At 27.6% G+C, this 57,671-nt stretch carries 62 protein-coding genes and 2 pseudogenes (1 of these 64 running past the window's edge); 39 read left to right on the forward strand and 25 right to left on the reverse strand.

Annotation, left to right across the window (positions count from 1 at the left end; translation table 11 throughout):
* Positions 1 to 846: 846 nt before the first annotated feature.
* Together HZY31_RS00580 and HZY31_RS00585 are read left to right on the forward strand one after the other, a co-directional pair.
* Positions 847 to 2,268 (forward strand): aspartate kinase, encoded by a 1,422-nt coding sequence (locus HZY31_RS00580; protein WP_297317543.1) that lies wholly within the window; start codon positions 847 to 849, stop codon positions 2,266 to 2,268.
* Positions 2,269 to 2,301: 33 nt separating this feature from the next.
* Positions 2,302 to 2,577: a tetratricopeptide repeat protein gene (locus HZY31_RS00585; protein ID WP_297317544.1), complete on the forward strand. Its 276-nt coding sequence runs from the start codon at positions 2,302 to 2,304 to the stop codon at positions 2,575 to 2,577.
* A 19-nt stretch (positions 2,578 to 2,596) separates the two neighbouring features.
* On the opposite strand, the gene HZY31_RS00590 is transcribed toward HZY31_RS00585, so the two are convergent.
* Positions 2,597 to 2,776, reverse strand: coding sequence for a hypothetical protein (locus HZY31_RS00590; protein ID WP_297317545.1), 180 nt, complete (start codon positions 2,774 to 2,776; stop codon positions 2,597 to 2,599).
* 102 nt (positions 2,777 to 2,878) lie between these two features.
* Between HZY31_RS00590 and HZY31_RS00595 the strand changes: the two genes are divergently transcribed.
* Complete coding sequence (locus HZY31_RS00595; RefSeq protein WP_297317546.1) at positions 2,879 to 3,379, forward strand: multiprotein bridging factor aMBF1; 501 nt, start codon at positions 2,879 to 2,881, stop codon at positions 3,377 to 3,379.
* Between the two features lie 5 nt (positions 3,380 to 3,384).
* Here the strand turns inward: HZY31_RS00595 and truD are convergent, their stop codons facing one another.
* A complete protein-coding gene (truD, locus tag HZY31_RS00600) occupies positions 3,385 to 4,683 on the reverse strand; it encodes a tRNA pseudouridine(13) synthase TruD (protein ID WP_297317547.1) in 1,299 nt (432 codons plus the stop codon).
* A gap of 55 nt (positions 4,684 to 4,738) precedes the next feature.
* Here truD and HZY31_RS00605 point away from each other — a divergent pair, with 55 nt between their 5' ends.
* The gene (locus HZY31_RS00605; RefSeq protein WP_297317548.1) at positions 4,739 to 5,047 is read left to right on the forward strand and encodes a hypothetical protein; all 309 of its coding nucleotides are present in this window, start codon (positions 4,739 to 4,741) and stop codon (positions 5,045 to 5,047) included.
* Between the two features lie 8 nt (positions 5,048 to 5,055).
* On the opposite strand, the gene HZY31_RS00610 is transcribed toward HZY31_RS00605, so the two are convergent.
* Positions 5,056 to 5,205 (reverse strand): DUF629 domain-containing protein, encoded by a 150-nt coding sequence (locus HZY31_RS00610; RefSeq protein ID WP_297317549.1) that lies wholly within the window; start codon positions 5,203 to 5,205, stop codon positions 5,056 to 5,058.
* Positions 5,206 to 5,368: 163 nt separating this feature from the next.
* Here HZY31_RS00610 and acs point away from each other — a divergent pair, with 163 nt between their 5' ends.
* Entirely contained in the window at positions 5,369 to 7,468 is a 2,100-nt protein-coding gene (gene acs / locus HZY31_RS00615; RefSeq protein ID WP_297317550.1) for an acetate--CoA ligase alpha subunit, read from the forward strand.
* Positions 7,469 to 7,501: 33 nt separating this feature from the next.
* On the opposite strand, the gene HZY31_RS00620 is transcribed toward acs, so the two are convergent.
* Complete coding sequence (locus HZY31_RS00620) at positions 7,502 to 7,789, reverse strand: HesB-like protein (protein ID WP_297317551.1); 288 nt, start codon at positions 7,787 to 7,789, stop codon at positions 7,502 to 7,504.
* A 208-nt stretch (positions 7,790 to 7,997) separates the two neighbouring features.
* Here HZY31_RS00620 and psmA point away from each other — a divergent pair, with 208 nt between their 5' ends.
* The 10 genes from psmA to HZY31_RS00670 all read left to right on the forward strand — a co-directional run bounded on the left by psmA (position 7,998) and on the right by HZY31_RS00670 (position 13,574).
* The gene (psmA, locus tag HZY31_RS00625; RefSeq protein WP_297317629.1) at positions 7,998 to 8,756 is read left to right on the forward strand and encodes an archaeal proteasome endopeptidase complex subunit alpha; all 759 of its coding nucleotides are present in this window, start codon (positions 7,998 to 8,000) and stop codon (positions 8,754 to 8,756) included.
* Positions 8,757 to 8,920: 164 nt separating this feature from the next.
* On the forward strand, positions 8,921 to 9,628 hold the full coding sequence (locus HZY31_RS00630; RefSeq protein WP_297317552.1) for a ribosome assembly factor SBDS: 708 nt from the start codon (positions 8,921 to 8,923) through the stop codon (positions 9,626 to 9,628).
* An 18-nt stretch (positions 9,629 to 9,646) separates the two neighbouring features.
* Entirely contained in the window at positions 9,647 to 9,925 is a 279-nt protein-coding gene (gene rpl37A / locus HZY31_RS00635) for a 50S ribosomal protein L37Ae (protein WP_297317553.1), read from the forward strand.
* Between the two features lie 61 nt (positions 9,926 to 9,986).
* Complete coding sequence (locus HZY31_RS00640; RefSeq protein ID WP_015791919.1) at positions 9,987 to 10,127, forward strand: DNA-directed RNA polymerase subunit P; 141 nt, start codon at positions 9,987 to 9,989, stop codon at positions 10,125 to 10,127.
* A gap of 1 nt (position 10,128) precedes the next feature.
* The gene (locus HZY31_RS00645) at positions 10,129 to 10,641 is read left to right on the forward strand and encodes an rRNA maturation protein (RefSeq protein WP_297317554.1); all 513 of its coding nucleotides are present in this window, start codon (positions 10,129 to 10,131) and stop codon (positions 10,639 to 10,641) included.
* 15 nt (positions 10,642 to 10,656) lie between these two features.
* Positions 10,657 to 10,899: a KEOPS complex subunit Pcc1 gene (locus HZY31_RS00650; RefSeq protein ID WP_297317555.1), complete on the forward strand. Its 243-nt coding sequence runs from the start codon at positions 10,657 to 10,659 to the stop codon at positions 10,897 to 10,899.
* Positions 10,900 to 10,929: 30 nt separating this feature from the next.
* Entirely contained in the window at positions 10,930 to 11,160 is a 231-nt protein-coding gene (gene rpl18a, locus HZY31_RS00655; protein ID WP_297317556.1) for a 50S ribosomal protein L18Ae, read from the forward strand.
* A 70-nt stretch (positions 11,161 to 11,230) separates the two neighbouring features.
* Entirely contained in the window at positions 11,231 to 11,659 is a 429-nt protein-coding gene (locus HZY31_RS00660; RefSeq protein ID WP_297317557.1) for a DUF2666 domain-containing protein, read from the forward strand.
* A 77-nt stretch (positions 11,660 to 11,736) separates the two neighbouring features.
* Complete coding sequence (locus HZY31_RS00665) at positions 11,737 to 12,786, forward strand: radical SAM protein (protein WP_297317558.1); 1,050 nt, start codon at positions 11,737 to 11,739, stop codon at positions 12,784 to 12,786.
* Positions 12,783 to 13,574, forward strand: coding sequence for a sulfide-dependent adenosine diphosphate thiazole synthase (locus HZY31_RS00670; RefSeq protein WP_297317559.1), 792 nt, complete (start codon positions 12,783 to 12,785; stop codon positions 13,572 to 13,574). Before HZY31_RS00665 ends, HZY31_RS00670 begins: the two co-directional genes overlap by 4 nt.
* 3 nt (positions 13,575 to 13,577) lie before the next feature.
* Here the strand turns inward: HZY31_RS00670 and HZY31_RS00675 are convergent, their stop codons facing one another.
* The 6 genes from HZY31_RS00675 to HZY31_RS00700 all read right to left on the reverse strand — a co-directional run bounded on the left by HZY31_RS00675 (position 13,578) and on the right by HZY31_RS00700 (position 19,937).
* The gene (locus HZY31_RS00675) at positions 13,578 to 14,363 is read right to left on the reverse strand and encodes a hypothetical protein (RefSeq protein WP_297317560.1); all 786 of its coding nucleotides are present in this window, start codon (positions 14,361 to 14,363) and stop codon (positions 13,578 to 13,580) included.
* A 5-nt stretch (positions 14,364 to 14,368) separates the two neighbouring features.
* On the reverse strand, positions 14,369 to 15,145 hold the full coding sequence (locus HZY31_RS00680; protein ID WP_297317561.1) for a TatD family hydrolase: 777 nt from the start codon (positions 15,143 to 15,145) through the stop codon (positions 14,369 to 14,371).
* 24 nt (positions 15,146 to 15,169) lie between these two features.
* Positions 15,170 to 15,760, reverse strand: coding sequence for a SagB/ThcOx family dehydrogenase (locus tag HZY31_RS00685; protein WP_297317562.1), 591 nt, complete (start codon positions 15,758 to 15,760; stop codon positions 15,170 to 15,172).
* A 213-nt stretch (positions 15,761 to 15,973) separates the two neighbouring features.
* The gene (gene fdhF / locus HZY31_RS00690; protein ID WP_297317563.1) at positions 15,974 to 17,998 is read right to left on the reverse strand and encodes a formate dehydrogenase subunit alpha; all 2,025 of its coding nucleotides are present in this window, start codon (positions 17,996 to 17,998) and stop codon (positions 15,974 to 15,976) included.
* A gap of 177 nt (positions 17,999 to 18,175) precedes the next feature.
* Positions 18,176 to 18,727, reverse strand: coding sequence for a 3'-5' exonuclease family protein (locus HZY31_RS00695; RefSeq protein ID WP_297317564.1), 552 nt, complete (start codon positions 18,725 to 18,727; stop codon positions 18,176 to 18,178).
* 46 nt (positions 18,728 to 18,773) lie between these two features.
* Positions 18,774 to 19,937: a geranylgeranyl reductase family protein gene (locus HZY31_RS00700; protein ID WP_297317565.1), complete on the reverse strand. Its 1,164-nt coding sequence runs from the start codon at positions 19,935 to 19,937 to the stop codon at positions 18,774 to 18,776.
* Between the two features lie 117 nt (positions 19,938 to 20,054).
* On the opposite strand from HZY31_RS00700, the gene HZY31_RS00705 reads away from it, so the two are divergent.
* From HZY31_RS00705 to HZY31_RS00755, 11 genes and pseudogenes are all read left to right on the forward strand, one after another.
* Positions 20,055 to 21,329, forward strand: a complete 1,275-nt coding sequence (locus tag HZY31_RS00705; protein WP_297317566.1) for a cation:proton antiporter — start codon at positions 20,055 to 20,057, stop codon at positions 21,327 to 21,329.
* Between the two features lie 86 nt (positions 21,330 to 21,415).
* Positions 21,416 to 22,048, forward strand: a complete 633-nt coding sequence (locus HZY31_RS00710; RefSeq protein ID WP_297317567.1) for a cobalt-precorrin-7 (C(5))-methyltransferase — start codon at positions 21,416 to 21,418, stop codon at positions 22,046 to 22,048.
* On the forward strand, positions 22,041 to 22,415 hold the full coding sequence (gene crcB / locus HZY31_RS00715; protein ID WP_297317568.1) for a fluoride efflux transporter CrcB: 375 nt from the start codon (positions 22,041 to 22,043) through the stop codon (positions 22,413 to 22,415). The genes HZY31_RS00710 and crcB overlap by 8 nt, the downstream gene beginning before the upstream one ends.
* Positions 22,416 to 22,456: 41 nt before the next feature.
* A complete protein-coding gene (locus tag HZY31_RS00720) occupies positions 22,457 to 22,807 on the forward strand; it encodes a DUF190 domain-containing protein (RefSeq protein WP_297317569.1) in 351 nt (116 codons plus the stop codon).
* Positions 22,779 to 25,559: an STT3 domain-containing protein gene (locus HZY31_RS00725; RefSeq protein ID WP_297317570.1), complete on the forward strand. Its 2,781-nt coding sequence runs from the start codon at positions 22,779 to 22,781 to the stop codon at positions 25,557 to 25,559. The genes HZY31_RS00720 and HZY31_RS00725 overlap by 29 nt, the downstream gene beginning before the upstream one ends.
* A gap of 69 nt (positions 25,560 to 25,628) precedes the next feature.
* Complete coding sequence (larC, locus tag HZY31_RS00730) at positions 25,629 to 26,759, forward strand: nickel pincer cofactor biosynthesis protein LarC (RefSeq protein WP_297317571.1); 1,131 nt, start codon at positions 25,629 to 25,631, stop codon at positions 26,757 to 26,759.
* 46 nt (positions 26,760 to 26,805) lie between these two features.
* Positions 26,806 to 27,242 (forward strand): annotated as a pseudogene (locus HZY31_RS08080) (IS607 family transposase); the annotation flags it as partial.
* Between the two features lie 2 nt (positions 27,243 to 27,244).
* Complete coding sequence (locus tag HZY31_RS00735; protein ID WP_297317572.1) at positions 27,245 to 28,516, forward strand: IS200/IS605 family accessory protein TnpB-related protein; 1,272 nt, start codon at positions 27,245 to 27,247, stop codon at positions 28,514 to 28,516.
* A gap of 86 nt (positions 28,517 to 28,602) precedes the next feature.
* Positions 28,603 to 29,133 (forward strand): tRNA (cytidine(56)-2'-O)-methyltransferase, encoded by a 531-nt coding sequence (locus HZY31_RS00740; RefSeq protein ID WP_297317573.1) that lies wholly within the window; start codon positions 28,603 to 28,605, stop codon positions 29,131 to 29,133.
* Positions 29,134 to 29,232: 99 nt separating this feature from the next.
* Positions 29,233 to 30,698, forward strand: a pseudogene (locus tag HZY31_RS00750) (sodium-dependent transporter).
* 24 nt (positions 30,699 to 30,722) lie between these two features.
* Positions 30,723 to 30,827 carry a MetS family NSS transporter small subunit gene (locus HZY31_RS00755; protein WP_297317574.1) on the forward strand — a complete coding sequence of 35 codons (105 nt, stop codon included), beginning with the start codon at positions 30,723 to 30,725 and terminating at the stop codon, positions 30,825 to 30,827.
* On the opposite strand, the gene HZY31_RS00760 is transcribed toward HZY31_RS00755, so the two are convergent.
* The 4 genes from HZY31_RS00760 to HZY31_RS00775 form a co-directional block, all read right to left on the reverse strand.
* Positions 30,822 to 31,715: a hypothetical protein gene (locus HZY31_RS00760; RefSeq protein WP_297317575.1), complete on the reverse strand. Its 894-nt coding sequence runs from the start codon at positions 31,713 to 31,715 to the stop codon at positions 30,822 to 30,824. The genes HZY31_RS00755 and HZY31_RS00760 overlap by 6 nt on opposite strands.
* Positions 31,672 to 32,292 (reverse strand): archaetidylserine decarboxylase, encoded by a 621-nt coding sequence (locus HZY31_RS00765; RefSeq protein ID WP_297317576.1) that lies wholly within the window; start codon positions 32,290 to 32,292, stop codon positions 31,672 to 31,674. Before HZY31_RS00765 ends, HZY31_RS00760 begins: the two co-directional genes overlap by 44 nt.
* A gap of 13 nt (positions 32,293 to 32,305) precedes the next feature.
* Entirely contained in the window at positions 32,306 to 32,926 is a 621-nt protein-coding gene (locus HZY31_RS00770; protein ID WP_297317577.1) for an OB-fold nucleic acid binding domain-containing protein, read from the reverse strand.
* A gap of 125 nt (positions 32,927 to 33,051) precedes the next feature.
* A complete protein-coding gene (locus tag HZY31_RS00775; RefSeq protein WP_297317578.1) occupies positions 33,052 to 34,743 on the reverse strand; it encodes an S-layer protein in 1,692 nt (563 codons plus the stop codon).
* 307 nt (positions 34,744 to 35,050) lie between these two features.
* Between HZY31_RS00775 and HZY31_RS00780 the strand changes: the two genes are divergently transcribed.
* Positions 35,051 to 35,824 (forward strand): ATP-binding protein, encoded by a 774-nt coding sequence (locus HZY31_RS00780; RefSeq protein ID WP_297317579.1) that lies wholly within the window; start codon positions 35,051 to 35,053, stop codon positions 35,822 to 35,824.
* A 3-nt stretch (positions 35,825 to 35,827) separates the two neighbouring features.
* Here the strand turns inward: HZY31_RS00780 and moaA are convergent, their stop codons facing one another.
* Both moaA and HZY31_RS00790 read right to left on the reverse strand, forming a co-directional pair.
* Positions 35,828 to 36,748 carry a GTP 3',8-cyclase MoaA gene (moaA, locus tag HZY31_RS00785; protein ID WP_297317580.1) on the reverse strand — a complete coding sequence of 307 codons (921 nt, stop codon included), beginning with the start codon at positions 36,746 to 36,748 and terminating at the stop codon, positions 35,828 to 35,830.
* Positions 36,749 to 36,896: 148 nt separating this feature from the next.
* On the reverse strand, positions 36,897 to 37,598 hold the full coding sequence (locus HZY31_RS00790; RefSeq protein ID WP_297317581.1) for a peptidylprolyl isomerase: 702 nt from the start codon (positions 37,596 to 37,598) through the stop codon (positions 36,897 to 36,899).
* Between the two features lie 120 nt (positions 37,599 to 37,718).
* Between HZY31_RS00790 and HZY31_RS00795 the strand changes: the two genes are divergently transcribed.
* From HZY31_RS00795 to prf1, 3 genes are all read left to right on the forward strand, one after another.
* On the forward strand, positions 37,719 to 38,135 hold the full coding sequence (locus HZY31_RS00795) for an NfeD family protein (RefSeq protein WP_297317582.1): 417 nt from the start codon (positions 37,719 to 37,721) through the stop codon (positions 38,133 to 38,135).
* A gap of 9 nt (positions 38,136 to 38,144) precedes the next feature.
* The gene (locus HZY31_RS00800) at positions 38,145 to 38,960 is read left to right on the forward strand and encodes an SPFH domain-containing protein (protein WP_297317632.1); all 816 of its coding nucleotides are present in this window, start codon (positions 38,145 to 38,147) and stop codon (positions 38,958 to 38,960) included.
* Positions 38,961 to 39,072: 112 nt separating this feature from the next.
* Positions 39,073 to 40,344, forward strand: coding sequence for a peptide chain release factor aRF-1 (gene prf1 / locus HZY31_RS00805; protein ID WP_297317583.1), 1,272 nt, complete (start codon positions 39,073 to 39,075; stop codon positions 40,342 to 40,344).
* On the opposite strand, the gene larE is transcribed toward prf1, so the two are convergent.
* Positions 40,338 to 41,087: an ATP-dependent sacrificial sulfur transferase LarE gene (larE, locus tag HZY31_RS00810; RefSeq protein WP_297317584.1), complete on the reverse strand. Its 750-nt coding sequence runs from the start codon at positions 41,085 to 41,087 to the stop codon at positions 40,338 to 40,340. The two genes, prf1 and larE, sit on opposite strands and share 7 nt — an antisense overlap.
* A gap of 132 nt (positions 41,088 to 41,219) precedes the next feature.
* Between larE and HZY31_RS00815 the strand changes: the two genes are divergently transcribed.
* Together HZY31_RS00815 and nrdD are read left to right on the forward strand one after the other, a co-directional pair.
* Positions 41,220 to 42,518: a DHH family phosphoesterase gene (locus HZY31_RS00815; RefSeq protein WP_297317585.1), complete on the forward strand. Its 1,299-nt coding sequence runs from the start codon at positions 41,220 to 41,222 to the stop codon at positions 42,516 to 42,518.
* 229 nt (positions 42,519 to 42,747) lie between these two features.
* On the forward strand, positions 42,748 to 46,371 hold the full coding sequence (gene nrdD, locus HZY31_RS00820; protein WP_297317586.1) for an anaerobic ribonucleoside-triphosphate reductase: 3,624 nt from the start codon (positions 42,748 to 42,750) through the stop codon (positions 46,369 to 46,371).
* 11 nt (positions 46,372 to 46,382) lie between these two features.
* Here nrdD and HZY31_RS00825 read toward each other — a convergent pair whose 3' ends face one another.
* Genes HZY31_RS00825 through HZY31_RS00850 form a run of 6 tightly spaced genes read right to left on the reverse strand, consistent with a single transcriptional unit; the run spans position 46,383 to position 50,734 of the window.
* Complete coding sequence (locus tag HZY31_RS00825) at positions 46,383 to 46,796, reverse strand: class III signal peptide-containing protein (RefSeq protein ID WP_297317587.1); 414 nt, start codon at positions 46,794 to 46,796, stop codon at positions 46,383 to 46,385.
* 43 nt (positions 46,797 to 46,839) lie between these two features.
* Positions 46,840 to 47,769, reverse strand: coding sequence for a hypothetical protein (locus HZY31_RS00830; RefSeq protein WP_297317588.1), 930 nt, complete (start codon positions 47,767 to 47,769; stop codon positions 46,840 to 46,842).
* Between the two features lie 12 nt (positions 47,770 to 47,781).
* Positions 47,782 to 48,939: a DUF515 domain-containing protein gene (locus HZY31_RS00835; RefSeq protein WP_297317589.1), complete on the reverse strand. Its 1,158-nt coding sequence runs from the start codon at positions 48,937 to 48,939 to the stop codon at positions 47,782 to 47,784.
* 19 nt (positions 48,940 to 48,958) lie between these two features.
* Complete coding sequence (locus tag HZY31_RS00840) at positions 48,959 to 49,324, reverse strand: class III signal peptide-containing protein (RefSeq protein ID WP_366863773.1); 366 nt, start codon at positions 49,322 to 49,324, stop codon at positions 48,959 to 48,961.
* A 29-nt stretch (positions 49,325 to 49,353) separates the two neighbouring features.
* Positions 49,354 to 50,367 (reverse strand): A24 family peptidase C-terminal domain-containing protein, encoded by a 1,014-nt coding sequence (locus HZY31_RS00845; RefSeq protein WP_297317591.1) that lies wholly within the window; start codon positions 50,365 to 50,367, stop codon positions 49,354 to 49,356.
* 4 nt (positions 50,368 to 50,371) lie between these two features.
* Complete coding sequence (locus HZY31_RS00850) at positions 50,372 to 50,734, reverse strand: cysteine-rich small domain-containing protein (protein WP_297317592.1); 363 nt, start codon at positions 50,732 to 50,734, stop codon at positions 50,372 to 50,374.
* A gap of 134 nt (positions 50,735 to 50,868) precedes the next feature.
* On the opposite strand from HZY31_RS00850, the gene HZY31_RS00855 reads away from it, so the two are divergent.
* The 7 genes from HZY31_RS00855 (at position 50,869) to HZY31_RS00885 (ending at position 56,601) form a co-directional block, all read left to right on the forward strand.
* A complete protein-coding gene (locus tag HZY31_RS00855; protein ID WP_297317593.1) occupies positions 50,869 to 51,606 on the forward strand; it encodes an HDIG domain-containing metalloprotein in 738 nt (245 codons plus the stop codon).
* Between the two features lie 57 nt (positions 51,607 to 51,663).
* Positions 51,664 to 52,740, forward strand: a complete 1,077-nt coding sequence (gene fni / locus HZY31_RS00860; RefSeq protein ID WP_297317594.1) for a type 2 isopentenyl-diphosphate Delta-isomerase — start codon at positions 51,664 to 51,666, stop codon at positions 52,738 to 52,740.
* A gap of 165 nt (positions 52,741 to 52,905) precedes the next feature.
* Positions 52,906 to 54,252: an RNase J family beta-CASP ribonuclease gene (locus tag HZY31_RS00865; RefSeq protein WP_297317595.1), complete on the forward strand. Its 1,347-nt coding sequence runs from the start codon at positions 52,906 to 52,908 to the stop codon at positions 54,250 to 54,252.
* Positions 54,253 to 54,269: 17 nt separating this feature from the next.
* Positions 54,270 to 55,223, forward strand: a complete 954-nt coding sequence (locus tag HZY31_RS00870) for a polyprenyl synthetase family protein (protein ID WP_297317596.1) — start codon at positions 54,270 to 54,272, stop codon at positions 55,221 to 55,223.
* Positions 55,224 to 55,247: 24 nt separating this feature from the next.
* Positions 55,248 to 55,736 (forward strand): DUF2118 domain-containing protein, encoded by a 489-nt coding sequence (locus HZY31_RS00875; protein ID WP_297317597.1) that lies wholly within the window; start codon positions 55,248 to 55,250, stop codon positions 55,734 to 55,736.
* Positions 55,737 to 55,771: 35 nt separating this feature from the next.
* Positions 55,772 to 56,074, forward strand: coding sequence for a DUF749 domain-containing protein (locus HZY31_RS00880; protein WP_297317598.1), 303 nt, complete (start codon positions 55,772 to 55,774; stop codon positions 56,072 to 56,074).
* Positions 56,071 to 56,601, forward strand: coding sequence for a DUF2096 domain-containing protein (locus tag HZY31_RS00885; RefSeq protein ID WP_297317599.1), 531 nt, complete (start codon positions 56,071 to 56,073; stop codon positions 56,599 to 56,601). Before HZY31_RS00880 ends, HZY31_RS00885 begins: the two co-directional genes overlap by 4 nt.
* Position 56,602: 1 nt before the next feature.
* Here the strand turns inward: HZY31_RS00885 and HZY31_RS00890 are convergent, their stop codons facing one another.
* Entirely contained in the window at positions 56,603 to 57,280 is a 678-nt protein-coding gene (locus tag HZY31_RS00890) for a V4R domain-containing protein (RefSeq protein WP_297317600.1), read from the reverse strand.
* A 115-nt stretch (positions 57,281 to 57,395) separates the two neighbouring features.
* Positions 57,396 to 57,671, reverse strand: partial view of a DUF357 domain-containing protein gene (locus HZY31_RS00895; protein WP_297317601.1) — the 3' portion only. The gene runs 21 nt beyond the window's last position; the window shows 276 of its 297 coding nt (coding positions 22–297); its start codon lies off the right edge, out of view; its stop codon occupies positions 57,396 to 57,398.

The following is a 57,671-nucleotide window of genomic DNA, read 5'->3' on the forward strand; positions in this document are numbered from 1 at the left end:
AGTAAATAATATATCTATATGAAAATTTATAAAAATTATATTAAAAATAGATATTATAAATTTGAATTTTTAGATATAATTATAATCCTTTAAGCATAAAAGAAGGACAGAAAATCCTTTATTTCCTATTAAACTCATACATTTTTATATTTATATTCTTTTTGAGAGTAATAACGAACCTCGGGAAAATTTCGATCTGAATATTACAAAATAAGAAAAATATCGAAAAAATATTATAATAATATGAAAAATTTCAAAATTATAATATTACCATAATAAAAAACAAAATTTTTTTACGATTTAATATTATCAAGTCCCGAGTGTAAATATTATAAAAATATAAAAATCTACAAAAAATATATTACAAATATATATCATAAACTTAAATTCTTTGATATAATTGTAAATCTTATGGGCTTAAAAAAGGGCAGAAAATCCTTTATTACATACTAAACTCATAAATTTCTATATTCACATACTTTTTAAAAGTAATACTGACCCTCGAGAAAATCTTGATCTGAATATTATAAAATCATAAAAATATCAAAAAAATATTATAGTAATATGATAAATTCTAAAATCGTAATAGTCTATAATAAGAAATTTAAAATTTTTATTATAAAATATTAACAAATCCTAAGAGTAAGTATTATGCATTATTATAAAAATTTGCAAAAAATAATATTAAGAAATATGAAAATTTTTCTATATTTAAATTCTTTTTAATAATTTAAAGAAAAGTTTTAAATATATGTATTAAAATTTTTGTGTGATTATTATGAATAAAACTTTTAAAAATTAAGTATAATTTTTATTTTAAAATCTAAAAGATTTTTTGGTGTAATTATGGTAACTGTAATGAAGTTTGGAGGTACATCAGTAGGTTCTGGAGAAAGAATCAGGCATGTAGCGAATATAGTGGTTAATAGAAAAAAGACAGATAAAGATGTTGTAGTAGTTGTGTCTGCAATGAGTGAGGTTACAAATGCATTAATTGAGATTTCTCAACAAGCATTAAATATTAGAGATATCAATAAAATAAGTGATTTTATAAACTTCATAAAAGAGAAACATTACAAAGCAATTGAAGAATCTATAAAGTCTAAAAAAATTAAAAAAGATGTAAAAAAAATAATTGATAGTAGAATAGATGAATTAGAAAAGGTTTTAATAGGAGTAGCATACTTAGGAGAATTAATTCCAAAATCAAGAGATTACATTTTATCATTTGGAGAAAGATTGTCATCTCCAATATTATGTGGAGCAATTAGAGATTTAGGAGAAAAATCTATCGCCTTAGAGGGTGGAGAGGCAGGAATTATAACAGATGATAATTTTGGAAATGCAAGAGTTAAAAAACTCAAAGTTAAAGAATATCTCACTCCTTTATTAAAAGAGGGTATCATTCCAGTAGTTACAGGATTTATTGGAGTTACTGAGGAAGGAAATATAACAACCTTAGGTAGGGGAGGAAGTGACTATTCAGCCGCTCTAATTGGCTATGGATTAGATGCTGACATTATAGAAATATGGACAGATGTTAGTGGGGTTTATACAACAGATCCAAAATTAGTTCCTACTGCAAAAAGAATTCCAAAACTTAGTTACATTGAAGCGATGGAATTAGCATACTTTGGAGCAAAGGTATTACATCCAAGAACTATTGAACCAGCAATGGAAAAGGGCATTCCTATATTAGTAAAAAATACATTTGAACCTGAAAATGAAGGAACTCTAATAACTAATGATATAGAGATGAGCGACAACATCGTTAAAGCGATAACTACAATAAAAAATGTGGCTCTTATAAACATATTTGGGGCAGGGATGGTTGGAGTTAGTGGTACATCAGCAAGAATCTTTAAAGCATTAGGAAAGTATAATGTCAATGTCATCCTAATAAGTCAAGGGTCCTCTGAAACAAATATATCAATTGTAATCAGTGAGGAAGATGTTGATAGAGCATTAAAAGCATTAAAAGAAGAATTTGGCGACTTTGGAAAGAAGAGTTTTTTAAACAACAATGTAATTAGAGATGTTATGGTAGATAAAGATGTTTGTGTAGTTTCAGTAGTGGGGGCAGGAATGAAAGGAGCTAAGGGCATAGCAGGAAAGATATTTACAGCAGTTTCTGAGAGTGGTGCAAATATAAAAATGATAGCCCAAGGTTCCTCTGAGGTAAATATCTCATTTGTTATTGATGAAAAGGATTTGATAAATTGTGTTAGAAAATTACACGAGAAGTTTATTGAAAAATCTAATCAGTAAATATTTTATAAATTTTAATTTTGGTGCTAATATATGGATAATAACAAAGATAATAATGAAGAGGCAATTTATTATTATAAAAAAGGCATTGAAGTTGGAAATAAAGGAGATGTAAAAAAGGCATTAGAATATTTTAATAAAGCAATAGAATTAAATCCATTTTATAGAGATGCATATTATAACAAAGCATTAGCATTAAGAATTTTAGGAAGATATGAAGAGGCAAGAGAATGCTTAATAATAGGAATGTCAATTGAAAGATACTCTAACAATAAAAATAATAAAAAGAGCGAAGATAATGGGAAATAAAATAGTAAATAATTTTTAGTTACTCAACATTAAGTTCTTTTTTAATCTTTTCATTTATTTCTTTTAATTTTTTATATAAATCATCATATTCCTCAGTATCTAAGCCAAGTTCTTTTAATTGGTTAATAATTGATTCAAAATGTTCCTCTGTGTGATGCATAGTATGAAGAAGTTTCTTTATTAACTTTTCCCTTTCCATAATTTCACCACAATTAATATATAGCCTAAAATTAAAAATAGTTAATAAAAATATTCGATGACTTAGTATATAAATGTTATTAAACTTTTGAGGGATAGTATTATGAAAATGTGTGAGTTGTGCGGAAAACTCGTTGATAAACTATATACTGTAAGAATTGAAGGAACTGAAATGCAAGTTTGTAGGGATTGTGCAAAATTTGGAAAGAGTCCAAAAACATATTCAAGAATTGGTAAAAAACCTTCAACAGTTACATCATTTACAACAACATCATACTCTAAAAATGTAGTTAAAAAGAGAAGAACGAGAGATTTATTAGACAGTTTGCCAATGTTAAGAGAAGATTATGGGGATGTTATAAGAAGAGCAAGGGAAAAATTGGGATTGAGTGTTGAAGAACTTGCAAAAAAACTTAAAATGAAAGCATCAACTTTACACAAATTTGAAAGATATGAATTGGAGCCAAATGAAAAAGAAATTAAAATATTAGAAAAAGAATTAAAAATAACCTTAACTGAAAATGTATCAGATGTTGGAACATACTATGGTAGTGGAGATGAAGAAGGCTTCACATTGGGAGATTTCTTAAAAATCAAAAAGTAAATTTTTTATTTAATCTTTTTCTCTATAAACTCTCTTAAAATAGATGTGGCATAAGAGCCTTTTTTTAAACAGAACTGTAAAATATAACTATCATCCTCTATCCAATATTTCATATTGTATATCTTTTCTACAAGTTTTCTTCTATCGCCTATAAACGAGCCAAAATCTTCAATTTTAAAGTCTTCTGGTTTTAAATATTCTCTTTCATAAATTTCTCTTTCAATCTCTCCTTGTATTCCTGAGGCAAATTTTGTTTTATATCCAAATAACGCCCCAGTTGGAATATTGTCAATTAATATATCCCCTTCCAATGGTTCAAAACCATATTCATATCTTTTATTTATTATTTCATTAAAAAGATAGGATTGATAAGCGTTTATAAACATACACCTTAAATATGGAGGCAAATATAGAAATGCCTTTTTATAATTTTTAGTTTCCATATATGCTTTAATCATTCTCCTCTCGTAAAAGAAGCATCTTGGAAATTTTTTATATGCCTCTTTAAAGTTTTCTTCATCTACTAATTCCCTCGCTAATTTTGATTTCTCATCATCATAAGGTAATGGACTCCCACAATATAAATGGAAAGCAGATTCCCAATCTCTTTCTATTATAAATTTTCCAACTATGTGAGTTATAGGTCTTGTAGTTCCAAATCTCTGAATTCCATAGTAATTTAGAAAGTATTTTAATTTACACAACTCATTTAAAGTTTTCTCTAACTCTTCTCCTATAATCTCTGGATTTCTAACTCTTATAGTAAATCTATTTCCCCACAAATCCCCTAATCTTATTTTTTTATTTGTCTTTTGGAAATCTCTTAACACAATGCCCTTAATTTTAACTTTCATTAAATCTTCCAACTTTACATTAAAACAACCTACTCTTTGAGTAGTTATGGCATACTTATCTTTATTTCCAGCAAATCCAAAATGTTTTCTTTGCTTTCCAACTCTATTAGCTATTTCTCTAATCGCATCCAAAGTAGTCCAGTTTCTTTTTTCTAATGTAAAATGTATGTAATTCCCTTTCCAATTTTCCTCATCTTTAAATTTTATACATTTACTAACCTCTAAAATAATTCCTTCGGGAGTTATTTCCTCAACAATAAAATCTTCTGGATACTTTTTAATTTCTCCACCAGTGTATAAGTTAGACAAATATTTATTCATATTTAAAGGCATCTCTTTTAGTTTTTCTTTAATTCTACTATCTCTTAATTTTTTTCTGTATTTTTTTAATTTTTCTTTTAAATTTTTCTTACTTTCTTCTTTTCTTTTTTTTATTATTAAGATATACATAATAATCACCAAATTATTAAATAGAGAATTAATAATAAAATCAATTGGTGATATTTTGAGATCTAAAAAGGTTTGGAGAGAGTTGTTAGAAATAGCAAAAAGTTATTATGATGAAGATAAAATATTCTATTCAAAAACTAAAAGAGGAATTTATAAAATAAAAAGTTTTAGTAAGGACAAAATAGTTATTAAAAAATTGAGTGGAAAATTGGATGAGGTTTTAGGTAAAAAAAGATTTATTGAAAATTGGGACAAACTTATTTATGGCATAGAATGGAATATATCTCCAGCAATAAAATCTTTTTTAAAATTGCATCCAAAAATAGTTGAAGATGAAAAAGGAAACCTTGTGTATAAAGAATAAAATTTTATTTATTCTTCCTTATTTTTTTTAAATAAATGTCCATGAGCCTTATTAACATGCTTAGTATAATCCTTAGAGTATTTAAACAATTTTCCACATCTTGGACACATGAAGAATGTTCCATATCTGTTTGTTATTTTTATTGCCTTTAATCTCAATGAAACCACCCCCTAAAATTCTCGTGTTTTGTATTTTAAATTTTTTATTTTAAATCTTTAAATAAATTTAATTTTATATACTATAACCAATATAAATGTAGGATAAGAAAAAATAAAGTGAAAATAGTATAAAAATTTTACCAAGTTCTGTGGGGGATAATGTATGAGTTTAAAATACATTTTTTATCCTAACTCAGTTGCTGTCATTGGAGCTTCAAAAATTGAAGGAAAAGTTGGTTATGCAATAATGAAAAACTTAAAAAATTTTAATGGGAAAGTTTATCCAGTAAATCCAAAGTATGATGAGATCTTTGGAATGAAATGCTACAAGTCAGTTTTAAACATTGATGATGAGATAGATTTAGCAGTTATAGTAGTTCCAAATATCGTAGTTCCTAAAGTATTAGAGGAATGTGGAAAAAAAGGGGTTAAAGGGGCTGTAATAATTACTGCTGGCTTTTCAGAAGTGGGAAATTATGAATTAGAAGAAAAAATTAAAGAAATTGCAAAAAGATATAATATAAGAGTTATAGGTCCTAATTGTTTGGGTATAATGAACACTCAAATAAACCTTAATGCTACATTTGCAAAGATATTTCCTCCAAAAGGACATATATCAATAATTTCCCAAAGTGGGGCTGTTTTAAATGCCATATTAGACATTGCTCCATTGTTAAATATAGGATTTTCTAAGGTTGTTAGCATTGGAAACAAAGTAGATATTCAAGAAAGTGATTTATTGGAATATTTTAAAGACGATGAGGACACAAAATTAGTTGTTCTATATATAGAGGGACTAAAAGATAAAAGATTTTTAAAGGTTGCTAAAGAATTGTCTAAAAAGAAACCTATAATTGCTCTAAAATCTGGAAGGACTGAAATGGGTAAAAAGGCGGCAAAATCACATACAGGCTCTTTGGCTGGAGAGGATGTTATTTATGAAAGTGCTTTCAAAGAGGCAGGAATTATTAGAGCATATACATTTGAGGAGTTAGTTGATCTAATTCATTTATTCTCAACTCAGCCAGTTATAGATTCTAACGATATTGGAATAATAACAAACGCTGGGGGCTTTGGTGTCTTAGCGGCAGATAGTTGTGTTGATTATAATATGAAATTGCCAAATTTTGAAGATACAACAGTAGATAAACTTAAAGATATTCTCCCACCTTCTGCCAATATATCAAACCCATTAGATATAATTGGAGATGCTACACCAGAAAGATACAAAAAAGTTATAGAAGTTCTATCTGAAGATAAAAATATTAAAGGACTTTTAGTTATTTTAACTCCACAGGAAATGACTAAGCCATTAGAAGTTGCTAAATCAATAGTAGAAGTTAGAAATACTCACAGATCTTTAAAAAATAAGCCATTGATTACCTCATTTGTAGGAGGAGTTTCAGTTAAAGGGGCTAAAAGTTATTTAAGGAAGAATGGAATTCCAGCATACATAACTCCAGAAAATGGTGTTAAAGCCCTCTATAAATTATACAAATACAGTTTAATAAAAGTTAAAGAAGATTATGACGAATATGTAGAAAAAGTTAAAGAAGAATTTTTAAAGATAACTGAAAATAATAAAGAAATTATTAATCAACTATTACAAAATCCAAATGAATATAATGCAAAAAAATTGCTATCCATTTATGGTTTTCCAGTTCCTAAGGGATACTTAGCTAAAAATGAAGATGAAGCATTAGAGTATTGCAAAAAATTAGGAAAATGTGTGATGAAAATTGTCTCTCCTCAAATATTGCATAAAACAGAAGCAGGGGGAGTAATAATAAATCCAGACAATCCAAAAGAAGCCTTTAAAAAATTAATAAACAATGCCAAAGAGTATGCTAAAAAGAACAATATTGATAATTTAATTATAGAAGGAGTTTTAGTTGAGGAGTTTATAGATAGAGAGAAAATAGAGATTATTGTAGGAGGAAAAAGAGATGATATATTTGGTTCAGTAATTATGGTAGGATTAGGTGGGGTTTTTGTTGAAGTTTTAAAGGATGTTAGTTTTGGAATTTCACCAATAACGAGAGATTTTGCTATACAAATGTTAAAAGAATTAAAATCATACAAAGTTTTAGAGGGGGTTAGAGGTAGAGCTAAAAAAGATATTAACTTCATTATAGACACTTTAATAAAGATTGGAGTATTTATGGATATACATAAGGAGATTAAAGAGTTAGATTTAAACCCAGTATTTGTATTTAATGAAAATGAAGGAGGATGTATTGGAGATGTTAGAATAATAAAATAATCATTGCTAACTGGTCCCATAAAGGGTTCCCAGTTAGTACTCTCCGCTACCTTTTATTTTAATATACTTTCCAAATATTGATCTTCTTAAAGTAAGAGTAACTTCATCTAACCATTGGTCAGCGATAGGGTCTATATAGATTTTAAATTCATTATCATAAATTAATTTATCTTTTTCGTTTGGTTGTCCAATGGATATCCCAAATTTAGGTCCTCCTCACCCAAAACCATCAAAGTGTATAATTATAGTATCCTTATTTACTTTTTTTAATTTATGTAGGATAAACTGTTTAGCTTCATCTGATATATTTACCTTCTTCATTGATTATCACCTTCACTATTTACATTTATTATTTGTCTTAACTTCTCATATATATAATTTACGGTTATGACACTATCATACACAATCATAGTTTGCAAACACAACATACAAATAATGAACAATAGAAAGAATAAAAAATAAAAACTATTATAAATATATAAAGTTTAAATTTATTATCTGAATTTAATCATTATATTTCGGAGGGAAAATTATGCAAATGGTTCCACCCAGTGCTTATGATAGAGCAATTACAGTATTTAGTCCAGAAGGAAGATTATATCAAGTAGAATATGCCAGAGAGGCTGTAAGGAGAGGTACTACAGCGATAGGAATAACTTGCAAAGAGGGGGTAGTGTTAGCAGTAGATAGAAGAATAACAAGCAGACTCGTAAAAATTAGATCAATAGAGAAAATATTCCAAATTGATGATCATGTTGCTGCAGCTACATCAGGGTTAGTCGCTGATGCGAGAGTTTTAATAGACAGAGCAAGATTAGAGGCACAAATTTATAGGTTAACTTATGGTGAAGAAATTCCAATTGAATTATTAGCAAAGAAAATTTGCGACATTAAACAGGCATACACTCAGCATGGTGGAGTTAGACCATTCGGAGTTTCATTATTACTCGCTGGAATTGATAAAGATGAAGCAAGACTATTTGAAACAGACCCAAGTGGAGCTTTAATTGAGTATAAGGCAACAGCAATCGGTAGTGGAAGACCAGTTGTTATGGAGTTCTTAGAAAAAGAATATAAAGAAGACTTAACTTTAGATGAATCTTTAAATTTAGCTATTACTGCTTTAGCAAAAGCTAACGAAGATATAAAACCAGAAAATGTAGATGTATGTATAATATCTATTAAAGATGCTCAATTTAAAAAAGTACCTACTAAAAAAATAAAAAATATTATTGAAAATGTTAAAGAAAAACTAAGTAAAGAAGAGAAAGAAAAAAACAAAGAATAAGTTAGGTGTATATTTTAAACTCTTTTATTTTAGAAACTATTCCATTAATTACCATTATCTCCTGGCTTAATTCTTTCGCATCTATTTATAACTACCTCTTATCCTTATCTTGACAATCTCAAATTGATAATCCGAAACATTTATATAATGCTAAGAGGGATATTATGGTGTCCTTAGAAAAGGCAGTTATTGCAAGATATACCTCACACGGTGAAAAATTCGAAATTTTAGTAGATCCCTACTTAGCCGCTAAACTTAAAGAAGGTCAAAATGTTGATATGGATGAACTTTTAGCCATAGATGTTATATTTAAAGATGCAAATAAAGGAGAAAAGGCTCCTGAAGAACTTTTATCAAAAGTCTTTGGAACTACTGATGTTAAAGAAATTGCAAAGAAAATTATATTAAAAGGTAATGTTCAATTAACTGCTAAACAAAGAGAAGAACTTAGAGAACAGAAAAAAAGGCAAATTATTAATATAATTAGTAGAAACACTATTAATCCTCAAACTGATACTCCTCATCCTCCACATAGAATTGAGAAGGCATTGGAGGAGTTAAGAATTAATATTGATATTTACAAAAGTGCTGAAGAGCAAGTTCCTGAAATTGTTAAAAAACTTAAAAAACTTTTGCCAATTAGGTTTGAAAAAAGAGATATTGCTGTTAAAATATCTCCTGAATATGCTTCTAAGGCATACAATTTTTTATATCAATTTGGATCTGTTAAGCAGGAGGAATGGCTATCTGATGGTTCTTTAATTGTATTGATTGAAATACCAAGTGGTATTGAGGCAGAGTTTTACGCTAAACTAAACAAAATAACCAAAGGAAATGTTCAAACAAAAGTAGTTAAAAAATACAGCGAATAATAAGAGAGGTGAAAAAATATGTTTAGTCACACTAAGAAGGTAGGACCCGCAGGAAGATTTGGACCAAGATATGGTTTAAAGATAAGGGTAAGAGTTAGAGATGTAGAAGTTAAAGCAAAAAAGAAATATAAGTGCCCAATTTGTGGATTCCCAAAATTAAAGAGAGCCTCAACATCAATATGGGTTTGTGAAAAGTGTGGGGCTAAAATAGCTGGGGGGGCCTATACTCCAGAGACAGGAGCAGGTAAGGCAGTTATGAAGGCTATAAGAAGAATTGTTGATAGAAAAGAGGAATAATATAATCTTAAAATATTCTCTAAAATATTTTAAATTTTACAAATAATTTTCTGGGATGCATATGGTAGAGTATAAATGTTTAAACTGTAAAAAAATTATAAAATTCGAAGAGTTAGGTAACAGAGCAAGATGTCCATATTGTAGTTATAAAATATTAGTTAAACTTAGACCAAAAGTCGTTAAACATGTAAAGGCGAGGTAAAATGATAATTACAACTTCAAGAAAGCCCTCTCAAAGAACAAGAAGTTTTGTTAGGGATTTAGAAAGAACTTTAAATCTACCCTATGTTCAGAGAGGGAAACTTTCATTGAAGGAGTTATTTGAAATAGATAAACATATTTTGTTAATTGGGGAATTTAAAGCGAATCCAGGGACATTAATAGTTTATGATGTTGAAAATAATAGAAAACTATCAAGTTTTATTTCTGTTAAATTACAGAGAGAGATTTGTGGAGAAAAGATATACAATAACGATGGAATAAAAATAAGAGTTAGTAGGGAATTACAAAATAATGAAGATTTTAAAAAATATTATGAAATCTATAATGAATTTTTATTTCAACACTTAAATATTGATGAAGACAGTAACATAACATTAAAGTTAGAGAAAGATCCTAAATATTTGTTTAATATTCAATTCTACAAGAATAGAGTAAAAATAGGACCTTTAATTAGAGTAAAGTCTATTAAATTATTTGATAATTTATATGATTAACAATTAGGGATTTTTATGAATTATTTTGAGTTAATATTAGAGTTTGATTCAGAGGAAGAGGCAGAAATTATTTATAAATCTATATTTTTAGAACATATATCTTCTCAAATAAAATCTAAGGCTACAATGGATAGAAATAAAAATGTTATAAAAATAAATGTTGAAGCAGAAGACATTTCTATATTAAAGGCATCTATCTATTCATATTTAAGATGGATTGGAGTAGCACAAAACATTTATAATATTTGTAAAGAATAAGAGTTGAATAAATATTTGGAGGTGGGTTATTTGGTTAAAATATATAGAATATCTGGAAAAATATTTTTAAAAAAAGGAGAGCCTATAATATTTAGGAAAGAATATAAAGCTTTAAAACCAGAACATGCCTTAGAAATATTATATTCAGAATTTGGTGGAAGATATAAAGTTAAAAGGTCAAGAATAAAAATTTTAAATATTGAAGAAATTCGTCTAGAGGATGTTACTGATCCTATATTAAAGAAATTAGTCACTGCCTAAATCTTTTTTTATTTTTTATAATTTTTGCTTTTATTTTATCTCTATTTTAAAAGTTTTATTTGGTGAAAAAGTGGAGGATAAAATTGAATTTATAGCAAAACATAAAAATTGGTTTGTAGTAAAAAAAATAAAAATAGATGAAAATACTGAAAATATTGAAATAGCGAGATTATTGGCATCCATAGATGAAACTGTTTTAAACAAAATAATTGAATATTTACCGTTTGATATTGACAAACTTTATAAAATAGCGGATGAAATCTTTCAAAAGAAAAAAGGGAGAATTACAGAGGAAGAGATAGCCCAAGTTTTGAAAAAATTAAAATCTCCTGCAACTACGAGAAAACTAAATGAAATTACAGAATCAAAAGAAGGTAAGGAGATACTTAAAGCTATATTAAACAACATAATATTAGAGAGATTAGGAATCCAAACAAGAGTTTCTCCAAAAGTTATTGAAAAATACATTGAAAATATGCAAACAGAAGGATTAAAATAATAAAATATTTGTTTTAGTTTTTATTTTTAATATTTTTATTTTAGTTTTTAATAAATAATAACTTTTGGGGGAAGTTTATGAATATTGATGAAATATTAGAAAATGTAAGAAAAGCGTTTAAATTAACTACTAAACATTTTGAAAATACTGTTACATTTGAAAGAGCCCTTTTTTTAGGATGGTATTGCGATTTAAAACATCCCTGCAAATTTTGCTATATGTCTACTCAGAAGGATAAAATAAAAGACCCAAAAAAAGCCAGAAGAAAATTAGAGAGTATTTTAGCAGAGGCTATTTTAATGAAAAGAATTGGATGGAAATTAGAGTTTATATCTGGTGGTTATGGCTATAGTCCAAAGGAGATAAATGACATTGCTGAAATGGTGGCATATGTTCAAAAATGCAAGCAGTATTTAAATGTTGGTGTTGTTGATTTAAACAGTATCAATTTAGATGTTATTGAAGGAGTTGTTGGATCTATTGAGACAGTTAGCAAAGATAGAGATTGGATTTGTCCAGGAAAACCATTGGATAAAATTAAAGACAATTTATTAAAGGCTAAGGAATTAGAGTTAAAAACTGGGATAACTATAATATTGGGCTTAGGAGAAAAAGAGGAAGATATAGATAAATTATTAGAACTAATTGAAGAGTTGGACTTAGATAGAATTACATTCTATTCATTGAATCCTCAAAAAGGGACGATATTTGAAAATAAACCCTCAGTTACTACAATAGAATATATGAATTGGGTGTCTAATGTTAGATTAAACTTTCCTAAGATTAAAATTATTACAGGAGTTTGGGTTGATAAGATTCCAATGATTAGTCCGTTAATATTAAGTGGTTCCAATGTAATTACCAAGTTTCCAGTATTTTCTGTATTTGGAACAAAAAAAGCTCATTGGATAGAAAAAGAGATTTTATCAACTGGTAGAGAGCTAATAGGAACTTTTACAGATATTGAAGTTCTGAAAGGAGAAAAAGTTTTAGAAAAAACTCCCTACATAGAGGAAGAAATAAATATAAGTAAGGAAAATATTAGAAAGGTTGAAGAACTCAAAGATAAAATAGATGAAAAAATAAATAGTTACATTTCCAAAGTATTAAAAAAGGTGATTCAATGAACAACTTAAAGGAGATAAAGTTAAATGCTGACGAAGTTAAAATAACAAGGGCTATTTTAAAGGCAAGTTTTGACATGTGGATGGATATAGTAGATGTAGATGTTGTTATAGTTGGAGCGGGTCCAAGTGGTTTAACCTGTGCGAGATACTTGGCTAAGGAAGGGTTTAAAGTAGTTGTCTTAGAGAGACATTTAGCATTTGGCGGAGGAACCTGGGGAGGAGGAATGGGCTTTCCATACATTGTTGTTGAAGAGCCAGCAGATGAAATATTGAGAGAGATTGGAGTTAAATTAATAAAGATAGATGATTACTATGTTGCCGACTCCGTAGAAGTTCCAGGTAAATTGGCAGTTTCCGCAATAGATGCTGGTGCTAAAATATTAACTGGCATTGTTGTTGAAGATTTGATTATAAGAGAAAATGGAGTTGCAGGAGTTGTAATAAATTCTTATGCTATAGAAAAAGCTGGATTCCACATAGATCCATTATGTATAAAGAGTAAAGTTGTTGTTGATGCTACAGGACACGAGGCATCTGTTTTAAACACATTAATTAAAAAGAACAAATTAAATGCTGAAGTTTTTGGAGAAAAATCAATGTGGGCTGAAAAGGGAGAAAATGCTTTATTAAGAAATACAAGAGAAGTTTATCCAAATCTATTTGTTTGTGGAATGGCGGCTAATGCTGCTTATGGTGGATATAGAATGGGACCAATCTTTGGAGGAATGTATTTATCTGGAAAACTCTGTGCTGAACTAATTACTGAAAAATTAAGAAAAGAAGAATAAAAATTAATTTTTTATACTCTCTTTTAATAAAATTATTTCTTCCCTTAACTTATAATTTCCTACTTTTCTTGCAATTTTTAAAATAGAGTCTATCTCTTCATCGTAACTCTTTAAAATTCCTTGTTCAATCCTATATATTTTCAGATTTATTAAAAAAAGTGCCTCATAATCAAAAGATGATTTAAATTCTTTTTTCTCTATAAACTCTTTAACCTTTTCTAAGATTTCAATAATTGTTATTCTCTTTTGTATAAATTCCTCAGTTAATTTCCTTCTTTTTCTTCCAGTTAGTAAAAGTTCTATTTCATTTTTTAACTCATAATCTCCAGCTCTAAATGCAATATTTAACAAACTTCTAACTTCTGAATTATAGTCAGATATTATATTTTCATCGAGTCTTAATATTTTTAAATAAATCAAATTTAATAAATGAGTATCTTCATAAGATTTGTAAGGTTTTTTTTCTATGTAGTTTTTTAAATACTCCAAAATTTCAATGAGTTTTTTTATTTTATTTTTTTGTGATTTTGTTAGTTTTTTCTCTTCACCAAACAACCATAAATTAATCTCTCTTTTTAAATCATAACTTCCAACCTTTTTAGCTATTTCTAAAATTTTATTTGCTATTGGAATAATATCTTCATCTAAAACATGTCCCTTTTCAAGATAATCTAACATTAATCTTATAATTGCTTTTTCGTCACTCCCTTCTTTTGCATACATATCTAAAATTTCTAAAATATAAATGAATTGTTCAATAACTTCTATTTTACTTTTATTTAATAACATTGAAATCACTTAATATCTTTTTTATTAAAAATTTTTACAGCATTATTATGGGATACTTTATTAATGATATCTTTCTTAATATTGTTAATCTTCATCTTTAAAACAGTTCTTGGAACTGCTAAAACATCTGATGCATTTGAAGAGCAATCACTATTTAATAAAATCTTATCAGCAAAATCTTTATTTTCTTTAACTATTTCAACAGTTTCTAATGGAGTTAATTTTCCTGGTTGTATGGTTAATCCTACATAATAATCATTGTCTAAAACCCATTTTGTTGTTTCTTTATTGCAATGTTCTATAACTATATTTTTATTTTTTAGATTTAGAGTATCTATTTCCTCCAGTATTATTTTAGTTATTTCCTCTTTATTTCTTCTTGGAGTATGAACAACTACTGGCATATTTAATTCTTCTGCCAATTTTAACTGTTTTATAAAAACTTCTTTCTCCTCTTTAGTATTTTTTTCTAAACCAATTTCTCCAATTCCTACAACTTTATCATATTTTACATATTCATTTTTTATTTTATTCAAAGCTTCATCAATCTCTGGGGGAATAGCTCTTGGATGAACTCCAACACAAATAAATAGATTTAATCCTACCTTTTTAGCTCTCTCTAACTCATTGATTAAGAGTTTTTCAACATGTGCTTCCCAAACTTTAACATTTTTCATTTCAAATGGGTCATGTGCCAATGTTATAACAGCATCTAAGCATATAGCCATTAACTCTAAATCTTCCAATCCTCTTGTATCTGAATGAATGTGAGTGTCTATCATACTTTCACCATTTAAATAAAAATTTTATTTCTCTGAAAGTGGAACCCCTACGGGCATTAGTAATAATGGATATTCATCAATGCCCAATATATTTTTTATTTCATTGTCATAAAATGCTCCTACTGACACTGTTCCTAAACCTAATGATGTAGCCATTAAATAAATATTCTGAGCTACATGCCCTACTTCCATATGAACATATCTAAATCCTCTATCTCCATAAACTCTTGTAGTTCTTTCAAAATCTGCGGCTATTATTATAACAATTGGAGCTACGGCAATAAACATCTGTTTTAATGATGCTAATGCTAATTTATATCCAACTTCATCATCCAAAATTCTAATTATTGAATGTTTCTCTGGGATGTACTTATAAACTCCCTCTTCAAGCCCTAATACATCTTTAGCATTTACATAAATTTCTAAGGGATATGTAGCTCCAGCAGAAGGAACTGTCTTAAATCCTCTACTATCAGTTATTCCATACGCTGCAAATAATAAATGAGATAGTTCCTTTAAAGTTAATGGAGTAGAACTGTATTCTCTAATAGACCTTCTTTTTAATAAAACATCTTCTAACTTTATCATTTCAATTTCTGGTAGTAAAATTTCCATATTTATCACTCTAAAATACTAATTTTATTTTACTAATAAATATTATATTGATTATCAATTTTTAATTTTTTTGGTTTAACAGAAAAAAGAATTTTTAAAGAATATCAAAGTTTATTAATCTGGTAAAAATTATTTAAAATAAAAAGAAAAATTAAAAATGAATAAAGAATAAATTATAAAGAAGTCTAAAATATAAATAAATTCTTTTTATTTTTAAATTTTCTCAATTTTTACAGCGCATACTTTAAGTTCTGGAATTTTACAGTTTGGATCAAGATCTGGATTAGTTAATTTATTTACAGGAGTTTCTGCAAAATGGAATGGCATAAATACGACTCCTTTTTTAATATCCTCAGTTATTCTTGCCTTTACTATAATTTCTCCTCTTCTTGATGACACCTTAACTAAATCATTATTTTTAATGCCTAATTTTTTAGCATCTTCTAAATTTATTTCTACAAATCCTTCATTTATCTCATTTGTTATATGCTTACATCTTCTTGTCATTGTTCCTGTATGAAAATGGAATATTATTCTTCCAGTCGTTAAAATAAATGGATATTCTTTATCTGGTAACTCATCTGGTTCTTTGTATTCAACTGGAAATATATTTCCTAAACTATCTGGAGTTAAGAATTTTTCAGTATATATGATAGGAGTTCCTTTATGATTCTCATCTGGACATGGCCACTGTATTCCATCAACTCCCAATCTCTCATAAGTGATTCCTGCATATTGTGGAGTTACTTTTCTAATCTCCTCAAATACATCTCTTGGAGAATTGTAATTAAACAACTCTTTATATCCCATTTTTTCAGCAAGTTTTTTGATTATTATCCAATCCTCCAAAGCATATCCTGGTGGATTTACAGCCTTATTAATTTTTTGGACTCTTCTCTCTGTATTTGTGAATGTCCCATCTTTCTCCGCCCAGCATGCCGCTGGAAGAACTACATCAGCAAATTGAGCAGTTTCAGTTAAGAATATATCCTGAACTATTAAGAAATCAAGAGATTTTAATGCTTTTTCTACATGATTTATATCTGGGTCAGAGACCATAGGATTTTCTCCCATTATATAAAGACAGTTTATTTCTTTTCCAGATTTTTCAATCATTTCTGTTAGGGTTAAACCAATTTCATTATTTAACTCAACTCCCCACAGATCTTCAAATTTTTTATAAGCAATATTTACTTTTTGATAACCTGGAAATACATCTGGTAAAGCTCCTAAATCACAAGCTCCTTGAACATTGTTTTGCCCTCTTAATGGATTAACTCCTGTTCCTCTCTTTCCTATATTTCCAGTTATCATTGCTAAATTGCATAATGCTTTAACAGCATCAACACCATGTGTAAATTGTGTAACGCCCATACAGTAAAGTATTGAAGATCTCTCAGCACTTCCATACGTCTTCCCTGCTTTTATAATTAATTCAGGAGAAATATTACATATTTTTGAAACATACTCTGGGGTGTATTTTTCTACAACCTTTTTTAAATCCTCAAATCCTTTTGTTCTATTTTTTATAAATTCCTCATCTATTAACCCCTCTTTAATTATAACGTTCATTAAGGCATTTATAAGTGCTACATTAGTCCCTGGAAATATTTGGAGATGTAGATCAGCATTTTTTGCAGTTATCGTTCTTCTTGGATCAACTACTATTATCTTAGCTCCTTTTTCTTTTGCTCTAACAACTTTTCTTGCAATTAATGGATGCTGTTCAAAGGTGTTAGAACCAATTATTAATATACAGTTGGCATCTTCAATATCTTCAATTGAATTAGTCATGGCACCAGACCCAAAGGCTTCCCCCAAACCTTTAACAGTTGCTGAGTGTCAAAGCCTTGCACAGTGATCTATATTGTTAGTTTTTAAAACAGTTCTTGCAAACTTTTGGAAAACATAGTTGTCTTCATTTGTACATCTTGCAGAAGCAATAAAACCAATCTCATTTGGAGGATATTCCTCTAACCTTTTTGCAATCAAATCTAAAACTTCCTTCCAAGTAGTTTCAACGAACTCTCCATTCTTCTTAATTAATGGTTTTTTTAATCTATCTTTGCTATGTATAAATTCATAGCAGTAATTTCCTTTAATGCAGGTTTTCCCCTCATTTATAGGATGTCTTTTGAATGGATAAGTTCCTACAACCTTATTATCTTTAACAATTAAATCAATTCCACAACCTATTCCACAATATGGACATATTGTATGAACAATATTTAATTCCACAACTATCACCAATTTCTATTTTTGTAATTGGGAAGCCTTTGGGTCTTTTTTCGCCACCTGCTCCCAAAGAGGGTTCGCAGAGTGGCGGGTGCCTTAGTATTAAAAAAGAAAAAATAAAAAATTTTTAATTTAAAAATATAATATAGAACTATCAAAAAAGTTTTTAAACTTTAGAGATTAATCCAGTATTTTGTGAATATTCTTTATAATCTTTTGTAAAAATTCTATATATGCTTCAGTTTCATTTTTTATGTATTCCTCAATTTTATCATATTGTTTATTTTCATACCACCTCTTTATAAATCCTCCATTGTATTTCTTTTTTGTAAATCTATTTAAACTCGCTCCTCTAAATTTTCCATTGTTTAATAAAACAACAATCGGTTTTAGATCAATATATGGTCTATTATAGTAAATTTCTCTACTTGTAAGTTTAACTCCAAGATATTTATTAAATTTTGTCATTAAAAACTCCCATTCAAAATTTAAATTAAATCCTACTGAAATAAAGTCCCAAATACTTTTATCTACACTAAAAAATTTCTCATAAAATTTAAAAACAATATCCCTCTCTGAAGATTCCCATTCTTTTAGTATTTTCAATTTTCCTTTTGGTTTTCCAGATCTTAAATTTATCCTTTGATACTGTATCGTTATAATTTTATCTGTTTCTGGATTTGGCTTATCATTTGGAGAGTACGTCTCTATATCAAAATAATATTCAGCCATGTTCTCCCATTTTATTAAGTTTTATTTTAATTTTTTATTTTTTTATTTAAAACAAATCCTTTAAAATTCTAAACCCTAAATCAAAACTTAAAGATTTAAAAATTTTCATAATCAAAGGAGTTTGTATGTCCATATCTCCATAATTATTGATGTAATCTATTAAATCACTTTTTGCCAATTTTTCTATAATTTTGTCTAATGTGTCATTTTCTAACTTTAAAAAAACATTTCTAAGAAGTAATCCCCTTTTTATTTCTTTTCCAAAACATTCTTTCCACAGTTTGTCATAAAGTTCTAACCCCTCTATATCTCCATTTAAATACTTAGTTATTACTTCTCCAGCAATTTTTCCTCCAATTGCTCCAAAACATAATCCTCCCCCACTTAAAGGTTTTACATGGCATGCGGCATCTCCAACTAATAAAACATTGTCTTTAACAGTTTTATCTAAATAACCAATTGGCAGTGAACCAGTAGAAAATTCAGTTATTGTTGCTTTCTCCAATATCTCCCTTGCAAATTTATTTTCATTTATAAATTTTAAAAGTTTGTTGTAGCAGTTTCCTTTATCTACTAATCCAACTCTAACTCTATCATTTCCCATAGGTATTATCCAAGCAAAAAAATTTTTTGAATACTTTTTATCCAAAAAAACATAGACAAAATTATCATCGCAATTAGCATTAACCATTTCAAACTGACAGCTTGACAAAATCTCCCTTTTTTTATTATTAACTAATCCTAACTTTTTTCCTGTTATACTTTTAGAGCCATCAGATCCAACTATAACTTTTGGATACAATATAATATCTTCCCCTAAGTGATTTATTTTGACATAATAACTATTTTTATTTTTTTCAATCTCACCATAAGCTTTTAATAAAAAATCACATTTTTTTGACGCTCTTATAGCAATATCTTTGTCCATAATTTTCCTCTCAAAAACATAGGCTTTAATTTCTTCATTACCTATTTTTATCATATTATTTTTTGTGTAAATATAAGCCCCTCTTACTTTATTAACGCAACCTTTTGGATTTCCCAATTCTCTAACTCCTCTTTTACTTATCAAACCTGCACACTGCAAAGGAACACCTATACTTTGATGCTCCTCAACAATAAGAACTTTATAGTTTTTTATGTTTTCTCCTGTTATACAGCCAATTGGACCTCCACCAATAACAATAACATCGTAATCTTCTTTATACAAATTTATCACCATAATGATTCGCTATGTATTATTTATAATAGTAAGATATATATTTTAGTTACAAATTATTGTTAATGTAAAATTCAATAGTATTTAAATCGTTTAAATGGTGAAATTATGGATATTGCAATATCTCTTGGATATCTATCAATTCTTTTTGCTGGAGGAGCAATAATAGCAAAAATAGCCAAAAAGATAGGAATTCCAGATATTCCTCTATTGTTAATATTTGGTCTTATTTTGTCGGCTCTAAATGTCATTCCAAAGAATATTGTAGATAATTCTTTTGACTTTATTGGAAACTTTGGATTAATAATTTTATTGTTTATAGGTTCTTTTGAAATGGAATGGAATGTTATTAAAAAAGTATTAGATGTTATCGTAAAACTTGATATATTAGCATTAATCATAGTTTGGATTATCTCTGGAATTGTGTTTAATTTTGCATTTCATCTTCCTATATTATCATTAATTGGTTTATTATTTGGAGCCATTGTTTGTGCAACAGATCCAGCTACTTTAATCCCAATATTTTCTAAAATGGATATAAATCCTGAAGTAGCAATAACATTAGAAGCAGAGAGTGTCTTTAACGATCCATTAGGTATTGTTGTAACATTAATTTGTTTATCCGCTCTTGGTTTAGCTAAATCTGAAAATCCACTTCTTGAATTTATCTCATTGGCTATTGGAGGAATAATATTAGGATTAATCGCTGGTAAGTTTTATGAATGTATTATTTCAAAAATTAAGTTTGAAGATTATATTGCTCCATTTACGTTAGGATTAGCTATAGCATTTTGGTACTTTGCCCAAGTAATTTTTCCATCAATAACTGGTTATGAAATTAGTGGATTTATGGCTGTGGCTATAATGGGACTTTATATAGGTAATGTAATAGTGCATAAAAAAGAACATAAAGAGGATATGGAAAGAGTTTCTGTATTTTTTGATGAAGTATCTATATTTGTTAGGATATTAATTTTCATATTTTTAGGAGCGAGTATTTCTATTCCTCTATTAGAAAAATACGCTATCCCAGCATTTATATGTGCTATAGGTTCAATACTATTAGCAAGACCTATTGGTGTTTTAATAGCTACAGCAATTCCACCAGTAAGACCTCTTGCTGAAAGAATCTACATTGCATTAGAAGGTCCAAGAGGTGTAGTTCCAGCAACATTATCAGCGATGGTTTATACTGAAATTATAAAGCATCCTGATATAGTTCCAAAGAGTGTAGCAAAGTTAATGCCACCTACAGAATTGGCTGGAACTATATTAGTAGCAACTTTTATGACAATAATAGTTAGTGTTATATTAGAAGCTTCATGGGCAAAACCATTAGCAGATATACTACTTAAAAATAATTCTGAATCTGAAAGTAGTTAAATGTAATGAAAATAAACTTTTCTTTTTTAAATTTATTTTCTTTTTAAATAATTTTTTCTGAATTAAATTAATAGACATGTGAAAGTATGATATATATAGTTGGAATTGGCCCGGGAGACAAAGAGTTTTTAACTTTAAAAGCATTAAAAATTGTTGAAAATGCTGATTTAGTTGTAGGTAGTAAAAGAGCATTAGAGTTGTTCAATATAGATGAAAATAAAAAGATAACTCTATCAAAAAATGTCGTAGATGATTTAAAAAAAATCTTAAAAAATGAGAATATAAAAGATAAAAAAATTGCTATACTCTCTACGGGAGATCCATGCTTTAGTGGATTATTGAAAACATTATTGAAAATTGGAGTTAATGAAAAAGACATTGAAGTAATTCCGGGAATTTCTTCTGTTCAAATAGCATCTGCAAGGTTAAAAATATCCTGGGAGGATTACAATATTATAACTCTTCATGGAAAAGAAGAAAACTTAAAGAATCTATTAAATTTGTTAAAAAAGAAAGAAAAAGTTATTTTTCTACCAAATAACCTAAAAAAAGATGTAGAATATTTAATAAAAAATGGAATAGACCCAAATACTAAAATTTGGATTCTTGAAAATATAACATATCCTAATGAGAAAATTAGTTTAAAGTCATTAAAAGATATTACCAAAGAGGATTTTTCTTATTTAACAGTTTGTATATATAGGGGAGAGGATGATTAGAGAATTACTATTAATAGGAATTGGTGGATTTATTGGGGCCATATTTAGATTTTTAATTTCAGGAATTATCCCCACTAAGTTTAATTTACCTACAGGAACATTATTAGTTAATTTAATAGGTAGTTTTATATTAGGTTTTTTAATGTATAGTTCTTTAATGATTCCTATATCTAACGAATATAAATTGTTACTTGGAACAGGTTTTTGTGGAGCATTAACTACATTTTCAACATTTTCTTATGAGACTTTTAATTTAATTTCTGAAGGTTTATTTTTAAATGCTTTAATAAACATATTGGTCAATGTTTTAGGATGTCTAATTATGGTTTATTTTGGGAGAGTCGTAGCTTTAGCTATCTTTAAATAATTAAATTATAAAATATAAATTTACTTAAATAGGTGATATTTATGAGAATAAATGTAAAAATATTACGAATATATCTTAAAGAAGGAGATAAATATGAAGGAAAGGTAATGTATAAATATATTGTTAATATGCTAAAAAAAGAAGGTATTAGTGGAGCTACAGTATATAGAGGGATATACGGTTATGGTGTTAGAGGAATTAGTGACTTTGACATATTTAGATTATCAATAAATCTACCAGTAGTCATAGAATGTGTTGATATTGAAGAAAACATAAATAAAGTTTTACCTAAGTTATATGAAATCATAAAAGAAAATGGTTTAATAGTAATAACTGATGGATATGTTTATAAAGGTGAAAGTTATGAACAAAATATTGGAGAAAATAAATAATTTATTTAGAGAAAAAAGTTGGATTAAAATTTTATTAATTGTATTAATGTTGATGTTTATTAGTTTTCAACTAAGGGCTCAGCCAGCAGATATGAAATTCGCCCAAGGTAATGAATTTTTAAAAAAGATGTTTTCTGATGAACATGGAAGAATGTATCTTTTAGGTATAGATCCATACCATTATTTAAGATTTTCAGAAAACCTATATGAGCATGGATACTGTGGAGACACTATAAAAATTATACATGGAAAACCTGTTCCTTATGACCTATACCAATATGCCCCACCAGGACATCCTATCTCCTGGGAACCCCCAGCAATATGTTTAGCTACATTATTAATCTATTATATATGGCATTCCTTTGATGCAACAGTAACTATTATGAATGCCGCTTTCTGGGTTCCAGCAGTTTTAGGAATGTTATTAGGAATTCCTATATATTTCATAATTAGGAGAGTTACAAACAGTAATATTGGAGGAATTGTTGGAGCTATAGCGATAATATCAGCTCCTTCTTTATTATACAAAACCTGTGCAGGTTTTGCAGATACACCAATATTTGAAATACTTCCAATATTGTTTATAGTATGGTTTATTCTTGAAGCTATATATAATCAAGGAAATACAAAATTATTCTGTAAAGATTTAAAAAATTCTATTTCCTTATTTGTAATAGTGGCAATATTCCTCGATCTTATATTTGGATTTTATTTAAATAATATTGCTTCGGGAGAAGAAATTGTAAAGGCATCTATTCTATTTTACACAGTATCGATAATACTTATTATAATTGGATTAATAATTGCTGGAATTAAAAAATTAAAAAATGAATATGTAGAGTTTGAATTATTTGCTACAATGGCTTTAATATTAACAGTTTTAGCTCCAAAAATGTGGGGGGCTTGGTGGTATGGATTTGATATAATTACAGCATTTTTAGTAATATATCCCTTAATTCTGGCATTATTAAATTATACTAGAATAATAGATTTAATAGATGTTAAAAACCTTAAAAATATTGTATATCTATCAATCTTCTACATAGTAGGGTCATTTATATTATTAACAGTAACTTATGGCTTTAATATGGCAATTTCTCCAATTACTTCTCCTATTAGTGTAAATCAAGTACTTTCGACATATACATTATCATCAGGGTGGCCTAATGTCTATCAAACTGTTGCTGAACTTGCAAAGCCAAGTTCATTTAATGAGATATTTATAAATGCTATTGGCTCAACAACTATAGCGATTGCTGGAATTCTCGGGATTATTGTATCTTTTATTTCATTAAGACATGAAAAAATTAAGTTTGATATAAAATATGCAATTCTTTTATCAATATGGTTGGTAGTAACTTTATATGCAGCAACAAAGGGTATTAGATTTGCTTCTTTAGCTACTCCTCCATTGGCTATTGGTTTAGGAATCCTTATAGGACAGATAGATAGATTACTAAGGATGAATAATGATATGACATTATTTGGTTTAGGAATTCCTGTAGGATTATTTGGACTAATTATGATTTCAAAATACTTCACTAAAATTCCTGAAATCTTAATTCCTACAACCTATGTTCCAGAAATAGCCTATGGATTTTTAATAGTATTAATTTTATTAGGTATTTATAAAATTTTAGATATATATGTTTCAATAAACAATAAAAAGGAATGTATAATTAAGATATTATCTCTATTACTCTGTATTGGTGTAGTACTACCACCTCTTGCTTTTGCTGTTCCATTTTCACCAGCACCTACATTCAATAATGGTTGGAAAGCAGGATTAGATTGGCTAAAAGAACATAGTCCAAAAAATTCTGTTATAACATGTTGGTGGGATAATGGATATATATATTCATACGAAGCTAGAAGGATGGTAACTTTTGATGGAGGTTCACAAAATAGTCCTAGAGCTTACTGGGTTGGAAGAATTTTTGCTACATCTAATGAAAATCTTGCTGTTGGGATAATTAGAATGTTGGCAACGAGTGGAGATGCAGCATTTGAAAAAGGTAGTGTTTTGATGAACTATACTCACAACAATGTTTCAGAGGTCGTAAAAATATTAAATGAGATTTTACCAGTAAATAGAAGTTATGCCTATGAAATATTAACTAAAAAGTATGGTTTAAGTGATAAAGAGGCTAAAATGGTTTTAAATGCTACTCATCCATTACATCCTAATCCTGATTACTTAATAACCTACAATAGAATGACTGATATTGCCCCAGTTTGGAGTATGTTTGGTTTCTGGAACTTCTCATTACCTCCAAATACACCTGACAATAAGAGAGAAAAAGGTGCATTTTACAAAGGGTTTTCTTATATATTAAATAACAATACTATACTTGCAGATGTAAAAATATATGGGTTAGATTATATCACACTAATAAATGAAACAAACATAACAACAGCTATTATTAAAAATGAAAATGGAAAACCAAAACCTGTTGGAACCTTCAAAATCCATAAATTGTATATTAAAACTCCATACGGTGTAAAAGAGTTTATAATAAATAAAGATGGACAGTTATCAGAGTTTATTAGAATAGAACCATACGGTAGAGGTTGGGCGTGGTTATCAACAAGAAACTTAGAGGATAGTATCTATGCTAAGTTACATTTCTTAGATGGATATGGATTGAAACATATAAAATTAGTCAAAGCTACACTTGATCCTACAAACTTTGGAGTTCAGCCAGGATTTAAGATATATAAAGTAGATTATGGAACTGACTATCTAAAATAAATCTTCTAAATTTTTTTAAATTTTATTTTAAATTTTTACTTTTTTATTTAAAAAATAGAGGGGATTTTTATGTATATTTTGGATCCTTTTTCTGGAATTAGTGGAGACATGTTTTTATCAGCAATGATAACCTTTGTTAATAAAGAAGAACTTATAGAAACAATTAAAAAAGTTGTTGATGTGGATATTGAAATAAAAAAAGTTAAAAAGTGCCATATTATTGCAAATAAAGTTAATATAATTCCAAAAGACAAAGAGTATAAAATGAATTCTTACAAAGATATTGTTAAAGTTATTAAAGAGGCTAATATTTCAAAGGATATTAAAAATATTTCATTAGATATACTAAAAATATTATCTGAGGCTGAAAGTAGAGTTCATAATGTTAAAATTGATGATGTCCATTTTCACGAAATAGGAAATTACGATACGGTTGCCGATATTGTTGGAGCATCCTATATAATAAATAAATTAAACTTAAAAGATAACTGCTTTTATAGACCAATAAATGTTGGAAATGGTTTTGTAAAAACAGAACATGGTTTATTCCCAGTTCCTGCTCCAGCAACATCTGAAATATTAAAAGGAATGAAAATATTTTTTTCAGATATTAATGAGGAATTAACTACTCCAACAGGAGCGGCAATAATAAAATATCTAAATCCAAAATTAATTGAAGATAGTTTTATAGTAAAAGAGATTTCTTATGGAGCAGGATATAAAGATCTAAAAATTCCAAATGTTTTAAGAGTATTTAAAATAGAAGATAAAGTATTGGAGAAAATTGTATTGTTAGAAACAAATGTAGATGATGTTTCGCCAGAAATTTTAGGTTATTTATATGAGGTTTTAGAAGGGAAGGTTAAAGATTTGCACTTTATTCCTACATATATGAAAAAAAATAGACCTTCCTATACTATAAGGGCTATTGTTAAAAAAGATTTAGTTAATGATGTCTCCAAAATTATAATGAGAGAGACAGGAACTTTGGGCATTAGAATTTATAAAATAAATAGAATAATTGCAAATAGAGAATTTAAAACAGTCAAAGTATTTGATGATGATGTCAGAATAAAAATAGGAAAAATAGATGATGAAATAATTTCTGAAAAGCCAGAATATGAAGATTTAAAAAAAATTGCTAAGAAATATAATATCCCATTAAAAGATTTATATAAGTTGATTTTAAAGGATTTGTGACAGTTTTTCAGTTTTTGTAGCATACCAGAACATATAAATACTTATAGTAGTATTATATGCAAGAGTTTCTGATAGAGACCAAAAAAATGATTTAGAAAGGCAAGTAGAATATTTAAAAATTACTGTAAAGAGAAAAATTATGTTATTGAAGAAATAATTACCGACATTGGTAGTGGTTTAAACGAAAATAGGGGAGGATTAAAAAAATTATTCAAATTAGTAAAGGAAGGAAAAATAAACAAAGTAATAATTACTACAGAAGATAGATTAACAAGATTTGGTTTTAATTACTTAAAAGAATTTTTTAACCATTGTGGTGTTGAGATAGAAGTTGTCGATAAGAAGAATTTCAAAACTCCTTATGAAGAATTAGTTGATGATTTAATAACAATAATTTCACATTTTGCTGGAAAATTATATGGTTTTAGAAGCCATAAAAGGAAAAAAATTATTGAACAAACAAAAGAACTATTTAGTGAATGAAGATGGTAGAAACGGTTAAACTATCAAAAACTGTAGTATTGAAAAGCAGACCATTAACGAGAACAAAAATAAAAATAATAATAGAGAATACTATAGGGGTTTATAAAGAAATTTTAACGAATGCCTTAGATTTTGGATTAAAAAATAATACAAAAGGGCATATAAAGATTAGGAAAGGAATATATGAAGAAATAAAAAACAAATATCCGAAATTACCTACCCACTACATATATACAGCTTCACAAGACGCATCCACAAGGATAAAAAGCTTTATATCCATAAAAAAGAGAGGAAGAGCATATACAAAAATTCCTAAAATTAAAAGGGCATCTTTATGGTTAGATGATATTTTATTCAACTACAAAGATTTTAAAACCAATATAGAAAAACTATTCTCGATGGATAAAAAAGGAAAGAGGACATTAAATTTAAGATTATCTACACCGAATGGTAGAATAGTTATTCCTCTAAAACCACATAAACTATTTTTTAAACTGATAAATGAAGGTTGGAAAATAAAAGCTGGCTTTAAACTGATATTGAATAAAGTGGATGGGACAGTAAAGGTTTTAATCCCGTTAGAGAAAGAGATAACAATTAATGATAATTATAAAGCTGTTTATGCGTTAGATTTTAATTTGGACAATATAACTTATGGTAATTTCGAAAATATAGAAATGATAAAAACCAATTTAGGAAAATTAACCGAAAAATACTCTAATATAGCAATTAAAATCCAAGAGAAATTCTCATTTAAAGGAATACATAAGCAAGAAAAACCGTTAAAGAGGAAAGGCATAATTTTGCTTAAAAAATTCGGTAGGAGATTAAAAAATATCAGAGAAGATAAGTTAAAAAAGTTAGCCAACAAAATATCTAAAGAACTTAAAGAAAAAGATGCAGTTTTAATTATCGAGGATTTATCCTCTTATTTTAACCAAAATATTGCTAAAAACTCATTTAAAAATCTAAAACATAAACTACACAACATCTCTGCTAAAAAATTCTTAAACTATCTTAAAAATAAGTGCTTAGAATTCGGTGTTAAAGTTGTTGAGGTAAATCCTTCCTACACCTCTATATTATGCCCAAACTGTGGAAATAGATTATCTCAACTGTATAAATTATCCGATGAGGAGGCTCTGCCTTCGAGGTTAATGTATTGCTTCGATTGTGGTTTTTATGCCGATAGAGATGTTACTGCTGTCTTTAATTTAATAAGTTCAGCCCGAAGTCCAATGAACCTACAGCAGAGGGAATGGTATTCCCGATGAAGCTGTGGGTTGAGGACAACCCATTTCCATAATCTATGTTGCTAAATGCTATTATTATGCTATAAAAATGGGAAACGGGAATTAATATGGTTGTTGAGGTTTTAAGATTAGGACATAGAGAAGATAGAGATAAGAGGATATCTACACATGTTGCCTTAACTGCAAGAGCTTTGGGGGCTGATAAAATAATATTTACAGTTGATGATAAAGATGTTGAAAGTAGTGTTAAAAAAGTCGTTGAAAATTGGGGTGGTGATTTTAAATTTACTGTTGAAAAGAATTGGAGAAGATATATTAGAGAATTTAAAAATAGAGGAATTGTTGTTCATCTAACTATGTATGGGGCTAATGTTAATGAGATAATGCCAGAAATTAGAAAGTTGAGTAAAGATAAAGATATATTAGTTATAGTTGGTGCAGAAAAAGTTCCAAAGGATGTTTATGAGTTGGCAGATTACAATATATCTATTGGCAATCAACCTCATTCTGAAGTAGCCGCTTTAGCAATTTTCTTAGATAGACTATTTGAAGGTAAAACACTTTATAGAGATTTTGAAAATGCAAAAATAAAAATTATTCCATCCAATGACAGAAAGGTAGTGTTAAGAAATAAATAACAAATAAATAATAAACTAAATTATTTATATTATTAAATTATAACAGTATATTTTAAACGAATACTATCACTAATAAACTAAAATGGTGATAGTTTGAAAATGAGAGAGCAGTGGGGTTCAAGAATAGGTTTTATACTTGCAGCAGTTGGTTCAGCAATAGGTTTAGGGAATATTTGGAGATTTGGTTATATGGTTTATAATAATGGAGGAGGAGCATTTTTAATTCCATATTTTGTGGCATTGTTCTGTGTAGGTATAACTTTAATGATTTTAGAACTTGCATTAGGACATTATACAAAAGGATCTGCCCCATTAGCATTTAAAAAATATACAATAAGTGTGAATGGGTAGGATGGTTTGAAGTTCTTGGAGGATTTGTTATTACAACATATTACATTGTTATAATTGCATGGTGTTTATACTATCTTGTAGAGATTATATTGTTTGGTTTGCCAAGTAATCCAAAAACATTCTTTTTTAATGAAGTTCTTAATCTTTCAAGTGGTGTTGGAGAAATTGGCAGTTTTGTTTGGGGAATTTTATTATCTGTTATAGTAATTTGGGTAATAAACTTTTTAATAGTTGGATGTGGAGTTAAAAAAGGTCTTGAAAAGGCAAATAAAATATTTATTCCATTGTTGTTTTTACTTATAATTATTTTAGTTATTAGAGGAATAACTTTACCTGGTGGCTTGGAAGGAATAACTTGGTATTTAACTCCAAACTTTGCAGTATTAAAAGATCCTAAAATCTGGTTAGATGCATTTTCACAGATATTCTTTACTTTAAGTTTAGGATTTGGAATAATGATAGCATATGCAAGTTATCTTCCTAAAAAAACAGATATAACAACAAGTGCATTTACAATTGCGTTATTAAACTGTGGATTCTCTTTCTTGGCAGGATTTGCTGTCTTTGGAACTCTCGGATACATGGCGTTAAAAAGTGGAGTTCCATTGAATGAGGTAGTATCTCCAGGTATTGCATTAGCATTTGTAACATTTCCAAAGGCAATATCTTTAATACCAGTAGGTAGTATTATATTAGGAATAATATTCTTCTTAGCTTTGATTATTGCTGGTATTTCATCATCAGTATCGTTAGTTGAAGCGATAGTTTCTGCAATAATGGATAAATTTGATATTAGTAGAAGAAAAGCGTTATCTATAGTTACTTTGTTAGGACTACTTGGAAGCTCTATATATGTAACAAATGCTGGATTATATTGGATTGATATGATAGATCATTTTGCCTCTGGATATTTATTACCAATCGCTGGAATTTTAGAGGCAATTATTGTATTTTGGTTGTTTGGAGGTGATAAAATAATAGAATATGTTAATAAACTATCAGAGATAAAAATAGGTTATTGGTGGAAATATCTTACAGGTGTATTTTCTCCATTAGTTTTATCAAGTTTAATAGTGTTAGATATATATAGTCTAATGCATAAACCTTATGGAGGATACTCTTGGAATTACTTAGGAATAGCGATGTTAGTAATTCCATTAGTATTTGGGGTATCGTTTGTATTATCTAAGATACCTTGGAAAAATGAACGTTAATAAAAATTTATTGTGGGTGAGAATATGCCAATCTCAGCAATTGTTATGTTTATATTTGGAGCTACAGTATTATGGGGAGGTTCAATCTACTTCCTCTGGAAGAGTATAAAGCAAAATGAAGAATTATAATATTGAATTTATTTCCTCAGAAGCATCTGTTGGCTCTTTAAATCCTCTATAAACCTCTTTAACTACTTTCCTTATAAATTTAATTTTATTTTCTTTGATTTTACAACTTTGAATGCATAGAGGACAGTAATTTAAATAGAATTTATCTTTTTTCATCTTCATTGGAAAGAGTTCAAAAAAGTTTATAATTATACCATTAGAATATTTGAATATATTACAATTCAAGCAAGATGTAAAAATATACCCCTTTAAATTACTTTCAATTATTCTATTCTTTAAAAATCCACATGGAAATTTGGTTATAAGAGATTTGATTTCTTCTTTTGTTAAATCTAAATTTAAAATTTCATAATTGACATTTTTTTGTTTTAAAAAATTTAATATTTTCTCCTTAGATTTATTAGGTACTAAGGCAGGAAAATCGTAAATTACTACTTTAACATTAAAAATAGTATTTAAAATATTAAGAGAATATAAATCATACTGACAGTGAATTAAGCATATTATATCTTTCTTATTTTTGGGGATTTCATCGTATAGAAAATATTTACAAATATCTTGAATTATTTCATTATCTCTAAATAAAGATTTTATTAATTTTACTCTTTCTTTAAACAATATATAGTCAGTAATATCCTCAACTTTTATAATTTCAAATTCTTTTAACTCTTCTTTTAGTTTTCCTACAACCCATCCTCCTGGCCCTATAATAGTAGATTTGTCAGTTCTATTTTTTGTATATATTGTTAAAATATTACCATTAATTTTTATATCAACTATGTCAAAAAAAGTTTTATTTAAACCTAAATTTTCTCTAATTTTTGAAACTTTTTCTTTAATTTCATTAATTATTTGTATTTTTGATAGCGATAATTGTCTGTCCTGCATAAACTTTCTCTCCTACTTTAACTTTTATAGAATAATCAGTAGGGACTATTAAAGCAGTTTGAGAACCTAGTTTTATTCTTCCGATTTCTTCTCCTGCATATACATACTCTCCTTCTTTAATATTTAATATACATCTTCTTGCTATAAATCCTGAAATTTGTACCACACCTATATAGTCAGAGCCATTTCTTATAATAACGATATTTCTCTCATTAACTTTTTCAACACCTTTTAAAAATGCTGGATAAAAACTACCATCTATATGTTTTATATATACAACTTTTCCACTTATTGGAGCTCTATTTACATGCACATCCAAAGGGGACATAAATATTCCAACAACATAACAACCCTTAGGAAAGTATTTTGAAACATTTAAAACATAACAATTACCATCTTTAAAAACTTCAGCATAGCCATTTTTATAGTATTTTATATACTCTACAGTTCCATCTGCTGGAGATATTATAATATTATTACCTTTAGTTATCTCTCTATATGGGTCTCTATTAAAATATATGGTAAATAACAGTAGAGAACATATTGTAATAGCAAAGAATTTTTTATACTTCTTCATGTATATTCACCATTTATTTAGATGTGTTCTCATGAGATTCACACCACTTGCATTTCTCGTAGCCTAATGCTTTGGCATCTTCTTCAGAATAAAAATATATAATATTACTTTCTTTTAATCTTTTTCCGTAAGGACAGTTATTTAAAGTGTGATACTTTTTACCATACTTTGAAGCATATATATTTGTAGGTATTGGAGATAAATAAATATCTCTATTGTAATTTCTCTTTTCAATTAGTTTAAAGTTATGAATATCATTTAATATTATTTCATACTTTCCATTATATACGGTAACCTTTCCCTTCACTTCTACATAATCCCCTTCCTTTATCATTGGAGTATAACTCAACATATAATTTAATAATTGTTCTCTTGTTTTGCCAAAAGATACTATATCTAAGTTTCCAGTTCCATCATTTATTACAATTCTTGAAATATTAATTACATGTCTATACTTATCTCTTTTAACATCTATTTCTTGAATATATCCCTTTATAATTACATAGTCTCCTTCTTTAATATTACATATTTTACTTTCTTTTGGTTGAATTGGATTTAAAAATAGATATATTGTAGATAGAATTATAAAACACGTTAAAGTAAAAAGAATAATATTTTTTTGATTTAGTTTCATTTGAACACCTCAAATATTCATACCTATACTTTTATAGTTTCATTATATATAGTTTCTTACAATATTTACCAATTAATTTAAATATACAAATATACCTTATAAACAAAAAGAAAAAGTTAAAGGATTTAGAGGTTTTTAATTAAGTATAATGCTGCTTCTCTTGTAGCCTCTCTGTTACCTCCAGCAACTACAACAACATCGTGTCCGTTTGCTACACCTTTGACAATTTCGATAACTGGTCCTGATGTGTTGTTAATTGGAACTGGTAATTTACCCATATCTTGGAGTTCTTTTGTTAATTTGTTTGCAACTGGTCCTCCAACTAATACTAAGTTTTTATCTGCTGAATCTAAGCTAACTTCGGTATCTAATTTTGCAATTGGTGCTGTTATTGGAACTACTTGTTCTGCTGTAGCTTCAATTTTCTTTAATGTGATATCTGCATTTAATACACTAACTGTTTGTCCTAAATCTACTGTTGTATCTTTTGTTACATCTGAATAGACATATATTTTGTATGTTCCTGATTTTGAATCTACAACATCATCTACTTTTAATTTAAAGTAATCATCTACTGCTGAGAAAGTATCTCCTTTTGAGCTTAATTTATTGTCATCATTTGTAGGATCTGTATCATCCACTAATGCAATACCACAGATTAAGTTATTATCAACTTCACCTTCTCCTTTTATTTTTACTCCACTATCTGTAATATCTGTATCTTTAGATATTTCTATTTGATCAGTAGTAGGATCTTCAACTACTGCATATATTTTGTAATCTCCTTCGTACTTGTCTCCTAAGTGTAATCTCTTTATGTCATTTACTAAGTATACATCAGCATATCCTGTAGTTGCAGCAACATTCTTATATGCATTTACTACTATTACACCTACAGGACCGCTTACTAATACTAGTGGATTTGTTGTATTTGCATAGTCAAATTTCTCTGCTACTACTTTACCATCTTTTAATATTTGAACATCTACTTTTGATGGAGCTCCTGAAGTAGTCGCTTCTAAAACTGCTTTTATTTTAGCTTCATATCCATTTCCTAAATCATAAGTTTCTCCTTCACTTAATACTCCATTATATACACACTTACCTATTATTAAGTCATCATTGTCAGCATCAGCTTTAACAAACATATACTGTTGTCCTAAGAATGGTATTAATACTCCAGGAGCTAAATATGTATTACTTGTATCTAATTTCCCATCAGCAGTTACTATTGATGCATAACCAACTAAATCTATACCAATTTCATGTGATTCATTTTTCATTGCAAAGAATCCAATTTCGATACCATCATCATCATTTACTGAATAAATATTTTTTGGATCTACGTCATCAATTTTCATTAATGTTGTTAATGTTTTAGTAGTAATTGGACCTCCTTTATAATATTCGTCTCCTCCAAATATTATTCCATTATCTAATGGATAATCTCCATCATCAGGAGTTACAACATAGGTATAGTTATCATATTCAGATGTATTATATTCTACTTTACTTGCATCTGCTGAAACATGAACATTCAATTCTGCACAACCTTCATTAACAGTTCCTTCTTTGTAGCACATTGAACCTATTTTTGCAGCGATGTCTGCTGCTGAAACTACATCCATTGTTGATGGAGCGTTAGCACCAACTACAACATAACAGTTTGGCTGACCATCTTTAACTAATATATCTTTTATATCTGATAAACTTCCACTAACAACTGTTACTTCTGCAGCTACTCCACTTGCTAATGCAGTAGCTACCATTGCTCCTCCAATAGCAATTGCACCAATTTTCTTTAAACTCATTGCCATATCTTATCACCTTAATTTTTTATAGTTGTTTTACTTTACGGGATATAACTTAGATAACCTACTATATATACCTTACGATATGAAACGGTTGTAACGATTGTTTCAGACTTTATATCTCAATTGTATCTTTCCAATTTTGAAAATCTTAAATTACATATCGAATTTACTAAAATAAGAAAGTTATAAACATTTATAACTTTTCAAAAAGAATAAAAATTTATATAGCCAAGTGTAAATATTTAATAAAAATTTATAAAAAAACTTGTAAGAAATAGTTTTAAAAACCGATGATAAATTTGTGATAAAAATGAAGATAGCAATAACTGGAAAAGGAGGAGTAGGGAAAACATTTATATCTTCAACTTTAATGAGATTATTTGAAAAAAAAGGTTTTAAAGTTATTGGAGTTGATTGTGACCCTAATCCTACATTAGCATTATCTTTTGGAATTGAAGATAACATTATACCATTATCAAAAAGGCATGATATAATAGAGGAAAAGACTGGAGCAAAGCCTGGAACTTATGGAAGTATTTTTAAATTAAATCCAAAAGTTGATGACTTAATCGATAAAGTTGGATATAAGATAGGGAATATAACTATATTGGTTATGGGAACTATAGAAGAGGGAGGAGAGGGCTGTGTTTGTCCTGCATCTGTTTTGTTGAGAAGGTTACTTAGGCATTTAATAGTAAAAAGGGATGAAGTAGTTATCTTAGATATGGAAGCAGGAATAGAGCATTTTGGAAGAAAAACAATAGATAGTGTTGATTTAATGCTAATTGTTATAGAACCAACTAAAAAGTCATTAATAACTGCTAAAAGAATGAAAAAATTGGCTAATGATTTAGGAATAAAAAATATTAAAGTTATTGTCAATAAGGTTAGAGATGAAAATAAAGAATTATTAAAAAATATTGTTGAGAAAGAACTTGGTTTAAAGATTTTAGGATTTGTTCCTTATGATGAAAAAGTTATTGAAAGTGAATTTTTAGGAAAACCTGTTAATTTAGAGTCAACGGCTGTAAAAGAAATTGAGAAAATATTTAATCGTATTTTAGAGTTAAAGAAAAATATTTAACTTTTATTTTAATTTATTTAATTTATTGAATTTAAAATAGGGCTCTCTTCTATTTATGCACTCAATAAAATATGGTTCTAAATTTTCTCCATTTCTTAAAGGAGTTAGAATATCAACTAAATTATCATCTCTCAATAGGCATGGCTTTAAGTAGCCATCGTGGGTTAATCTAATTCTTGTACAATGCATACAAAATTCACTGTTATCCATGGGTCTTACGAACTCTATTTCCAAATTATCTACAATGTATTTTTTCCTATTATGCATAAATTTCCTTGCTATAACCTTGTCAGATTTTTCTTTAATTTCATTTTCTATTGTAGAAATGTCATAGTAATATTTTTTAAGTTCTTTATTTAAAGGAATAAATTCAATAACTTGCAAAATAGCCCCTACATCCCTACAAAATTCCATTATATTAGGTAAATCTTTAATGTTTATAGTCATTGCTAAAAAATTAACTTTTAGTGGTGTTAATCCAACATTTATTGCTTTTTTTATCCCATTTATAACTTTTTCTACATTACCAAACTTAGTAATTTCTTTATATAATTTTGGATTTAAAGTATCTAAACTCACATTAACTCTATTTAATCCAGCATCTTTAAGTTTTTCAGCATATTTTTTTAAGAAAATTCCATTAGTCGTTAAAGAAATCTCTTTTATTTTTTTATCCTTTACATTTTCAATAATTTCGCAAATGTCATTTCTTATTAAAGGCTCTCCCCCAGAAATTTTAACTTTTCTAACTCCAAATTTTGTTGAAGTTTTTACTATAACTCCAAACTCTTCTGGTTTTATATATCTATTATAATTGCCTTCTAAATTATGCCCCTCTCTATGACAGTAAAAGCATTTTAAATTACACTTATTAGTAACTGAAATCCTAAAAGATCTTATTTCTCTACCATATCTGTCTTTCATAACTATCCACTATATTGATATAACTAAAATTATAAAATTAAACTGAACAAAAATGAAAAATTAAAATTGAGAGATAATATTAATTATAAAAATTTAATCTATAAAAAGCTACCGTAACTATTTTAAATTAAACTAAATATTTAGAATATTAATTACTCACTTTTTTTTCTTTATTTTCCTTTTTTCTTTCAAAAGTTTCAATAAAAATAACTTTATCTACATCTTCTAATCTCTTTAATATCTCATTTGCTATAGCCATTTTAAATCTTTCAATGTTTGGAATGAAAGGAGCAAATTCTGGTAATTCTATTTTAACAGTCTCATTATCAATAGTAACATTTACATCAGTTATTTTAGGAACATACATCTTTACAATTTCCTTCACTATATCTTCTTTATTTTCTATAACTTCCTCAATTTTTATTCTATACTTTACCTCTTTTCCTGCCAATTCATGATTAAAATCTACTAAAACTCTTCCACTATTTACACTAACAATTTTTCCGGGTATGTTATCTATATATACTGTTAAACCTTTTATTGGCTGAATTCCTCTTTTCTTAAATTCAGATATAGAAACTAATTTTATTTTTGATGGATCTCTCTTACCAAATGCTTTTTCTGGGGATAAAACAACTTCCCTTTCTTCACCTACATCCATTTCTAATATTACTTCATCTAATCCTGGGAGTATCTGTCCTTCACCAGCAAAAATAGCAACAGGTCCATAAACTACTGCGGGATTATAAATTCCCTCTTTTTTGGCCAATTCCTCATTAGTAGTGTCAAATAATTTCCCTTCAACATATCCATCATAACTAACCTTAACTAATTTTCCTTTTTCTACCATTTATTTCACCTTTTAGTTAGTTAAAAGGTTTTCATATTTTTAATATAAGGTATATATAAATATAACGACAAAGTATAAAAAATTTTAAATATAATAAAATATTAACATATGTGATGATCTATGGAGGACTTAGGATATTTTTTCATACTTGTAGGTGTTATTATAATGGCATTAGAGACTGTAACTCCTGGATTATATCTTCCTGCATTAGGAATAGCATTATTAATATATGGAGTAGTATTGCTAATACTTCCTCAGTATGCATTTATTTCAGCAATAATTTCTGGAATTATAACAATTATATTATTAAATAGATTCGTTTATGGCGTAGGAAAAGATGTAAAAATTGGGGCTGAAAGATTTATAGGAAAAATTGGAAGAGCAGTTAAAGATTTTGATGAAAATGGATATGGATGGGTTGAAATAGAAAATCAAAAATGGCTTGCAAAGTCAGAGGATAAAATAAAAAATGGGGATAAAGTTGAAATTATAGGAGTTGAGGGAGTCTCCCTAATCGTTAAAAAAGTGAAAAGGTAGATTATTATGGTGTTTTGGTTTTGGTTAATATTAGGACTTATACTATTATTTATAATTATCAAATCAATAATTATTGTAAATCAGTATGAAGGGGGATTAATTTTTAGATTAGGTAGGGTTATTGGAAAACTAAAACCTGGAATTAATATTGTAATTCCATTCCTAGATGTGCCTGTTAAAATTGATATGAGAACTATGGTTATCGATATACCACCTCAAGAGATGATTACAAAGGATAACGCCGTTGTAAAAGTAGATGCAGTCGTTTATTATAGAGTTATAGATGTAGAAAGAGCAATCTTAGAAGTGGAAGATTATGAATATGCAATAATAAATTTAGCACAAACTACATTAAGGGCTATAATTGGCAGTATGGAATTAGATGAAGTATTAAATAAAAGAGAGTATATAAACTCCAAGTTATTAGAAATTTTAGATAGAGAAACTGATCCATGGGGAGTAAAAATTGAAAAAGTTGAAGTTAAAGAAATAGATCCTCCAGAAGATATTAAAAATGCCATGGCTCAGCAAATGAAGGCAGAAAGACTAAAAAGAGCGGCTATATTAGAGGCAGAAGGAGAAAAGCAAAGTAGAATATTAAAAGCTGAGGGTATTGCCGAAAGTTTAAGAATTGAGGCAGAAGGGCAAGCTAAAGCAATACAAATAGTTGCTGAAGCCGCAAGAAATTACTTTAAAGATGAGGCTCAACTTTACAAATCTTTGGAAGTTGCCAACAATGTATTAAAAGATAACACTAAATATGTTATATCTGAAAATATTCTAAATATTGTTAAAAATTTCATTAAGAATGAAAAAAATAAATAGTAAAATTATTATAAGTTATATCTTTTTTTGCTATTCTAATTACTAAATACTTTAAATTTCAATAGATATCTTTATACAACTTTTGAATTAAATTTAAACAAGGGTGATATTTATGTCTTCAAAAGAGTCTAAACAAAAACAACTATATATGTTTAAAAAAATGTTAAAGGAATTAAAATCTAAGAAAGGTAAAGGTACAGAATTAATCAGTTTATATATCCCAGCAGGTAGAAGAATATCTGATGTTGCTCAACATCTGAGAGAAGAAATGTCTCAAGCATCAAACATTAAAAGTAAAAGTACAAGAAAAAATGTTCAAGCGGCAATAGAGGCCATTTTACAGAGATTAAAATTATTAAAGGAGCCTCTTGAAAAAGGGGTTGTTATATTTGCAGGAATGGTTCCAAGAAGTGGGCCAGGAACTGAAAAAATGGAAACTTATGTTATAGAGCCACCAGAGCCAATAAAAACATACATATATAGATGTGATTCAGAATTTTATTTAGAGCCATTAGAGGAATTTTTAGAAGATAAAGATGTTTATGGAATTATATTAGTAGATAGAAACGAGGCTACAATTGCAACAGTTAAAGGAAGAAACATAAACATTTTAAAAAAATTAACAAGTGGAGTTCCTGGAAAGTTTAAGGCAGGAGGGCAGTCTGCAAGAAGATTAGAGAGGCTTATCGATTTAGCGGCTCACGAATTTTTACAGAGAGTTGGGCAAAAGGCTAATGAGCAATTTCTACCACTATTACAGGAGAAAAAACTTAGAGGAATATTGGTTGGAGGACCAGGACATACTAAAAATGAGTTCGTTGAAGGAGATTATTTACATCACGAACTTAAAAAGATTGTTTTAGACACTTTTGATTTATGTTATACTGAAGAATTTGGAATAAGGGAACTCTTAGAGAAAGCAGCCCCGTTACTTAAAGATGTTGAATTAATGAAAGAGAGAGAGGCTGTTCAAAGATTTTTAAAAGAACTAATTAAAGAAGATGGAGGACTTGCCTGTTATGGAGAGAAAGAGGTTTTAGAGGCTTTGATGATGGGTGCAGTTGATACTCTAATAGTTTCAGAAGACTTAGAAAAATATAAAGTAAAAATTGCTTGTAATAACTGTGACTATATGGAAGAAAAGACAGTCACAAATCTCGAACTTATTAAATTAGAAGAAGAGATTAAAAATGCTCAATGTCCTAAGTGTGGAGGAGCGTTAAGTATAGTTGAGAAAAAAGACTATATTGAATATCTTTCAGAACTATGTGAGCAAAGTGGTGCTAAACTTATAACTGTATCATCAGAAACAGAAGAAGGGGCAATGATATTAAATGCATTTAAAGGAATAGCGGCAATATTGAGATTTAAGATTAATCAATAACTCTTATATTCCTCTAAATTTATACACACTTTTTTATATCCAAATTCTTTAAATTTTTTAACTATATTATTTTTATTTTCAATAAATTTATCAAAATCTTTTTCTACTTCAATTATTGCTAAATCTCCAAAATCTCTAACTCTAATTGCTCCATGAGTATAATTTCTTAAAAAATCTTCTAATTTTTCAATTATTCTTAAATCTTTAATTGATATTTTTCTATTAAATTTAAATCTCGTTAATAAACAAGTTTCTTTTGGTGGATAACTAATATTTAAATACTTGGCCATTTCAATTATATCTTTTTTACGAATTTTTAAATCAGATAATGGTGAAATTATATTAAATTCTTTTTTAGCTTTTAATCCTGGTCTATCATCAAAAAGATCATCGTAGTTCGTTCCATCAACTATAATATCATAACTATAATATTCTTTCTCCTTATTTAAAATTTCAAAAAACATTTTTTTGCATAAATAACATCTTTCTGGAACATTTTCTATAATTTTATCAACTTTAACAATTTTTAGATTTAAGTTATACTTTTTTGCATTAATAATGGCATTATTTAAAGCCCACTTTGAAATATATGGAGTTTTTATAAAAATACACAATATTTCTGTAATGTTATTTAATAAAATTGATAAAAGTAAGCTATCAATTCCTCCAGAATATGCAACGATAACTTTTTTGTTTTTAAATAATTCTTTTAACTTATTTTTTAATAAATTTAATTTTTCCAAAAAATCACCTATTTCATATTCATATAGTATAGTAATGTTTATATGGTAATTACTTTTATATATTACTATAGAAATGTTTAAATATACATGTAACTTAATTTTAAAATCATAAAAACTTGTGGGGAGAGTACGATGATAGAAAAAATTAAAGAAATAGAAAATGTTATTAAGGCAATTAAAGAAAAAATTCTTAATCATAATGGATATATTAGAGTTATAACCCATCATGATCCAGATGGTTTAAGTAGTGGAGGAATTTTAACTAAGATGTTGATGAGATCTAATAAATTATTTCATTTAACTGTTGTAGAACATTTGTCAGATAATGTTATTCAAAAATTAGCAAAAGAAAATGAAGTAAATCAACCGCTATTTATATTTGCAGATATGGGTAGTGGGCAGATAGATAATATTATAGAGAATAACTTTAATGCAATAATATTAGATCATCACCCTCCAATAATTAAAGAAAGTTTTGTAAATGAAAATATCATTCAACTAAATCCACATATTTTTGGAGTTGATGGCTCTAAGGAATTAACTGCAAGTGGAGTATGCTATTTAGTAGCAAGAGAATTTGGATATTATGATTTGAGTAGTTTGGCAATAGTAGGAATTATTGGGGATATGCAGTATCGTCCATTATTAGGATTAAACAAGTTTATAGTAAATGAGGCAAGAGAGCATAGATATGTTAAAATTGTAAGGGACTTAATTTATAACATATATAATGTTGAAATATACAAATCTATAGCATATTGCACTAAACCTTATATTCCAGAGTTAGCCTCTGAAGTAAAAGCATTTAAATTCTTAAAAGATATAGGTATAGATCCAAATAAAAAAAGATTTGACGATTCTGATAGAAAAAAGTTTCTATCTGCAATAATATTTAAGTATCCAAAAATTGAAAATTTAATAATTGACAGATATTTAATAAACCATAAAGTTAATGACGCTATGCTATTGTCTGAAATGTTAAATGCCGTAGGTAGAAGTGGTTTATTTGCTATAGGTATAGGAATTTGCTTAGAAGATGATGAATGTATAAAAAAAGGATATGAAATTCTTTGGGAATATAAAAAGAACTTAGTTAACGAGTTAAAAAATGTTAAATTAAAGAAATTAAATAATATTTATTATTTTGAAGGTAAAAAAGGGATGATTGGAATTATTGCATCAATATTAGTTGAAGATAAACCAGTTATAGGTTATCATATTGAAGGAGATTTAGGTAAATTTTCTGCAAGAGGGAATAAGGAATTAGTTGAAAGGGGTTTAGATTTAAGTATTGCCATGGCTACTGCCAAAGAGTTTGGAGGCACTGGTGGAGGACATAATGTTGCCTCTGGGGCCGTTGTTCCCAAAGATAAAGTTAAAGATTTCTTAAATAGAGTTGATGAGATTATAGGAAAGCAATTGAAAAAATAAATCATTAAATTTTGGAATTATATAATTATCGTTAATCTAATAAATTGATATAAATTGTTCTTTAATTTAATAAAGGATTTTTATACCTTTATATACTCTTTTAAGAAATCGTTATACCCTATTTAAATAAATCTCTGAAATAATTCCGTTATCTTTATTAATGATGATAGTGAAATACTACATACTGTTCTTGATTATCATTAATAGATATATTTTTTTAGGTGATTATATGATAAGTATTAAAGACATTAATGAAAAAGTTACAAACATGACAATAATAAAAAGAAACAAAAAAAAGGAAAATTTTAACATAAATAAATTGGCTAAATCATTAATAAACAGTGGGGTAAATTATGGTGATTTAGATAGAGTTTTAGCTGAGGTTTGCTCTAAAATTTACAATGGAATCACTACTGATGAAATAAAAGATATTGTTTATAATGTTTTAAAAAAGATTGATAAAAATGTAGCTGATAACTATAAAAAAGGAATTATTTTAAAAGTTAGAACATCAGATAAAGAATTTGAGCCATTCAATAAAGAGAAGATAGTTAAGGCATTAATTAGAGAAGCAGGAGCAGATAAAGAAACTGCAGAAAAAATGGCCGATGAAGTTGAAAGAGAATTAAAAAAGTTAAATGTTAAATACTTAACTGCTCCAATGATTAGAGAAATTGTTAATTACAAATTAATAGAGTATGGATATGAAGATTTAAGACATAAACATACAAGATTAGGACTACCTGTATATGATATCACTAAACTAATTAAGCAGGGTAGTAGAGAAAACGCTAACTTAATGTATAACCCAGAATCTATTCACAAGTGGGTTGCTGACGAAACTATGAAACAGTATGCACTGTTGGCAATATTTCCAAAGCATATTGCCGATGCCCATATAAAGGGGGATATTCATTTACACGATTTAGAATATGCCGCTACAAGACCTGTTTGTTTACAACACGATTTAAGACCATTTTTTATGTATGGATTAAAAGTAGATGGAACAGGATTACATACAAGTGTTTCAAGGCCTGCAAAGCATCCAGAAGTTGCTATACAGCATGCAGCAAAGGTAATGATGGCAGCACAAACTAATATGAGTGGTGGTCAAAGTATAGATGAATTTAATGTATGGTTAGCCCCCTATGTTAGAGGATTAAGTTATGAAAAGATAAAACAATTAATGCAGATGTTTATCTATGAATTAAACCAAATGTATGTCGCCAGGGGAGGACAATCTCTTGCAGAAGATGAATTAATTTTCATAAAAGAAAGAGATAAATTAAAGGTTTGTAAAATAGGAGAAATAATTGATGAATTTATGGAGAAATATAAAGATAAAGTAATAATAAGTGGAGATACAGAAATCCTCTATTTGGATGGAATTGCTGACATTTATACAATATCTGTGAATATAAAAACTGGAAAGGCAGAATTTAAAAAAGTTTATGCTTTATCAAGACACAAGCCAAGAGGGAAACTATATAAAGTTATTGGTAAAGATGGAACATCAATAACTGTGACTGAAGACCATTCATTGTTTAACTATGATGAAAATGGAAACTTAATCTGTGTTAAACCAATAAATATGAGACATATTATTAGAAACTTTGATATTCCATATAATACAGAATATAAAATTGGAGATTATATTGAAACCAATTATGATAAGCAAATTGATATTCCAGAGAAATTAAAAATAACAAAAGAACTTTGCCAATTTTTAGGTTTATTTGTTGCAGAGGGTAGGTATATAACAAATGGAATTTCAATAGATACAAAAGATGATGAAATAACCAAATTTGTTGAAAAATTTGTAAAAGAAAATATAAATGAAAACATTACAGTTAAAAGATATGCTGAATCAATAAGGTTTGCAAATAAAGGATTTTGTGAGTTTTTAAAGAAACATATAAATGGGGGGGTAATAAACAAAAACATTCCAGAGTTTATATTAAAAGGAGATAAAGAGATGAAATTGGCATTCTTAGGGGGATTGATAAGTGGAGATGGATATGTTAGCAAAGATGGAAGAATAAAGATATATACAACCTCTGAACAATTATTGGGAAAGTTGCATTTATTGTTATCTGACTTGGGAATGTTATATACAATAAGTAAAATAAAGAAGGAAGGAAAAATAATTGAGATCAAAGGAAACAAAATACAAAGAAATCACAAACTATATGTAATTGAAATATCTAAAAATTGCACAGAAATTTTAAAACCATATATAATTCCAAAATATAAGAAGGATAGAATAAAATCATCTAACTACGACCAATTACCTTATGATTATAGTGTAATAAAAGAATATCTAAGAAAAATAACAGGCAAAAAGCCATATAACAATAGAAGATTAAAATTAAATACATTAGAAAAAATTGAAGAATTAAATCCTCATTTAAAAGATGAAATAAATAAATTTAAGTTGAATGTTCCATTTGAAATAAAAGAAATTAAAGAGATTGACTATAATGGCTATGTATATGATTTAAGTGTTGAAGATAATGAGAACTTTATAACTGCTACGGGAATCTTATGTCATAATACAATATTTAGCTCTATTAACTTAGAATTAGAAATTCCTGACTTCTTAAAAGATAAACCCGCTGTAATTGCAGGAACTACAAGAGGAACTTATGGAGATTATGAAGATGAGGCAAAGTTAATTTTAGAGGCGTTAGTCGATGTAATGATGGAAGGAGATGCTATGGGAAAACCTTTCTTATTCCCAAACTTTATAATTAAATTAAGAGAAAATGCCTTTAAAGATGAGAATAAAGAACTTATGTATAAAATTCATCAATTATCTGCTAAATTTGGAATACCTTACTTCATAAATATGCTTCCAGATTGGCAGAAAATTAATACTAATGCTATGGGTTGTAGAACAAGATTATCGGCAAATTGGACAGGCGATGCTGAAATTGACACATTGAGAACTGGAAATATGCAATGGTATTCTTTAAATTTACCAAGAATTGCTTATGAGGCAAAAAGTGAAGACGATAAATTGTTTGAAATCCTGTATGAAAGATTGGAAATATTGAAAGAGGCTTTATTGATAAAGCATGAGATTACTAAGGAAAGGTTATATACTGATAAACTAATGCCATTCTTGACTCAAGAGTTTGATGGAGAACCATACTATAGATATGAAAATACGACAAAAACCTTTGGATTCGTAGGCTTAAATGAGATGCTTAAATATCATATTGGGGAAGAATTACATGAATCTAAGGACGCTGTTAAGTTTGGAGAAAAAGTTATTAGTTACATTAGGGAATATGCAGATAAATTGAAAAAAGAAACTGGATTAAGATGGACAGTTACTCAAACACCTGCTGAATCTACCGCTGGAAGGTTTGCAAGATTAGATTATAAATATTACAAAGAAGAAACCATAAGTGTAGTTAGGGGAGATTTAAAAGATCCAGAAACTTTATATTATACAAACTCCTCACATGTTAGAGTTGATGCACCAATAACATTAGGAGAAAAGGTAAGAATTGAGGAAAGATTCCATCCATTGTGTAATGGAGGACATATTATGCATATATGGAATATAGAAAGAGCCGCAGATCCTGATGTATTAATGAGTATATCAAAAAAGATAACTAAAACAGATATTGGTTTTTGGACATATACTAAGAATTTAAGTGTTTGTAATAGATGTGGAGTTTCTATGGGTGGCTTAATAGATAAATGTATGAACTGTGGTTCTGAAAATATAGCCAAGTTTAGTAGGATAACAGGATATTTACAAAATATTTCAAACTGGAATAGGGCAAAACAGAAAGAATTAGAAGATAGAAGGATGGTAAAGATATTTGAAGATACAAAATAAATTTTACAATTTTATGTAGATATTGTAACATTTACCGTATTTTGACTTACTTTTACAATTGTTGCTCTAATAATTTCTAAATTTTTAATAGTTGTATTTCCATTTAAGTTTATATGAATACCACAATTTGCAGTAATATTATAGTTAATGTCTCCACTACGATTGAAATATAAAATGTTATTATTTACACTCCAAGTCCCTGGAGGGCATTTTATATAAACAATTCTTGTAGTTCCTACATCTCCAGAAGCTACCAACTCAATATTTTGCTTCATTTTAGATACTGCTGCATAAGCTAAACTCATTGACGAAATTTCAACAGTTTTTTTTAATCCAAAAATTCCTGGATATACTGTTGCTATTAAAATAACGATTATCATTCCTAAAAATAATAATAAAAATTCTAAGGATATTTGCCCTCTCATTATAAACACCCAAAATTTTAAAAACAGAATAAATAGTAATGATTTAAATAAAATCTGGAAGTTTTATACCATTATTTTCTTTCCAGTCCACTGTATAATAAAATTTAATTTTTCCAGAACTATCACTTACAGTAAAAGCCATTGCCGGGAAATATCTATTTATATTTAGATTACCCAATAAGACATCATTAGTTAAAGTAGGATCAAAGTCACTATCATAATTTTTAATTTCATTATTATTTATAGTTATATTTATAAAGTTATTATACCAATCATAATAATTAATCCATATACCATTATCATTTACTATCTGAATATCTTTATAATTTTTAAATGCTAAAGGTAACGGTAATATAAGAGATGATCCAGAACTCATTATGCTTTCATTTTCATTCAGTATAGGCTCATTGTATATTTCTAAATAACCATAGACATAAAGTTTAAAATTATTTAATCTAATATGTTCTTCTAAAGCTTTTGGAAACATATCTTTAATACTTATAACTTTATAAGTATTAACCACTGCGGGACCTATTACTCTAAAATTATATTCCTTAGGGGCATTTATGTTTATTGTCATATTATAATCATAAACTGCAAGTTTTATTTTTGTTGTAGTATATGGAGGTAGCCAAAATCCTAATTTTTTATTAAACTCTGTTAGAGAAGAAGGTTTTAGTAAATAATATGTAATATTATTGGATGTATTAATAGTTGCTTGAATAACGCCACTCGAAGGAATAGGTAATGTATTAGAAGTTTCTATATTTATATTACCATCAGGTATAGCAATAAACACACTATAAGGATTTAAATTGGTAATCTCTCCAACAATATAATAAGATAAATGTATTTCTCCAAATTTCTCAGTAGGAATTGTAGTTGTTATATTAGTAGTCTCATTTTGGGCATATATTAATTGAATAACAAAAAAAAATGAAAAAAATAATAAAATTAATTTCCTAATTTTCATAAATATTCACCATTATTTATTTATTTTAACAATTGCTGTATTTTGATATTTTAATCCAATAATTTCTGAAGCTTTATCAGAAGGAACCTTGATAATAAATAAATATATTATATTAGGATCAAATATTTGAGTATCCTCTTCTAATTTGTTTAATTTATACCCATATTCGCTTAATTTATATTTTAAAGTATTATAATCTATTTTACCCATTACAGCAGCATGTAATACATCTGTTATTCCATTTAATTTATAATTGATATTTATATCTTTTGACGCTGATGTTGTATCTTTATCTTCTGTTAAACTAATTTTTGAAGATTTAGATTCAGAATATTGTATAGAATTTTTGGGGAATATGATATAAACATCCTTTATTATGGCTTCAGTTATAGGAGTTGATTTATTAGTCCCTAATTTGTAAATCATTATTTTATCTCCTGGTTTAGGAATATTACCACAATATTCTGCCAAAACTGGAAGAGTAGCTTCACACATATTTACTTTATAAACTTTTAGTTTTTTTAATGTTTCTAAATCGTATGAATTTAATTCTTTTAAAAAATCTGCAGTTGAATATAAATATTCTTTACCATCTATTATAACTCTTACATAGTTTGAATTTGCTACTTCGTTTTTATATTTTGATATGTAATAGTGTCTTGCATCCTCTTTTAGTTTTTCCAAATTAGATAGGTAAATATTTTCAGCTTCATCTACACTTTTTGCTTCATCTATTTCCAACATGACTTTTTGAGCTAAAGGACTCTCTGAGAGATAATTTCCATAAATATTTTTTATTTGGTTTTTTAAGTTTTCTTTAAACTCTTTAAGCTTTATATACTGTTGAGCTTCTTCAAGAATTTTATTAATTTCTTCTTGAGATTTTGCAGCATTTATTTTACCAATAAAATACGATTTCATAGGATCTGATGGATACTTAGAGAAAAGTGAATTTATAGAAGCGATTGCTGTTTTTTTTGCATTTTCCAAACTTTGTAGTGTTAAAATTTTTTCTTCTTGCATGGATTTAATAATTGGTGGTAAGGTTATTGCTAAAAGCGCTACAATTGAAATAATTACAATAATTACAATAACTATCATAAAATTAGGTCTAGGTTTTCGTCCTTTACTTTTTTCTTTTAATTTTTTTATTTTTATGACATCTACCATAAAATCACCAACAACATTTTTAAGGATCTACTGTGATGTTGTATTCACTACTGTTTATTTTTGTAGTAGTATTATATATATAAGAAATAATAAAGTTTTTTATTTGAACCGTAACATATGAACGAGGAGAAATATATATAGTAATGTTTTTTTTGTTTCCTGACCAAGATAATCCTCCATAAACTAATGTTACATTAGAATGGATCCCATTATAATTAGAATTTACTAATATAACAGCAGATTTCGCTGCTATATCGATTTTATCAAGATTAATATCTTCTTTAGTTAAATTGTTTGATAGGAAATTATATATGTATATAATTGAAACTACTAAAATTACTAAAAACAAAATAGCAAATTCTAATGATATTTGAGCTCTTTTCAAAGATATTTTTATCATAATATCATTCCAATTTATATTTTCAGATATATCATAACTAAAACTATAGTGTAACCAATAACAACAAATGGAACGAAAGGATATGTTTTTATAATATTTAACTCTTTAGGTAGTTTCCCTTCATTGTAGAGTTTTTTTATAAGTTTTATATCTTCTTCTGATAATCCTTCTCCATCTGTTGCTATTATTTTTTTATTACTCTTTTTAATTTCATTTTCTATTAAGAATTTTATTCTTTTTATGATATTTAAGTTTTTTACTTCAACATTATTTTTATCAATAATAATTATATCTTTTAAAATATCTCCTTCTTTTAACTCATCAATACTTTTTTTATCAGAAATCTCTACTCCTGTAAGAGCATATATAACTATTGAGATTAAAGAAATTTCTCCTATATATATTATGGATGATAGCAATAAATGTTTAATAAAATATATTGGATCTATAAAATAAATAATTAACATATATACTGGTAACAAAAACCCCAATTTTTTAGTATATTCTTTATATTTAGGAACTTTTCTTGAAATGTATATAGATATAATAATATAGGCCCATACTATAACAGAGACATATGGGATTTTATATAAATAAACAATATATTGAATAATTCCTAAAATCATTGCTAAATATAATGCTGATGGGATAATATCTTTCCAATACTTCATTAAAATTTTAAGTATTGGAAAAATTGCAGCAACAAACATACTAATTCCAATCATATAAAGAATATATTTAGGAATATAAAATACAAAAGAATCTGGATATGCAAAAATAGGGGCTAAGGCAGTAAATATTTTAACATCTCCTCCACCCATTCCTATACTTAATATTAAACATAATATAAATGTTGAAAATAGTGCTATTATAGCATCAAATCCAAAATAGTAATATCCAATAACTATATTAATTAAGAACATAGCAATCGTATATTTATGAGGAATTATTCTTTCTTTTATATCAGTAATAGATGCTAAAATGAGTAATAAAAAGTTTATAATATATGTAATGCTTAAAATGTCCACGCTTTCACCTATTTGCAGGATATTTTTCTTTAACTTTATCTTTTATCTTTAACATTAGTTTATGATCATTTAATAATTCTAAACCTTTATCTATCTCTTTATCTTTTGTTAGATTGAGGATTTCTTTTAATATTTCAACAGTTACATCTATTCTATGAATCCAAAAACATTTACTACAACTCCAAATTTTAGATCCATCTTTTCTTTCAATGTATTCTCCAAGTTCATAATCTTCACAAGGATAAAATGGACAGAAACACCATAAACAAACTTGCTCATCAAAATGGCATGGATAGTATTTACAATTTCTATTGGCTCCACAGGTTTCTAAAACCTTTCTTAAATGATTTTTAGCTAATTCTATCATTACTTACACCTCAATAGATAAAGATCTTATAATTTAAAGTTAAAAAATTTTTATATTTTTACTAAGATATGTGACTTTAATATTTATTTACCAGTTATTTAATTTTTATTATAAAAATTTAGGAGGAGATTATAATGGAAAGATTAATTAAACTTGCTGAACAGATAAAAGATGAAAATTTGAGAAAAAAAGTTATAGAGTTTTTAAAAAATCCTAAGGCAACGCATCCAGAGATTGTAGATACAGGAATTAGTGTTGAAGAATCACCAGCGAGTATAAATTGGCACCATAGATATGAAGGTGGATTAATTGAGCATACAGTTTCAGTAACAAAGATGGCTTTAAAAATAGCAGATGTTTTAGAGGAAGTTTATGGAGTTAATGTCAATAGAGATTATATAATCGCTGGGGCTTTATTACATGATATAATGAAGCCATACAACTATATTAAAAATGAAGATGGGACTTATGACCACTACGATATGTTTAATTTAGACCATTTAACATTAGCAGTTGCTGAACTTTATAAAAGAGATTTTCCATTGGAAGTTATAAAGATAGTTGCTTCACATCACGGAGAGCATTCTCCAACGAGACCAAGTTCCATAGAGGCATATATAGTCCATTATGCTGATGAAGTTGATTCAAAAATCAACGATGTTGCTGTAAGAGTATGCCAAGCAAGAAGTAGAGATTTAGGAATTTCTGAGAATGAAATATATAGAGCAATTAATCCATTGAAAGTTTATGAAGTTAGAAGTAAAGAAGGAAAATTAAAATGTATTGAATATTTAAAGAATATTCTAAAATCATTAGAAATTATTATTGAAAGTGAGAACGATAAGGAAGAAAATATAAAGAAAATAGATTAAGATTTTTAAATTTAATATTTTTAAAATTAAGCAAATATTTATATATTTGGTGAAAGTATGGGTTATAGTAAAAATGAAATAGAAGTTAGAAAATTGGAACATATACTGTTATGTAAATATTGTAATGTTGAATATGATAAAACAACTTTGTTAGAAGATGTTGAATTAATACATAAAGGGACTTGCGGAATTAATTTCAATGACATTGAAACAGAAATAAAATTATTTGGTAAAAAACTTTCAGCCCCTATTATTGTTTCTGGAATGACTGGGGGGCATACAATAGCAAAAGAAATAAATAAAAATATTGCCAAGGCTGTTGATGAGTTAGGTTTAGGAATGGGTGTTGGCTCTCAAAGGGCGGCTATTGTTAATGAAGATCTAATAGATACTTACAACATAGTTAGATGTTATACTGACAATTTAGTTATAGGTAACTTAGGATCTGTTAATTTTATAGTTGATAACTGGGATGAAGAAGTTATTTATAAAGCCGTAGAGATGATAGACGCTGATGCAATGGCTATACATTTTAATCCATTACAAGAAATTATACAACCAGAAGGTGATTTAAACTTTAAAAATATAGATAAACTTAAAGAGATTATTTCAAATTATAAAAATAAATATAAAAATATTCCATTCATTGCTAAACAAGTTGGAGAAGGTTTTTCAAAGGAAGATGCTATAATTTTAAAAAATATTGGTTTTGATGCTATTGACATCCAAGGGAGTGGAGGAACTTCGTGGGCAAAAGTTGAACTTTTAAGAATAAAAGATGATGAAACAAAAGATTTATTAAAAAAATTTGTAAATTGGGGAATTCCCACTGCTGCATCTATATTTGAAGTAAAAAGTGTTTATAATAATATAATTATAGGTTCTGGAGGTATAAGGAGTGGATTAGATATTGCCAAATGTATAGCGATTGGTTGTGATTGTTGTGGTGTAGCGTTACCTATATTAAAGGCATCATTAAAAGGTTGGGAAGAGGTTGTTAAGGTTTTAAAAAAATACATTAAAGAATTAAAAATTGCAATGTTTTTAGTAGGAGCAGAAAATATTGAAGAACTTAAAAAAACACCTTACATAGTTAAAGGTTATTTAAAAGAGTGGATTTCACAAAGATTGTAAATTTATATTGTTATTCATTATTCAATTTATTGGTTGTAATTGTTATTATCGTTTGTTATTTTTTATTTGAGTAAATTAAATTTTAAATTCAAATAATAACATATTTGCATAAAATAAACTTTAATTAAATCTAAAACAAAATAAAAACTTAAGGAGATGATAAATGTGAAATTAGAAATTATTGCGATAGGAGGATATGAAGAAGTAGGTAGAAATATGACAGCTGTTAATGTAGATGGAGAAATTATAATATTTGATATGGGAGTTAGGTTAGATAGAGTTTTAATTCACGAAGATACTGATATATCAAAACTACACAGTTTAGAATTAATAGAAAAAGGAATAATTCCTAATGATACAGTTATGAAAAATATAGAGGGCGAAGTTAAGGCAATTGTTGTATCTCATGGACACTTAGATCACATTGGGGCAGTTCCTAAGTTAGCTCACAGATACAATGCTCCAATAATTGGAACTCCATACACAATTGAATTAGTTAAAAGAGAAATTTTAAGTGAAAAAAAGTTTAATGTCAAAAATCCACTAATTGTTTTAAACGCTGGTGAATCTATTGACTTAACACCAAATTTAACCTTAGAATTTATTAGAATTACTCACAGTATTCCAGATTCTGTTTTGCCTGTCTTACATACTCCTTATGGATCTATAGTTTACGGTAACGATTTTAAATTTGACAACTTTCCAGTAGTTGGTGAAAGACCTGATTATAGGGCAATAAAAAGAGTGGGTAAGAATGGAGTTCTTTGTTTTATATCTGAAACTACAAGAATAAATCACGAAGGAAAAACTCCTCCAGAAATTATTGCATCTGGATTATTAAAGAATGATTTATTAGCGGCAGATAACGATAAAAATGGAGTAATTGTTACAACATTCTCTTCACATATTGCAAGAATTAAGTCCATTACTGACATAGCTGAAAAAATGGGTAGAACTCCTATTTTATTAGGTAGGAGTATGATGAGATACTGTGGGATAGCTCAAGATATTGGTTTAGTTCAATTTCCAGAAGATTTAAGAATTTATGGAGATCCAAGTTCTATAGAAATGGCTTTAAAAACAATAGCAAAAGAAGGAAAAGAGAAATATTTAATAATTGCAACTGGTCATCAAGGAGAGGAAGGGGCTGTATTGTCAAGAATGGCTACTAACAAAACACCTTACAAATTTGAAAAATACGATTGTGTTGTATTTTCAGCAGATCCTATACCAAATCCAATGAACGCAGCTCAGAGATACATGTTAGAGTCAAGGTTAAAATTATTGGGGGTTAGAATATTTAAAGGGGCTCATGTTTCAGGGCACGCTTCAAAGGAAGATCATAGAGATATGTTAAGATGGTTAAATCCTGAACATATTATTCCTTCTCATGGAGACTTTAATTTAACTGCTGAATATACAAAATTAGCAGAAGAGGAAGGATATAGATTAGGAGAAGATGTTCATTTATTAAGAAATGGACAGTGTTTAAGTTTTGAAAGGATAATTTAATAATTTGAGGTGAAATTATGCAATTTGATAAGTATATACTACAAAAAATAGATGAAGAACTAAAAAACTATGTAAATAAAGATGATAAATTATATAATGCGTCAAAGCATCTACTATTTGCTGGTGGTAAAAGAATTAGACCATATTTAACTGTTGTAACATACATGCTAAAAAAGGATGATATTGAAAAAGTTCTTCCAGCGGCTGTAGCCGTTGAATTGATTCACAATTACACTTTAATACACGATGATATAATGGATAACGATGATGAGAGAAGAGGAAAACCAACAGTTCATAAGGTTTATGGAGAACCTATAGCAATATTAGCTGGAGATTTATTATATGCTAAAGCCTTTGAGGCTGTTTCAAAGATAAACAATGAGAAAAAATCTTATGAAGTTTTAAAAATTCTATCAAAGGCATGTGTAGATGTTTGTGAAGGGCAGGCTATGGATATGGAATTTGAAAACTATTTCCCAAGTATGAAGGAATATTTAGAGATGATTAGAAAAAAAACAGGAGCATTGTTAGAGGCGGCAGTTGAAATTGGGGCAGTTATGGGAGATTGTAATGAGGAAGAAGGGAAGGCATTAAAGGAATATGCAAAAAGGATTGGATTAACTTTTCAAATACAGGATGATATATTAGATTTAATTGGAGATAAGAAGAAGATTGGTAAGCCAGTTGGGAGTGATATAAGAGAAGGAAAAAAAACAATTATTGTAATTCACGCTTTAAAAACATTGGATGAAGATAATAAGAAAAAACTATTAAATGTCTTAGGAAATAAAAATATTAGTGATGAAGAAATTATGGAAATTATTAGGATATTAAAACCTTCAATTGATTATGCTAAAAATCTTATGAAAGAAAAAACAGAGGAAGCTAAAAATTATTTAAAAATATTTGATAAAGATAGAAGAAAGGTTTTAGAAGATATTGCTGACTTTATAATTGAAAGGATATATTAAAATTTTATTTTATATGGTGATATAATGAGAATTCCTAAATTATACGTTGAAAATGCTGAAAAACATGAAGGAAGGAAAGTAGTTATAGAAAATAATGGAAAAGTTATTAGGTTTTTAGATAAAGATGAGGAATATAGAGGAGATGGGAAAGTATTGTATCAAGTTATATATGATGACTTTGATAAATATGTTCTTATGGGAGAAGTTAAAAAAGATATGCTTATTGAGTATGAAGTTGGAGGAGTTAAGCAATTAACTTATATAAAGAAAGGAACAAGGCTATTAGAAATTCCTGCTGAGGGTTATAAGGTTTATCCAATTGTAAATTTTGGATGTAGAATATTAGAAGGTCATAGATTAGCGGCTTTGCAGAGTAGAAAGGGTGATATAAGGTTTGTAAATACACCAGTTAATGGAATTGTAGTATTCTTAAAAGAAGTTCCTGCTAAGAGAGAAAATTATGTATTCTACATATTACCAGAAAAGGAGATCAAATTTGAAGAAGAACTTTAAAATAATTAATAATATAATAATTTTGAGGGAAATTTATGAATAATAGTAAAGTAGAATTTACTGCTACATTAATCTCTATATTAACTGTTAAAGAAGCGTTAAATAGCGAAATGGAAAATTTTGTTAGAGTTAGAGCGGCAATTGACAAAAGAATATTAAAAGAAGATGATGTAGTTGCAATTTTTAATATATCCTCTACTACAAGTTACCAAGCGTTCTTTATAGATAAAGATACAGACATTGAGAAATTAAAAGAAGAATTAAAAAAAATGAATGTGAGACTTAACTATGATAGTGAGAAAATTTTAAAAAGATACATTGAGAGGTTACAAAAATGAAGGATGTTAGAAACTTAGATAAACAGTGGGTAATATTATCTGAGCTATCAGCTGAATTAGTTAAAAGAGGGATTAAAGTTCCCGAAATTGTTTTTGAAAAGCTTAGATTAACCTATGCCCTTATATCCTATTACATATTAGACCCCCATGTATCTATAACTATGCTTCCAAATATTGAAAAAGAATTAAATTTTATCCAATCTAAACTATTTAGTTTATGTAATTCAGAATTATTAGAGGAATATTTAAATAAAATGACAAAAGTTATTAGAGGAGAATTAAATGTAAAATTCCCGTTAAATAGAAGTATATACACTAAAGAAGTTAGAAAAAAAGGAAAAGTAGAATCAATAAGAGTAAAATTACAGAGAGAAATTCAAATAGAAAGATTAAGCGACTTAGGAGAATGGTATGGTGTTATATTTGAATATAGTGATGAAGATAATAAAATAGTTATTGAGGGAAATATAGACAGAGTAAAAAGAGCTTTAAAAGACTTTGCAATTATTTGGAAAGAGGAATTTTAATTTATAATTTTATATATCTTTTTACAATAAATTGACAGTAGGGATCCCCCAATGCCATACATTTTTTTTCAATAACCTCAATTATATATTTTTTTTCAGTTATATTTTCTAAACATCCGGCTATAAAACCTGCTGTTAAATAGCAAACAGGTTCTAATGCTCTACAATTCATAGCCTCTTTACTATTTTTAACAATAAATGTTATAGGTTCGGATTTCTCAATATATGTTTCTCCAAATTCCTCTTTCATGATATTAATCATTTTATCATAATTATCAATACCCATTTTAATTGCATAATCTTTACCTATTTCATAAAAAATTTTTTTTACAGTAGATCCAAAATAGTATTTTTTCATGTATTCTCTTATATATGCAATAATAGAAATATGACCTTCAAAATGACAAAATTCCTCTGGTTTTTTCTCTTCAATATCTACTATTGGAATAATTTCCTCTTTTTTTAATTCTTCCTTTAATTTTTCTAAAGGAGGATAGGCTTCTAATATTAACTCATGAAGTCTTGTACCCTCTGTTAGTTTTAAAACTTCTTTTAATAATTCTTTATCGTCTTTATATTTTTCTAATAAATTTTTCATCATATTTAATTTTATTCCAATAAATTTTGCTCGATTGTCAATAACCTTTAACATTTCAATAATTTTTATGGCTGAAGTCATTCAAATCACTCTATTTTTATTTCAATTATTATTTAAAAGATAAAAATATTATTTTATTATTTTATATAATATTTTCTTTATAATTTAATTTATATCTTTATATATTTTTATTTTACTACTTGGCTAATGTAAATCTTATATCATCATCTCCAACGTCGAATAATCCCAACCTAACTCCTGCATCTATCCAACCATAGGCATAATTTATAGAAGCAAATGCAGTTACATAATCCCCCTTTTCTCTAAAAACCTTTGCATCTTCAAAATAACTTTCAATCATCAATAAAAAATCTTTGGCGATATCGTATAACAAACTTCTTTTTGGTGGAAGTCCTTTTTTAATAATTTTTATTGCCTCTTCTGTTCTTTTAAAATAATTTTCTAATTTTTC

It is taken from the genome of Methanocaldococcus sp. (genome assembly GCF_024490875.1).
Taxonomy (GTDB): Archaea; AGJL01; Methanococci; order Methanococcales; family Methanocaldococcaceae; genus Methanocaldococcus.

Bases quoted from the DNA above. Each gene is read 5' to 3' on its own strand.
- HZY31_RS00875 (WP_297317597.1), top strand. From the start codon at position 55,248: ATGAGAATTCCTAAATTATACGTTGAAAATGCTGAAAAACATGAAGGA.
- HZY31_RS00720 (WP_297317569.1), top strand. From the start codon at position 22,457: ATGAGAATAAATGTAAAAATATTACGAATATATCTTAAAGAAGGAGAT.
- HZY31_RS00710 (WP_297317567.1), top strand. From the start codon at position 21,416: ATGATATATATAGTTGGAATTGGCCCGGGAGACAAAGAGTTTTTAACT.
- rpl37A (WP_297317553.1), top strand. From the start codon at position 9,647: ATGTTTAGTCACACTAAGAAGGTAGGACCCGCAGGAAGATTTGGACCA.
- acs (WP_297317550.1), top strand. From the start codon at position 5,369: ATGAGTTTAAAATACATTTTTTATCCTAACTCAGTTGCTGTCATTGGA.
- HZY31_RS00880 (WP_297317598.1), top strand. From the start codon at position 55,772: ATGAATAATAGTAAAGTAGAATTTACTGCTACATTAATCTCTATATTA.
- HZY31_RS00705 (WP_297317566.1), top strand. From the start codon at position 20,055: ATGGATATTGCAATATCTCTTGGATATCTATCAATTCTTTTTGCTGGA.
- nrdD (WP_297317586.1), top strand. From the start codon at position 42,748: ATGATAAGTATTAAAGACATTAATGAAAAAGTTACAAACATGACAATA.
- HZY31_RS00590 (WP_297317545.1), bottom strand. From the start codon at position 2,776: ATGGAAAGGGAAAAGTTAATAAAGAAACTTCTTCATACTATGCATCAC.
- HZY31_RS00680 (WP_297317561.1), bottom strand. From the start codon at position 15,145: ATGATAGACACTCACATTCATTCAGATACAAGAGGATTGGAAGATTTA.
- HZY31_RS00735 (WP_297317572.1), top strand. From the start codon at position 27,245: ATGGTAGAAACGGTTAAACTATCAAAAACTGTAGTATTGAAAAGCAGA.
- HZY31_RS00795 (WP_297317582.1), top strand. From the start codon at position 37,719: ATGGAGGACTTAGGATATTTTTTCATACTTGTAGGTGTTATTATAATG.
- HZY31_RS00790 (WP_297317581.1), bottom strand. From the start codon at position 37,598: ATGGTAGAAAAAGGAAAATTAGTTAAGGTTAGTTATGATGGATATGTT.
- HZY31_RS00740 (WP_297317573.1), top strand. From the start codon at position 28,603: ATGGTTGTTGAGGTTTTAAGATTAGGACATAGAGAAGATAGAGATAAG.
- HZY31_RS00585 (WP_297317544.1), top strand. From the start codon at position 2,302: ATGGATAATAACAAAGATAATAATGAAGAGGCAATTTATTATTATAAA.
- HZY31_RS00675 (WP_297317560.1), bottom strand. From the start codon at position 14,363: ATGTTATTAAATAAAAGTAAAATAGAAGTTATTGAACAATTCATTTAT.
- HZY31_RS00780 (WP_297317579.1), top strand. From the start codon at position 35,051: ATGAAGATAGCAATAACTGGAAAAGGAGGAGTAGGGAAAACATTTATA.
- HZY31_RS00815 (WP_297317585.1), top strand. From the start codon at position 41,220: ATGATAGAAAAAATTAAAGAAATAGAAAATGTTATTAAGGCAATTAAA.
- HZY31_RS00755 (WP_297317574.1), top strand. From the start codon at position 30,723: ATGCCAATCTCAGCAATTGTTATGTTTATATTTGGAGCTACAGTATTA.
- HZY31_RS00640 (WP_015791919.1), top strand. From the start codon at position 9,987: ATGGTAGAGTATAAATGTTTAAACTGTAAAAAAATTATAAAATTCGAA.
- moaA (WP_297317580.1), bottom strand. From the start codon at position 36,748: ATGAAAGACAGATATGGTAGAGAAATAAGATCTTTTAGGATTTCAGTT.
- HZY31_RS00595 (WP_297317546.1), top strand. From the start codon at position 2,879: ATGAAAATGTGTGAGTTGTGCGGAAAACTCGTTGATAAACTATATACT.
- HZY31_RS00765 (WP_297317576.1), bottom strand. From the start codon at position 32,292: ATGAAGAAGTATAAAAAATTCTTTGCTATTACAATATGTTCTCTACTG.
- HZY31_RS00775 (WP_297317578.1), bottom strand. From the start codon at position 34,743: ATGGCAATGAGTTTAAAGAAAATTGGTGCAATTGCTATTGGAGGAGCA.
- HZY31_RS00770 (WP_297317577.1), bottom strand. From the start codon at position 32,926: ATGAAACTAAATCAAAAAAATATTATTCTTTTTACTTTAACGTGTTTT.
- HZY31_RS00830 (WP_297317588.1), bottom strand. From the start codon at position 47,769: ATGAAAATTAGGAAATTAATTTTATTATTTTTTTCATTTTTTTTTGTT.
- HZY31_RS00580 (WP_297317543.1), top strand. From the start codon at position 847: ATGGTAACTGTAATGAAGTTTGGAGGTACATCAGTAGGTTCTGGAGAA.
- HZY31_RS00855 (WP_297317593.1), top strand. From the start codon at position 50,869: ATGGAAAGATTAATTAAACTTGCTGAACAGATAAAAGATGAAAATTTG.
- HZY31_RS00890 (WP_297317600.1), bottom strand. From the start codon at position 57,280: ATGACTTCAGCCATAAAAATTATTGAAATGTTAAAGGTTATTGACAAT.
- fni (WP_297317594.1), top strand. From the start codon at position 51,664: ATGGGTTATAGTAAAAATGAAATAGAAGTTAGAAAATTGGAACATATA.
- HZY31_RS00685 (WP_297317562.1), bottom strand. From the start codon at position 15,760: ATGGAAATTTTACTACCAGAAATTGAAATGATAAAGTTAGAAGATGTT.
- HZY31_RS00670 (WP_297317559.1), top strand. From the start codon at position 12,783: ATGAACAACTTAAAGGAGATAAAGTTAAATGCTGACGAAGTTAAAATA.
- HZY31_RS00645 (WP_297317554.1), top strand. From the start codon at position 10,129: ATGATAATTACAACTTCAAGAAAGCCCTCTCAAAGAACAAGAAGTTTT.
- crcB (WP_297317568.1), top strand. From the start codon at position 22,041: ATGATTAGAGAATTACTATTAATAGGAATTGGTGGATTTATTGGGGCC.
- HZY31_RS00885 (WP_297317599.1), top strand. From the start codon at position 56,071: ATGAAGGATGTTAGAAACTTAGATAAACAGTGGGTAATATTATCTGAG.
- HZY31_RS00665 (WP_297317558.1), top strand. From the start codon at position 11,737: ATGAATATTGATGAAATATTAGAAAATGTAAGAAAAGCGTTTAAATTA.
- HZY31_RS00695 (WP_297317564.1), bottom strand. From the start codon at position 18,727: ATGGCTGAATATTATTTTGATATAGAGACGTACTCTCCAAATGATAAG.
- HZY31_RS00760 (WP_297317575.1), bottom strand. From the start codon at position 31,715: ATGCAGGACAGACAATTATCGCTATCAAAAATACAAATAATTAATGAA.
- HZY31_RS00870 (WP_297317596.1), top strand. From the start codon at position 54,270: ATGCAATTTGATAAGTATATACTACAAAAAATAGATGAAGAACTAAAA.
- HZY31_RS00650 (WP_297317555.1), top strand. From the start codon at position 10,657: ATGAATTATTTTGAGTTAATATTAGAGTTTGATTCAGAGGAAGAGGCA.
- prf1 (WP_297317583.1), top strand. From the start codon at position 39,073: ATGTCTTCAAAAGAGTCTAAACAAAAACAACTATATATGTTTAAAAAA.
- truD (WP_297317547.1), bottom strand. From the start codon at position 4,683: ATGTATATCTTAATAATAAAAAAAAGAAAAGAAGAAAGTAAGAAAAAT.
- HZY31_RS00630 (WP_297317552.1), top strand. From the start codon at position 8,921: ATGGTGTCCTTAGAAAAGGCAGTTATTGCAAGATATACCTCACACGGT.
- HZY31_RS00850 (WP_297317592.1), bottom strand. From the start codon at position 50,734: ATGATAGAATTAGCTAAAAATCATTTAAGAAAGGTTTTAGAAACCTGT.
- HZY31_RS00725 (WP_297317570.1), top strand. From the start codon at position 22,779: ATGAACAAAATATTGGAGAAAATAAATAATTTATTTAGAGAAAAAAGT.
- larC (WP_297317571.1), top strand. From the start codon at position 25,629: ATGTATATTTTGGATCCTTTTTCTGGAATTAGTGGAGACATGTTTTTA.
- HZY31_RS00835 (WP_297317589.1), bottom strand. From the start codon at position 48,939: ATGGTAGATGTCATAAAAATAAAAAAATTAAAAGAAAAAAGTAAAGGA.
- HZY31_RS00825 (WP_297317587.1), bottom strand. From the start codon at position 46,796: ATGAGAGGGCAAATATCCTTAGAATTTTTATTATTATTTTTAGGAATG.